This is a genomic window from Massilia sp. Mn16-1_5 (genome assembly GCF_004798585.1).
Taxonomy (GTDB): domain Bacteria; phylum Pseudomonadota; class Gammaproteobacteria; order Burkholderiales; family Burkholderiaceae_D; genus Telluria.
Genome location: NZ_PPXQ01000020.1, coordinates 1 through 57,671, shown reverse-complemented (window position 1 = coordinate 57,671; position 57,671 = coordinate 1). Strand labels below are relative to the sequence as shown.

50 protein-coding genes and 1 pseudogene (1 of these 51 running past the window's edge) are annotated in these 57,671 nt (G+C 60.2%); 30 read left to right on the top strand and 21 right to left on the bottom strand.

What is annotated here, in order from left to right; translation table 11 throughout:
* Positions 1-749, bottom strand: the start of a protein-coding gene (locus C2862_RS21245; RefSeq protein ID WP_136222360.1) for a CHC2 zinc finger domain-containing protein. 1,057 nt of this gene lie to the left of the window's left edge; the window shows 749 of its 1,806 coding nt (coding positions 1-749); it begins with the start codon at positions 747-749; the stop codon falls past the left edge of the window.
* A 298-nt stretch (positions 750-1,047) separates the two neighbouring features.
* Between C2862_RS21245 and C2862_RS21240 the strand changes: the two genes are divergently transcribed.
* Both C2862_RS21240 and C2862_RS21235 read left to right on the top strand, forming a co-directional pair.
* Positions 1,048-1,785 carry a hypothetical protein gene (locus C2862_RS21240; RefSeq protein WP_136222358.1) on the top strand — a complete coding sequence of 246 codons (738 nt, stop codon included), beginning with the start codon at positions 1,048-1,050 and terminating at the stop codon, positions 1,783-1,785.
* A 1-nt stretch (position 1,786) separates the two neighbouring features.
* Complete coding sequence (locus C2862_RS21235) at positions 1,787-2,347, top strand: hypothetical protein (protein ID WP_136222356.1); 561 nt, start codon at positions 1,787-1,789, stop codon at positions 2,345-2,347.
* 254 nt (positions 2,348-2,601) lie between these two features.
* On the opposite strand, the gene C2862_RS21230 is transcribed toward C2862_RS21235, so the two are convergent.
* Both C2862_RS21230 and C2862_RS21225 read right to left on the bottom strand, forming a co-directional pair.
* Positions 2,602-3,048, bottom strand: a complete 447-nt coding sequence (locus C2862_RS21230) for a GAF domain-containing protein (protein WP_136222354.1) — start codon at positions 3,046-3,048, stop codon at positions 2,602-2,604.
* On the bottom strand, positions 3,048-3,467 hold the full coding sequence (locus tag C2862_RS21225; RefSeq protein WP_136222352.1) for a hypothetical protein: 420 nt from the start codon (positions 3,465-3,467) through the stop codon (positions 3,048-3,050). Before C2862_RS21225 ends, C2862_RS21230 begins: the two co-directional genes overlap by 1 nt.
* A gap of 326 nt (positions 3,468-3,793) precedes the next feature.
* On the opposite strand from C2862_RS21225, the gene C2862_RS21220 reads away from it, so the two are divergent.
* The 3 genes from C2862_RS21220 (at position 3,794) to C2862_RS21210 (ending at position 6,212) form a co-directional block, all read left to right on the top strand.
* Positions 3,794-4,042: an excisionase family DNA-binding protein gene (locus C2862_RS21220; protein WP_136222351.1), complete on the top strand. Its 249-nt coding sequence runs from the start codon at positions 3,794-3,796 to the stop codon at positions 4,040-4,042.
* Positions 3,978-5,168 carry a GGDEF domain-containing protein gene (locus tag C2862_RS21215; RefSeq protein ID WP_229467536.1) on the top strand — a complete coding sequence of 397 codons (1,191 nt, stop codon included), beginning with the start codon at positions 3,978-3,980 and terminating at the stop codon, positions 5,166-5,168. The genes C2862_RS21220 and C2862_RS21215 overlap by 65 nt, the downstream gene beginning before the upstream one ends.
* Before the next feature lie 420 nt (positions 5,169-5,588).
* On the top strand, positions 5,589-6,212 hold the full coding sequence (locus C2862_RS21210) for a hypothetical protein (protein WP_136222347.1): 624 nt from the start codon (positions 5,589-5,591) through the stop codon (positions 6,210-6,212).
* Positions 6,213-6,460: 248 nt separating this feature from the next.
* Here C2862_RS21210 and C2862_RS21205 read toward each other — a convergent pair whose 3' ends face one another.
* The gene (locus tag C2862_RS21205) at positions 6,461-9,682 is read right to left on the bottom strand and encodes a PAS domain S-box protein (RefSeq protein ID WP_136222345.1); all 3,222 of its coding nucleotides are present in this window, start codon (positions 9,680-9,682) and stop codon (positions 6,461-6,463) included.
* Positions 9,683-9,958: 276 nt separating this feature from the next.
* On the opposite strand from C2862_RS21205, the gene C2862_RS21200 reads away from it, so the two are divergent.
* The 3 genes from C2862_RS21200 to C2862_RS26025 all read left to right on the top strand — a co-directional run bounded on the left by C2862_RS21200 (position 9,959) and on the right by C2862_RS26025 (position 10,930).
* Positions 9,959-10,237, top strand: a complete 279-nt coding sequence (locus tag C2862_RS21200) for a hypothetical protein (protein WP_136222343.1) — start codon at positions 9,959-9,961, stop codon at positions 10,235-10,237.
* Positions 10,238-10,312: 75 nt separating this feature from the next.
* Complete coding sequence (locus C2862_RS21195) at positions 10,313-10,552, top strand: hypothetical protein (protein WP_136222341.1); 240 nt, start codon at positions 10,313-10,315, stop codon at positions 10,550-10,552.
* Positions 10,553-10,732: 180 nt separating this feature from the next.
* Complete coding sequence (locus C2862_RS26025) at positions 10,733-10,930, top strand: DUF2158 domain-containing protein (protein WP_136222339.1); 198 nt, start codon at positions 10,733-10,735, stop codon at positions 10,928-10,930.
* 895 nt (positions 10,931-11,825) lie between these two features.
* On the opposite strand, the gene C2862_RS21185 is transcribed toward C2862_RS26025, so the two are convergent.
* Positions 11,826-12,212, bottom strand: coding sequence for a response regulator (locus C2862_RS21185; RefSeq protein ID WP_136222337.1), 387 nt, complete (start codon positions 12,210-12,212; stop codon positions 11,826-11,828).
* Between the two features lie 324 nt (positions 12,213-12,536).
* Here C2862_RS21185 and C2862_RS21180 point away from each other — a divergent pair, with 324 nt between their 5' ends.
* Together C2862_RS21180 and C2862_RS21175 are read left to right on the top strand one after the other, a co-directional pair.
* Positions 12,537-13,628, top strand: a complete 1,092-nt coding sequence (locus C2862_RS21180; protein ID WP_168710136.1) for a sensor histidine kinase KdpD — start codon at positions 12,537-12,539, stop codon at positions 13,626-13,628.
* 469 nt (positions 13,629-14,097) lie between these two features.
* A complete protein-coding gene (locus C2862_RS21175; protein WP_307723568.1) occupies positions 14,098-15,600 on the top strand; it encodes a methyl-accepting chemotaxis protein in 1,503 nt (500 codons plus the stop codon).
* 224 nt (positions 15,601-15,824) lie between these two features.
* On the opposite strand, the gene C2862_RS21170 is transcribed toward C2862_RS21175, so the two are convergent.
* On the bottom strand, positions 15,825-18,251 hold the full coding sequence (locus C2862_RS21170) for a PAS domain-containing protein (protein ID WP_136222333.1): 2,427 nt from the start codon (positions 18,249-18,251) through the stop codon (positions 15,825-15,827).
* A gap of 1,175 nt (positions 18,252-19,426) precedes the next feature.
* On the opposite strand from C2862_RS21170, the gene C2862_RS21160 reads away from it, so the two are divergent.
* Together C2862_RS21160 and C2862_RS21155 are read left to right on the top strand one after the other, a co-directional pair.
* A complete protein-coding gene (locus tag C2862_RS21160) occupies positions 19,427-19,879 on the top strand; it encodes a response regulator (protein ID WP_136222329.1) in 453 nt (150 codons plus the stop codon).
* 209 nt (positions 19,880-20,088) lie between these two features.
* Positions 20,089-20,466, top strand: a complete 378-nt coding sequence (locus tag C2862_RS21155) for a hypothetical protein (RefSeq protein ID WP_136222327.1) — start codon at positions 20,089-20,091, stop codon at positions 20,464-20,466.
* A 210-nt stretch (positions 20,467-20,676) separates the two neighbouring features.
* Here C2862_RS21155 and C2862_RS21150 read toward each other — a convergent pair whose 3' ends face one another.
* The 3 genes and pseudogenes from C2862_RS21150 to C2862_RS21140 form a co-directional block, all read right to left on the bottom strand.
* On the bottom strand, positions 20,677-23,268 hold the full coding sequence (locus tag C2862_RS21150; protein ID WP_136222325.1) for an EAL domain-containing protein: 2,592 nt from the start codon (positions 23,266-23,268) through the stop codon (positions 20,677-20,679).
* Between the two features lie 96 nt (positions 23,269-23,364).
* Positions 23,365-24,228, bottom strand: a pseudogene (locus C2862_RS21145) (YifB family Mg chelatase-like AAA ATPase); the annotation flags it as partial.
* A gap of 110 nt (positions 24,229-24,338) precedes the next feature.
* On the bottom strand, positions 24,339-24,851 hold the full coding sequence (locus C2862_RS21140; protein WP_168710135.1) for an adenine phosphoribosyltransferase: 513 nt from the start codon (positions 24,849-24,851) through the stop codon (positions 24,339-24,341).
* A gap of 345 nt (positions 24,852-25,196) precedes the next feature.
* On the opposite strand from C2862_RS21140, the gene C2862_RS21135 reads away from it, so the two are divergent.
* Positions 25,197-28,013, top strand: a complete 2,817-nt coding sequence (locus C2862_RS21135) for a pitrilysin family protein (protein WP_136222319.1) — start codon at positions 25,197-25,199, stop codon at positions 28,011-28,013.
* A 63-nt stretch (positions 28,014-28,076) separates the two neighbouring features.
* Here C2862_RS21135 and C2862_RS21130 read toward each other — a convergent pair whose 3' ends face one another.
* From C2862_RS21130 to C2862_RS21110, 5 genes are all read right to left on the bottom strand, one after another.
* Positions 28,077-28,646, bottom strand: a complete 570-nt coding sequence (locus C2862_RS21130) for a DUF2239 family protein (RefSeq protein ID WP_136222317.1) — start codon at positions 28,644-28,646, stop codon at positions 28,077-28,079.
* A gap of 123 nt (positions 28,647-28,769) precedes the next feature.
* The gene (locus C2862_RS21125; protein ID WP_168710134.1) at positions 28,770-29,294 is read right to left on the bottom strand and encodes an OmpH family outer membrane protein; all 525 of its coding nucleotides are present in this window, start codon (positions 29,292-29,294) and stop codon (positions 28,770-28,772) included.
* Positions 29,291-30,148 (bottom strand): protein phosphatase 2C domain-containing protein, encoded by an 858-nt coding sequence (locus C2862_RS21120; RefSeq protein WP_136222313.1) that lies wholly within the window; start codon positions 30,146-30,148, stop codon positions 29,291-29,293. Before C2862_RS21120 ends, C2862_RS21125 begins: the two co-directional genes overlap by 4 nt.
* Positions 30,149-30,211: 63 nt before the next feature.
* Complete coding sequence (locus tag C2862_RS21115; protein WP_136222312.1) at positions 30,212-32,689, bottom strand: adenosylcobalamin-dependent ribonucleoside-diphosphate reductase; 2,478 nt, start codon at positions 32,687-32,689, stop codon at positions 30,212-30,214.
* Positions 32,690-32,726: 37 nt separating this feature from the next.
* Entirely contained in the window at positions 32,727-32,981 is a 255-nt protein-coding gene (locus C2862_RS21110; protein ID WP_136222310.1) for an accessory factor UbiK family protein, read from the bottom strand.
* A 248-nt stretch (positions 32,982-33,229) separates the two neighbouring features.
* Between C2862_RS21110 and C2862_RS21105 the strand changes: the two genes are divergently transcribed.
* From C2862_RS21105 to gshA, 4 genes are all read left to right on the top strand, one after another.
* Positions 33,230-33,964 carry a TorF family putative porin gene (locus C2862_RS21105; RefSeq protein ID WP_136222308.1) on the top strand — a complete coding sequence of 245 codons (735 nt, stop codon included), beginning with the start codon at positions 33,230-33,232 and terminating at the stop codon, positions 33,962-33,964.
* Positions 33,965-33,977: 13 nt separating this feature from the next.
* The gene (glnK, locus tag C2862_RS21100; RefSeq protein WP_136222306.1) at positions 33,978-34,316 is read left to right on the top strand and encodes a P-II family nitrogen regulator; all 339 of its coding nucleotides are present in this window, start codon (positions 33,978-33,980) and stop codon (positions 34,314-34,316) included.
* Between the two features lie 10 nt (positions 34,317-34,326).
* Positions 34,327-35,727, top strand: a complete 1,401-nt coding sequence (gene amt, locus C2862_RS21095; RefSeq protein WP_136222304.1) for an ammonium transporter — start codon at positions 34,327-34,329, stop codon at positions 35,725-35,727.
* A 147-nt stretch (positions 35,728-35,874) separates the two neighbouring features.
* Positions 35,875-37,176 carry a glutamate--cysteine ligase gene (gene gshA / locus C2862_RS21090; RefSeq protein ID WP_136222302.1) on the top strand — a complete coding sequence of 434 codons (1,302 nt, stop codon included), beginning with the start codon at positions 35,875-35,877 and terminating at the stop codon, positions 37,174-37,176.
* 80 nt (positions 37,177-37,256) lie between these two features.
* On the opposite strand, the gene C2862_RS21085 is transcribed toward gshA, so the two are convergent.
* Positions 37,257-37,970 (bottom strand): class I SAM-dependent methyltransferase, encoded by a 714-nt coding sequence (locus C2862_RS21085; protein WP_136222300.1) that lies wholly within the window; start codon positions 37,968-37,970, stop codon positions 37,257-37,259.
* 179 nt (positions 37,971-38,149) lie between these two features.
* On the opposite strand from C2862_RS21085, the gene gshB reads away from it, so the two are divergent.
* From gshB to C2862_RS21045, 8 genes are all read left to right on the top strand, one after another.
* Entirely contained in the window at positions 38,150-39,094 is a 945-nt protein-coding gene (gene gshB / locus C2862_RS21080) for a glutathione synthase (RefSeq protein WP_136222298.1), read from the top strand.
* Position 39,095: 1 nt separating this feature from the next.
* Positions 39,096-39,497, top strand: coding sequence for a PTS sugar transporter subunit IIA (locus tag C2862_RS21075; protein WP_136222296.1), 402 nt, complete (start codon positions 39,096-39,098; stop codon positions 39,495-39,497).
* A gap of 153 nt (positions 39,498-39,650) precedes the next feature.
* Positions 39,651-39,920 (top strand): HPr family phosphocarrier protein, encoded by a 270-nt coding sequence (locus C2862_RS21070; RefSeq protein WP_136222294.1) that lies wholly within the window; start codon positions 39,651-39,653, stop codon positions 39,918-39,920.
* Between the two features lie 35 nt (positions 39,921-39,955).
* Positions 39,956-41,725, top strand: a complete 1,770-nt coding sequence (gene ptsP, locus C2862_RS21065) for a phosphoenolpyruvate--protein phosphotransferase (RefSeq protein WP_136222392.1) — start codon at positions 39,956-39,958, stop codon at positions 41,723-41,725.
* A 99-nt stretch (positions 41,726-41,824) separates the two neighbouring features.
* On the top strand, positions 41,825-42,943 hold the full coding sequence (locus C2862_RS21060; RefSeq protein ID WP_229467541.1) for a homoserine O-acetyltransferase: 1,119 nt from the start codon (positions 41,825-41,827) through the stop codon (positions 42,941-42,943).
* Positions 42,940-43,554 (top strand): methionine biosynthesis protein MetW, encoded by a 615-nt coding sequence (metW, locus tag C2862_RS21055; RefSeq protein ID WP_136222290.1) that lies wholly within the window; start codon positions 42,940-42,942, stop codon positions 43,552-43,554. The genes C2862_RS21060 and metW overlap by 4 nt, the downstream gene beginning before the upstream one ends.
* Before the next feature lie 71 nt (positions 43,555-43,625).
* Entirely contained in the window at positions 43,626-44,519 is an 894-nt protein-coding gene (locus C2862_RS21050; RefSeq protein WP_136222288.1) for a M48 family metallopeptidase, read from the top strand.
* Complete coding sequence (locus tag C2862_RS21045; RefSeq protein ID WP_136222286.1) at positions 44,520-45,443, top strand: pseudouridine synthase; 924 nt, start codon at positions 44,520-44,522, stop codon at positions 45,441-45,443.
* Here C2862_RS21045 and C2862_RS21040 read toward each other — a convergent pair whose 3' ends face one another.
* Positions 45,444-46,214: an exodeoxyribonuclease III gene (locus tag C2862_RS21040; RefSeq protein ID WP_136222284.1), complete on the bottom strand. Its 771-nt coding sequence runs from the start codon at positions 46,212-46,214 to the stop codon at positions 45,444-45,446. It abuts the gene before it with no gap.
* A 222-nt stretch (positions 46,215-46,436) separates the two neighbouring features.
* Here C2862_RS21040 and C2862_RS21035 point away from each other — a divergent pair, with 222 nt between their 5' ends.
* From C2862_RS21035 to C2862_RS21025, 3 genes are all read left to right on the top strand, one after another.
* Positions 46,437-48,617, top strand: a complete 2,181-nt coding sequence (locus C2862_RS21035; protein ID WP_229467535.1) for an ATP-binding protein — start codon at positions 46,437-46,439, stop codon at positions 48,615-48,617.
* A gap of 72 nt (positions 48,618-48,689) precedes the next feature.
* Complete coding sequence (gene pyrE, locus C2862_RS21030; RefSeq protein WP_136222282.1) at positions 48,690-49,352, top strand: orotate phosphoribosyltransferase; 663 nt, start codon at positions 48,690-48,692, stop codon at positions 49,350-49,352.
* Between the two features lie 3 nt (positions 49,353-49,355).
* Positions 49,356-50,024 carry a DUF6624 domain-containing protein gene (locus C2862_RS21025; protein WP_136222280.1) on the top strand — a complete coding sequence of 223 codons (669 nt, stop codon included), beginning with the start codon at positions 49,356-49,358 and terminating at the stop codon, positions 50,022-50,024.
* A 30-nt stretch (positions 50,025-50,054) separates the two neighbouring features.
* On the opposite strand, the gene C2862_RS21020 is transcribed toward C2862_RS21025, so the two are convergent.
* The 5 genes from C2862_RS21020 to gatC all read right to left on the bottom strand — a co-directional run bounded on the left by C2862_RS21020 (position 50,055) and on the right by gatC (position 55,221).
* On the bottom strand, positions 50,055-51,410 hold the full coding sequence (locus tag C2862_RS21020; RefSeq protein ID WP_136222278.1) for a HipA domain-containing protein: 1,356 nt from the start codon (positions 51,408-51,410) through the stop codon (positions 50,055-50,057).
* Positions 51,407-51,700: a helix-turn-helix domain-containing protein gene (locus C2862_RS21015; RefSeq protein WP_136222276.1), complete on the bottom strand. Its 294-nt coding sequence runs from the start codon at positions 51,698-51,700 to the stop codon at positions 51,407-51,409. Before C2862_RS21015 ends, C2862_RS21020 begins: the two co-directional genes overlap by 4 nt.
* A gap of 183 nt (positions 51,701-51,883) precedes the next feature.
* The gene (gene gatB, locus C2862_RS21010) at positions 51,884-53,362 is read right to left on the bottom strand and encodes an Asp-tRNA(Asn)/Glu-tRNA(Gln) amidotransferase subunit GatB (RefSeq protein ID WP_267873544.1); all 1,479 of its coding nucleotides are present in this window, start codon (positions 53,360-53,362) and stop codon (positions 51,884-51,886) included.
* 55 nt (positions 53,363-53,417) lie between these two features.
* Positions 53,418-54,893: an Asp-tRNA(Asn)/Glu-tRNA(Gln) amidotransferase subunit GatA gene (gatA, locus tag C2862_RS21005; protein ID WP_136222272.1), complete on the bottom strand. Its 1,476-nt coding sequence runs from the start codon at positions 54,891-54,893 to the stop codon at positions 53,418-53,420.
* A 28-nt stretch (positions 54,894-54,921) separates the two neighbouring features.
* Entirely contained in the window at positions 54,922-55,221 is a 300-nt protein-coding gene (gatC, locus tag C2862_RS21000; RefSeq protein WP_136222270.1) for an Asp-tRNA(Asn)/Glu-tRNA(Gln) amidotransferase subunit GatC, read from the bottom strand.
* 319 nt (positions 55,222-55,540) lie between these two features.
* On the opposite strand from gatC, the gene C2862_RS20995 reads away from it, so the two are divergent.
* The gene (locus C2862_RS20995; protein WP_056338938.1) at positions 55,541-56,584 is read left to right on the top strand and encodes a rod shape-determining protein; all 1,044 of its coding nucleotides are present in this window, start codon (positions 55,541-55,543) and stop codon (positions 56,582-56,584) included.
* Positions 56,585-56,690: 106 nt separating this feature from the next.
* Positions 56,691-57,671: rod shape-determining protein MreC (mreC, locus tag C2862_RS20990; RefSeq protein WP_136222269.1), on the top strand; the 981-nt coding region annotated here is incomplete at its 3' end.

The window sequence follows — 57,671 nt, the reverse complement described above, 5'->3', positions numbered from 1 at the left end:
GTATCAGCGCCGCCAGACTGGCGACGCTTCTTCGGCTGGGCGGTGTTACGCAAGTATTGTGCGATATGCGGTCGTGTCGATACTGCAAGACCGGACAAGCCGAGCACCTGGTCACGGCCATTGACGGTCGGAAAGATGATCCGGTCGCGTAGCCGATCGTACGCCTTGCCGTCTTCCTCCTTGACAACCACCAGGCCTGCTTCTGCACAGCGTGTGCGATAGCTGTGCCCGAATACCGATGCCAAATTGTCCCAGCTGTCTGGCGCATAGCCAATGCGAAAGCGTTTCGCCGTCGCGCCAGAAATGCCGGCGCCCTTGAGCAGAGTAATCGCCTTGTCCGCTCCAGGCAGTTCGCCTTGGTAATAGCGCAGCGCTGTCTCGAGCGTCTCCCTCATCTGCCTCATTTCTGTAGACTGGTTGATGCGGCTGGGCTCGGCCTCGGGAGGTGGATCCATCGCAGCAGCTACTGCTAGCTGCGAAACTGCGTCCCGGAATGACAGACCGTTAAACTTCATCATGAAGCCGATCACGCTGCCATGCGCGCCGCATGAAAAACAGTGGTAGAAACGCTTGACGGGAGAAACCGTGAAGGCAATCACATCTGACGCTTCGTCAGGAGCTTCTTTCTGATGAAACGGGCAGCGTCCAACGAAATTCATTTTGACGCGCTTGAGCGAAACTACCCGACCGATGATCTCGGCAATGTCGGCTTTTAACACTAATTGCTGGATATAGTCTTGGGGAATCATAAGGCTGAGCGGTCAAGTCTTCGCTCATTTGTAAGCGGGTGGCGTGCAAGGGCATTATGCCATCATAGTGCAAATGCGTAACTTGTCCGCCCACCGGGCCAATTTGTTAATTGCCTAGACGCGGTGCGCTTCAGTCCTGAGTAGTAACAATTGCTTCACCGCTCAGGTGAGTGGCAACCGCAAGAAGCCACATCATAGTCACGGCCAGAAAACGAAAAAAAGCAATGTAGGACCGCCTCTGGTGTTACTTGGCGGCAATCATGAGACAATGAGACCTGCTTATAACACCATAGACCAAGTGACTTTTTCGAAAAAAATCCTGCGTACACCCTACGAAAATATTGTCATCGGTAATTTTCTATACGGAATGGGTGTCTCGCTTGGCCGCAAAGCCGACCTTCACATTCCCGCTGCGAGCATCAACAACACGCAGCAGACACCTCTGGATCCCCTCCTTGCAGATGTATGGCTCACTTTCCCTGGGGTGTGTCGCTTGCTTGAGTTCAAAAGGGAGAACGCCGATCGTTCAAAGGACATCATCAAGCGCGACGCGCTTCGTGATGTCCTTGCTGACCATCCTCAGTTTCTCCCTGTTTCCCGGCAAGTACACTGGTTCGCCGAGATTGTGGGTCACCCTGGGCGGGGGATCGATCTGCGATTGTCACCTTTTGTGGACATGGGACATGCGGGTGCGACGCAGGTATCCATGGCCGATTACATCGACCAGTTCACATCTAGCGCGTTGAGCCCTTCTGACGTTGAGCCAACTGCCCCACAGGTTAGTCAATACTTGCAGTTGGTTGGCGAACTGGCAAGCGCCAGCGATGCTTCCGGAGCGGGACTGATGGTTCACGTCACCCCGCAGGGAAAGCTCGAGTTCATTGCGCTGTCCGATATTCGTGACCTGAATCTTCAGTATGGTCATCAAATCAACCAAGAGCAGCAGATAACGCTCGCAATTGAGCAGGGGCGTGAGCAGGCGGCCGAGCTGACATTACAGCGCACGGGGCCATCCATGAAACCACCGGGACGCTGATATGAGTGAGCAACCAACGACGTCGCAAGTTATTTATTCGCTTTGGAACGCGGCCAAGAAAAATTTTGATCATGCACAGGCTACTCACGCTAAAGTCTCCCAAGCTGCCGCAACGCTTGAACTTAGCTGCGAGCGATTACCCGAGGCGATCGCCCTCCGTCTTGATGAGAAACTGCCCGATGCGGCTGCCAAGGCCGCCACAGCAATTGCATCGCGCTGGACAAACGCCAATGCCCATGCTGATCGTGCTGCCAAGGCCTATGAAGAAGCGACAAAGCTAGCTCGCCAGAATATCTATGGCGGTGCCCTTATCGTGATCGCTGCATTTGCTACGGGAGTTGCTGCCTTGGCGTTCTGGATACTGCCAAATCACGACCAGATCGTTGCCATGCGCATGGAGAAGGCTCAGTTAGAAGCGACGCTCTCAAAGCTGACGTATGATGGGGCTCGTGCGAACGTTCAGCCTTGCGTTGACTCTGCTGGTGCCGCGCGTCTTTGCATACGCATTGATGAGTCGGCAAAGATTCAAGGCCGCGGGCTGAAAGTAATCAAGGGCTACTAGCTTGGGGCGTCGCCTCATCTGGCCACATCATCCGGACCCTCGGTTCACCCGCTGTAGAGTGCCTAACAAAGCTGTCAGGGCAAGGCGCAGCGCCGAAGGCAGTACGAGGGTATGGCGAGGCGCTGCAACGCAGTCCTGGCTGTTTTGTCAGGCGCTTTTAACGTGGCAGAGCGGGGCGCACTCGTCGCGGCAAAACCATATGAGTTGTACGCGCTCTTTTGATTACCTCAGCTTTGCGCGCTGCCGGCGATTTGCTATTCGCTTGAAGCGAGATGTTTACTGGCAATGGCTGCCAAGTCGACAAGGGCGTCCAGTTCTGCGACGCGCAATTTGCGTGGCTCACGATCCATCACGCATAGTGTCCCGATGGCCATCCCATCCCTATCGTGCAAGGCTACTCCAGCGTAGAAGGACACCTTGGAACCTGCCAGCACTAATGGAGAGGTGTTAAAGCGCGTATCTCTCCTTGCATCTTCGACAATAAAAGGAACGCTTTGCAGGATGGTGTAGGTACAAAAGCTCCATTCCCTTTTGGTTTGGACGATCGGTAGTCCTAACGAGGCTTTGCACCATTGAATCGTTGAACTTAGGATCGATACAAGCGCGATCGGTGAATTCGTCGCCAGTGAGGCAAGGTGTGCAATACGTGCCATGTTAGCGTCAGGATGAACATTGGCCATCTTTGAAGCCTCTACCGCCATCAGGCGCTCGGCTTCGTCCTGAGAGAGCGGATAAGCAGCCGTGGAGGGTGATACTTGAAGTACTCGCGATCCGAATTATTTGCTTTAACAGGTCGCCCCAGGGAAGTGGACACCCATTCACCGTGTTCATCATAGACAAAAAGGCCGTGCAATTCCCGCGCCTTGCCAGCGACGCGCTCCAGATGATCACGTAACCGGTCTCGAGCAGAAGCACCTAGTTGCTCACGCTCTGCACGCTCAACCATGTCTTCCAGGACGAGATCGGCCGCTTTGAATGTTGTCTGCGCATGCAAGGCCAGGATACGCGCCATATTTGACGTAGCAACGGCCGCGCTTTCGAGGCGGTCGCGTCTGGATGTCCATAGTTCCCAGACAGCGAATGTACATGCCAAAACAGAAGCTACGAGCAGCGCTGCCACGACAAGTCGTGCCACGGGACGTTTTTTGTCACTGAGCTCTTGCAATTGGCGGTAGACAGACATCGGAGCCATGTAGATCGAGTGTGAGATTTAGTGAGGATTTGTATGATCATAGTTTCCCATGGGACATAAGTCTATGGACAAATCGGCAAATCCGGCATTTGTTGGTTTGCCGCCACCCTCGCGTTTGCGCTTGTTAATCGTCAATCAAGGCAAAGAGCTAACGAACAGTGACAACGACGAGTCCACGCATAGAATCGTCGTAAGAGCGCCGTAGGTCATCGGCTATACTACAAGACCCGGAAGCAGAACATTGTCTGTTATTCATGGTCAAGGATCCTATTCTCACCAGCAGTGAAGCTGCAAAACTGCTTGGCATGTCCAGAAGTACTATCCAACTTTTGATGGACGAGGGCGTGATCGCGTCTTGGAAAACTGTTGGCGGTCATCGTCGTACTCGAAAGAGCTTCTTGTATAAATGGGATCGAAGACAGACCGACAGGACCTGCGTTGACGAAGCGATTTTGCCGGCACCCCAAATCGATCCAGAGTATCTCCCACCGCTCGCATGCTGATCGCACCACACGTGTTGGTGCGCCGATCCGTAGCAGGTCAACAGGCATCTGGATCATCCCTGTGTCGCGGAGGCTCGAGCATGAAGATGGCACATTTGCCGGTGTTGCACTGGCAACGATCAAGCTTGATTTTTTCGAAAGCGCTTACAGCAAGCTAGACGTCGGTCAGGCCGGCACCGTGTTGCTCGCGTCCGATGAGGGCATCTTGTATTACCGGCGACCTTTTTCTGAGCAAATCATTGGCCGAGACGTGTCAACCGGCCCACTCATGAAGCTTTATCGCACACATGGCAACGCGGGGACGTCACTGCTTACGGCCAAGATCGATAACGTCGAACGGCTCTACAGTTACCGCCATCTCGAGGGCTTCCCGCTTATTGTCGCTGCGGCGCATTCGTCCGATGACATCTATGCCGGCTGGCGCAACTCTGCAGTACAGCTCATTGGGAGCCTGGTGTTCTTTATCGCACTACTGTCATGGGGAGGAACGAAGTTATTAAACCAGCTTGCCATCAGGGAGCGGCTTGAAACGCAACTTCATCTCGTTAGTGATGGTTTGGCACAGGCCAATAGTGAGCTGTCCGCACTGGCATTGAAAGATGGATTGACTCAACTGGCCAACCGAAGGGCATTCGATAGTGCGCTGAGCCGGGAGTACGCGCGCGCAAAAAGAAGCAATGCGCCCGTGTCGCTCTTGATGATTGATGTCGATCACTTTAAGCAGTACAACGACCATTACGGTCACCCTGCGGGAGATGCTTGTCTGCGTCAGGTTGCAAAGGCGCTCTCTGCCCAAGTAACGCGTGAAACGGACTTGCCGGCGCGTTATGGAGGCGAGGAATTCGTTGTCTTGCTCCCGGCGACTGACGCTTGTGGTGCCAAGGCTGTCGCTGAACGCGTCTTGAACACTATTGCCAACTTGAACATTGCGCATGCGTTCAGTCCTAACCAGAAAGTTACCGTCAGCATTGGCGTTGCAACCGCGGTGACGTTTGGTCAAGGCGAAGAATCGCTAAGCGCGTTCTTGACAGCAGCCGATACGGCTCTGTACCAGTCAAAAGCCGCTGGAAGGAATCGGATGTCGGCAGTATCCATAGCAGAGCCACAGGAATGGATCTACGCATAGGCACCTCGTCTTTTCTTTCATTGCACTATGAGCAAGGGATGTGTCGCCTACTCGGTAGATTCAAATCGATCCCGCAAATCTTCTTTCATATTATTTTAGAGAAATAGCTTTCCACTAGGTCCAAGCTAGGAAAAGATGCTCCTACTAAATTCTTCTTATACCATTCAAGAAATGTAATCAGGAAATTTTCGTTTAATTGCATCCACAGTTTCGCTCGGGTGCGCAAGGAAGATCGTTCCGATGAAAATATGTGCAGGCAGCATTATTTCGTTACAGATTTGTGGTAAATGCAAGACAAAAAAATATAGATTAGGTGACGATTTTATACGGGTGCATAATCCTCATGTAACACTTGGTAGCAGGCTGACGTTTAGCACAATTTAATCGTTCGACGCTTTACTCTTGCCAGAGGAGTGAAACATGCATGAGTTACCGTTTTTTCCAAGCCACCGTTGCAACCTACAGGGCGAACATCCTGAAATTCCGCTAGGCCACTGTTTAACTGTACCGCCGATGAATGGCGTGTCGATGCTGTACAACACCGATGTCTTTCGGCTTTTAAATAATGTGGATGCGCCAAAGCTCGCTACCGTGCGACGCACGCGCTCACGTGTTCAGCAAGATACGTTTAAATTTCGGGTCAATAGTGCCCGGTCGCCAGGCTGGAGGGTCAATGTGCTCTTCTTCGAGAGAGGCGAAACGGGCTACATTGAGCTTCTAACGGTCGAGGAAAGTCCGCGTCATGGTTCGATGGACGCAAGAGCCCAAATTCATGATGATGTATTTCACGGCGACCTGCCGGCGTTAAGGAACAGCTCGCCCGCGCCTGTGTTTGTTTCTGTTCAGGTGTATAACAGCGACGATGTCGAGCGCAAACGTCCCTCATCCATCATGATTGTGTTTAAGCCTGGGCAGGTTATCCCAGTATCGAGCTATCCCGATGTTATTCATATCGACTGGTATGCTGCTGAGATACAAAAGAGCTCACTGTATCCGCCTTACTGGCGCCCACAACTTAACGATGAGCTGGAATTTGGCAGCTGACAGGCGAAGCGTTGCAACTTCGATAGATAAAAAAACCCGGCAATCACGCCGGGTTGAAGGTGCTCAGTTAAGCGGGCTCAAGGAGAAACCTGCAGCACCGCATGAATATAACCGAGCAGACTTGTCGATGTCGCACGTTTTACAGGGTCACGACCGAACATTTTGCTAACGAACACTCTACAACCGGTGTTATCACAAGCAGGGTCGCACAGGTCGCCGATGAATCCTTGGCAAGCTCTTTTCGCTGCTTACGCGCCTTGATTTGATAGGTTGTGCGCCCCAAGCAACTTAGTACGCAGTGTGTCAAGACTATATGGTTTCGGCAATGCGTCCACGCCTGGCAGATTCGCGCTGCCAAGCCCGCTTGCTAACAGGACGCGTAAGTGCGGCACTCTTGCCTTGGCTAGTTGGATCAGATCGTCCCCCTGAATGCCGGGTAACTGCAAGTCCGAAACAAGAATATCGATGTCCAGGGTAAGATGCTCCATCGCGTCTTCCGCAGTGCCGACCGCCATGACGTCGTAGCCTAGAAATTGAATCATGTCGCGGGTGTTTTCGCGGATATCCTGATCGTCCTCTACAAGCAGCACTTTCAACTTGGCGCGCGAGGTCTGCACTTGCGTATCGGGCTGCACGTGCTGGGGCTTTTCGGCTTGCCGTTGCTGTTCATTAGCCAGCACATGCCGGATTTTCCTCGCAAGACTTTCTTTGGTGTAGGGTTTGCCGATCAATTCCACGCCGCGGTCAAGGCGTCCGCCGTGCACGATTGCGTTCTCGGTGTAGCCGGAGGTGAACAGCACGGCCAACCCAGGCAAACGCTCTTTTGCCTTGCGGGCCATCTCGGGGCTGCGAAGCGGTCCGGGCATGACAACATCGGTAAAGAGCAGGTCGACATGAATACCGCTATCGATCACCGTCAAGGCCGCCGTCGCATGATTGGCCTTCAGGACGCGATAGCCCAACGTTGTGAGCATGTCCACCGCGGTGGCCCGTACGGCGTCGTCGTCTTCCACCACAAGCACCGTCTCGCTGCCACCGATGACTGGCTGCGTTTCAAGGCTTGCGTAGGTATCTTCCGTCTCAAGCGAGCGAGGCAAGTAAAGTTTGATGGTCGTGCCTTCGCCAAGCTCGCTATAAATCTTGATGTGGCCACCGGACTGTTTTACCAGGCCATACACCATCGACAAACCAAGTCCAGTGCCTTTACCTTCCGCTTTTGTCGAGAAGAATGGCTCGAATGCTTGGCGCAGCACCTCGGGCGACATGCCGCTACCGGTATCGCTGACAGCGATAGCGACGTATTGGCCTGGGGCGACGTCGGGGTGAGAGGCGCAGTAAGCGGTGTCAAGTAAGGCATTGTTGACCTCGATGGTCAGCCTGCCACGACCGTCCATCGCGTCGCGCGCATTGATGGCGAGATTAAGGATTGCATTTTCGAGTTGGGCGACATCGACCGCCGTGCTCCAAAGACCACCGGAGACGACCGTTTCCATTTCGATTTCCTCTCCGAGGCTGCGTCGCAGCATGTCTTCCATGCCCATGATGAGCCGGCTGACCTTCACAACTTTCGGCTCAAGGGGCTGCTTGCGCGCAAACGATAGCAGTGAACTGGCAAGCTTTGCCCCCCGTTCGACACTGGCAAGCGCATTCTCAACGCGCCGATGTACAAGCGGCATGTCGCACACGTCTTGCGCCATCAGCTGCAAGTTGCCTGAGATGACCTGTAACAAATTATTGAAGTCGTGCGCAACGCCTCCGGTTAGCTTGCCGATCGTTTCCATCTTCTGCGCCTGCTGTAGGGCAGCTTCGGTTCGACGCATCGCTTCAGCTTGCTGAAGGTCGGCGCTAATGTCCCGACCGATTGCGTGAATGAAGTTGGTGTCGGGAACGGCAGTCCAGGAAAGCGTACAGTAGCTGCCATCCTTGCGGCGGTAGCGGTTCTGGAAACGGAAAACATGTGCGCCACTGGTGAGCGAGCTGATTTGCTCGATCGTGGGTTGCACGTCATCAGGATGGACGAGGTCAAGGAATGACGTGCCGATCACATCGCCTTCTCGCCAGCCGAGAGTGGATGTAAATGCCGGGTTGACTGCGCTAAGCTGCGAATTCAAGTCGGCAACGAGCATGATGTCTTTTGACAGGCGCCAGATCCGGTCGCGTTCGGCGGTACGAACCGACACCTGCTCTTCCAAGGTCGCATTCAGATGAACGAGCGCTTGCGAGGTCGTTTTTTGCTCTTCGATATCGGTATTGCTACCGATCCAGCGAACTACTTGTCCAGCTTGGTCGCGCATGGGCATGGCGCGCACGAGGTACCAACGGTAGACGCCGTCATGACGGCGGATACGAAACTCCACTTCGTACAGGGCGCCGGTTAAGACCGATTCATTCCAACGCTGTCCGACGAACTCGATATCGTCGGGATGAACCATGTCACCCCAGCTATCGCCATCGAGTCTGCCTTCGGCAACACCGGTATATTCATAGACGCGGTCGTTGAACCAGTCGAGCTGGCCATTGGCCGGCGCCGTCCACACATGGTGCGGCATCGCTTGCGCAAAGGCGCGGAACTTCGCTTCGCTTTCGCGCAAGGCAGACTCGGCACGGACACGTTCGGTCACGTCCGATCCTTCAACGAAAATGCCGAAGACTTCGCCGTTGGGATCCTTCAGCGGCTGATAAACGAAGTCAAGGTAACGCAAGGGGCCCGGCGCACCATCGGCCTGGTCGAGCTGAAATGGTGTCGCCTGGCCAGTAATGGCAACGCCTGTCCCATAAGCCTCATCGAGTATGTCGAAGTAGCCCTGCTGATCCAATTCCGGCAAGACGTCGCGAGCACGTTGAGCGTTCCAGTGTCGATTCCCGATCAGTTCCTGGAAAGCGCTGTTGGCCAAGTCAAAATGATGCTCTGGACCTGTCAGCAGTGCCATGAAACCTGGCGCCTGTTCGAACATGGCCGAGAGTCGAGCGCGCTCACCTTGGATATGCCGCTCCGCTTTGACTTTGGCCGTCATTTCGATCACCACGGCAATGACGCCGGCGATATCGCCGTTCTCGTAGGTAATCGGCGAATAATCCAAGTTCATCCACACAGGCTCGGGTTTGCCGCTTCGATGCAGCGTCAACTCCTGCTCCACGTAGCTCAGCGTCTGGCCTGTCATGACAACCTTCATGACGTTGTCGTTGAACGATGCAACTTCCGGCCACCCTTCGCGCACCTTCGATCCAAGCAGTTGTGGATGGCGTCCGCCGGCAAAGACCGAATAGGCGTCGTTGTAGATCATGTAGCCGTCCAGGCCCCACAAGGTGACGATGGGAACGGGCGAGCGAAGGAGTACCCCGACAACCGTTTTCAAGCCGCTTGGCCAGGTCTCGATTGGCCCAAGCTCCGTTGCGCTCCAGGGAAAGGCGCGAATGAGTTCTGCGGTTGTTCCGCCACCGTCGAGGAAGTTCAGCGTACTTGAGGCCATGGGAGATCCAACGTTTGTTCGAAGGCGCTATTGTACTGGTGAATGATTCCCAAGTCTCAAGGTTGACCTCACGCATTGTTCAACTTCAAGCTCAACGGCATGCCTGATTTATGCATGCCAGATACCACTGTCGGCCGCATCCAACACTTCGCATGCCAGCTGCATAATCAGCGCTCCCACACCTGACAATGACGACGCCCAGGGTTAAGATTTTTTTAAAGATGAGTAATTTAGTACGTGGCATCAATGGAGCTGTCAGTACACTTGGAGGGCACAATGGACATCTTCCGCCTGACCTATACGCTCGTGGGGCAACACGAACCGCGGGAGCTTCTTCTAGACGTTCTTGCGCGTCGTTGGACTGCAAGAGTCATCGTACAAACGGTGATCATGCATGAGTTTCCAGATTGTAATTTGCCAGAAATGAAGGCTGGCCAATGGACGGCTGACGATGTCCTGGCTCAATTTGGTATAAGCGGCCTTGAATGCACGTATATCAATTGGCTCGGTGAAGAATGGCATGGACATGTAACGGCAACGGGCATCATTGCCTGAGCGTTGCTAGTTTACGAAGCGGTGAGTAGGCAATTGTTATCGTACAATTAATGAATACCTCCACGAAAGACCCTCATGTACGATCATGCGCCTGTTTTGCCAAGTACGAAAACGACTGGCCAGCAACTTGGCGACGTTGAACAACGGCTGCAGCAGGTCAATCGCTTCAACGACCTTTTCGGCGTGCCTGACCTGGTCATGGAAAGAATCCAACGCGCCTTCATTTGCGGGACCATGACCGATGACGACATGATTTCCACTGCACGCTTGTACCAGTATGTGATCGATGCAGTATCAGCGCGGCAGCATCGATGAAGCAGCTACCCTATTGAAATCGGATAGGTCAATGCGTCCAATGCGGGCGTCCTGTACCAGATGTCTGCTTGACTCGCCCGAGCTAGCCCAACAATGTGTCACACGAATGCTTTCCATGTCACACCTATTTCATCAATAGCAACTATAGTACCGATGAATTGAAGTGACGGAGAGAGGCAAATGCTCGAGAAAGGCATGACGGTTCGACTAAAGAACAGTGATCAGCTCATGACAGTGCGACGAACAGGGAACTTCAGTCCCGTTGCAGTCAACGGCGTCGATTGCGTCTGGTTCGATGACAAACGTAGAAGGCGCAGTGCGATATTCGACGCCGCCGCCTTGGTCAGTGTGCAAAGGGCGAATGCATCGCAAAGTTAGTTTTTCAAACAATGTGCGTGTGGCACATGCACGCTAGCACTGCTGATGTTGTTCTTGGCGGCGCATCGCTAAAGGCACTGCGTTGATAGCAAGAACACGTAACAAAACTGCTTCCAGTCAGTTTTTCGAGGTGGTAGATAACCCAGGTAGTCACGATTGACGGCCTTGCCCCAAATCGATGCCATACTTTTTACTCGTAGTAAGCCTCTTGAGCTAAAAGAGTACTTTGGCGTTCCAGATCAATCGCCTGGGAACGGGAATCAGAGCTTCATTGGCAGCGTGTATAAGATAAAAACCATCGGTCAGACATGAGGGTCTGCAAGCGCTGCGCATGTAGGTCGACGTGCCTTGTACGTATGGTTTATATGGAAGATGACGAATCCAGATGAGGCAGCAGTTGCGACGGACTTTTAGTCATGCGTATCGAATCCGGCCGAAACGAGACCGTGCTTGTGACTATCCTCATTTTTGCGCGCATTTATCATGGCGCGGCTAGATGTTCTGGCGCGGCGATGAAGACAGATAGATTGTCTTGACGATGGATGGGAGATGCCCACGATGAGAGCGTGTAGCATAGTAGAGAACATCGACGTGCAGGGCTAAGGAAACGAGAAACGATTTCGCTTAAAACAACCAGATGGCTGATGACGCATTTAACTACAAGGGACACGACGTAGCAGTGTTCGCCCATGGTGCCGGCGAAAGGCAAGACAAGTGGGGATGGAGTTACACGATCGATTCAGGAACGCTTACGCGCTCGAGGACACAGCGCGCACCTAATGCGCAAGCGGCGCTACATAAAGCCAGGAGGCACGCGATGCGATACATCGATAGCTTGTAGGAACAATGCGCAAGATGATCAATACATTGTTCAAAAAGGCCGAGCGCTTCGCTTTTAATGTGGTGAAGCGTCCAGGATCGCTTCGCTGAGCAAACTTTCGAGACGGGCCGGTTTGACGAGATGGGCGTTAAAGCCGCATGCGGCCGTACGCTCTCGTGAGGCCGCATCACCCCACGCGGTTAATGCGATGATGCGCGGCGTCGGAAGCGTCGCTGCCTTCCTCAAAGCAGTAGCGACCTCATAGCCGTCCATTCCAGGCATGCCAATATCGAGAAAAATCACATCCGGCGTGAATTTTTCCGCCGTCTCCAACGCTTCGCGACCGCCGTTCGCTATTGCGACGACATACCCTTTAAGCGACATGAAATCGGCGACCAGTTGCGCCGCGTCGGCATTGTCGTCCACAACCAAAACACGGCGAGAAAGCGTTTGCTGATTCATAACGTTGCCCTTTTAGCAGGCGATATGGTGAAAACCTGATTTTGTGTCCGTACGATTCATTATACAGCGCACCGCTGCCGTAGCGGTAAGTGTTGCGTGCGAGGCGCTAAATTGTTAAATCTCGACGGGCCAGCCTGAGCGTAGGTCGTGGCCATGGCGATCCAGTGTAAAATGGAGAAAGTGACTTACTGTCGCCCCCGCCCTCGCATCGGCACCAAGGCTTGCCAAGGTGTCGATTCATTGTCCATTCGGCACCGTCATGGTTGCCTAATACTCATTAATTATATGTCATTAGCAACCGACCAAAATTCTAATGATCGGCTTTTGTCGACGACCGCCCAACAGTTTCTGGCGGTGCGTGACAAGGTCATGACCCGTTGGGAGCACGAGATTCGCTCGCGTATCGACGGCGCTGATGCATTGCGAAGTCCCGTTATCACCAATACCATCCCGGCGTTTTTCGATAACATCGCAGAAGCTCTTAGCCCTAACTATCCTCGCAAGAATGCAACAAGCGGCAACAACGCCGCCTCCGCCCACGGCGGGGAGCGAGCCCGCATGACGTCTTTCGGGGCCGACCAGGTGGTGCATGAGTATCAGATCCTACGCGAGTCGATTGTTGTCGAAGCGGCAGGACAAGTCGAATTGACAGTTGCCGACTGGGCCATCATCGATCGCTCGATCAACACGGCGATTCGGGAAGCGATTCGCGAATTTACGATGATTCAAAGCGAACTGCAACGCAAATTGGCGGCAGCCTTGTCGCATGATATGAGAACGCCCTTGGGGATCATCGCCAATGGCGCCGAATTGATCCAGGCATTACCTGACTTGGACGCGGCCAAGCGCGCTGCCCAAAAAATTGCAACCAGTGCCGAGCGCCTGGAACAGATGATGGCCGACCTGCTCGACGCGCTAACTACGAACACCGGCGAGAAGCTGGCCTTGACGGTGTCGGAATTTGACGTCGCAGAATTGATCCAGGAGGTGCGCGAAGCTTACGCTCAGCCACACGGTATCGACATTCGCGCCAATGTGGAGTCCATTAAAGGCTTTTGGTCTCGTAACCTCATGCGACGTGCACTTGAAAACCTGATCAATAATGGACAGGCGTATGGCGATGGCCGCGGTATCGAGCTCATGGCAGTAGAAGCTCGGGGACGGTTGATGCTATCGGTTCACAACACCGGCAATCCCATTCCGAAGGAACACCAGATGCGAATATTTGACTACCTAGCGCGTGAGCAGACGATGTCGTCCAAAGTGGGGTGGGGGCTTGGCCTGGCCTTTGTCAAGAACGTCGCGGAAAGCCATGGCGGCAGCATCGCAGTCGACAGCTCTACAGAGACCGGCACGACGTTTCTCATCGATATACCAGTTGATTGCCGGCCCTACGTTCAGTCTTCAACCCCATGACAACACCTTGTAATGTAAAGAAGCTACAGGTGCGTTGCAATCGTCCCAGCATGACCTGTATCCTTTGATTGTCTATCGTAGCCAGGTGTACATCGGCAAGTTGGGCTCCACCCCGGTGGAGCCCTTTTTTTGCCAAGTTTGTTTTCCATCCACTATAAGCTTGACAATTTTTCGCAATTTACATTGCTAAATTACTAGTAGCTGTGGCAAGAAGCTGACGGATCTGTCGAAAATGCAGCGAAAGCTAAAGACGTGGGTGTATATTTCCACTTGGAAATTACTCAGCGGGGGCGCCGTGCCGCTCCGGTAAATATCACTCTTGTCCGACTCTCGTCCGTTCATTATGCGCCTTTCTGATTTATCAATCCGTGTGCGTCTTCATCTCGGTTTCGCCGCAGTCGTCACCCTTTTAGTTGTCGTAATCAGTCTGTCTTACATCAGTTTCTCTCGTCTGGCCGCAGCCAACGATATGAACGTTCATACCTATCAAGTCATGGGGGAAGTCGACAAGGCCTTGACCAGTCTACTCAATATCGAAACCGGGGAGCGTGGTTTCGCCTTGACCGGCCAAGACGCTTCATTGGAACCATACACGACTGGCAAGACTGCATTCATTACCCATATTGAAGCTGCTCAAAAGCTGACGGCAGACAATCCACGTCAGCAAGAGCGCCTGCAGCGCGTGGCCGCTCTAGCGCGGCTGTGGATCGATACCGCGATCGACCCGGGTATCGCTTTGCGCAAGAACGCAAACGATGCCGACTTGACTGCGATGGTGACGTTTGAACAAAGCGGCAAGGGTAAGCAGGCCATGGACGCGATGCGCAAGCTCCTTGCCGACATCAAGGCCGAAGAGGCAGCTCTGATGAGTGAGCGAGGCAACACTGTCAACAGCTTGTCTAGTTTGATGAGCTGGACGCTCGCCGGGGGAGGCGTAGGCGCCGCAGTTGCTGCGACCGTTATCGCATTGTGGCTTGCCCGCAATATCACCGGGCCTTTGGAATACGCTGTGCGTATTGCCAAGCGTGTTGCCAAAGGCGACCTGAGCGCCGACGTCAACGTGCATTCGAAGGACGAAACGGGGCAGCTGATGAGCGCATTGAAGGACATGAATGCGTCCTTGCTCGATATCGTTACACGCGTTAGGCAAAGCACCAATACGATCGCTGTCGCCTCCAGTGAGATCAATTCGGGTAATCAGGATCTTTCCTCACGTACCGAGCAGCAAGCAGGTTCCTTGGAGGAGACGGCCTCATCGATGGAAGAGATCACGTCAACCGTCAAGCATAATGCCGACAATGCCCGGCAAGCAAGTCACCTGGCGACGAAAGCGTCCGAGACAGCCGAGCGCGGCGGTGCGGCTGTGGCAGACGTCGTGACCACGATGGGTTCCATCAACGCGTCCTCGCGCAAGATCGCCGACATCATCACCGTGATTGACGGCATTGCATTCCAGACCAATATCCTCGCGTTGAACGCGGCCGTGGAGGCAGCCCGGGCTGGCGAGCAAGGACGAGGCTTTGCCGTGGTGGCAGGCGAAGTGCGTACCCTGGCGCAGCGTTCTGCAGCGGCGGCGAAAGACATCAAAGATTTAATTACCGAGTCGGTTGGACAGGTGGACCTTGGCACGCGCCTGGTCGACCAGGCCGGCGCGACGATGAATGAAGTGGTCGACAGCATCAAACGGGTAAGCGGCTTGATTGGCGAAATCGCTACGGCCAGCGATGAGCAGCGTGCCGGCATCGAACAGGTGAACCAGGCCATTGTCCAGATGGATCATGTCACGCAGCAAAATGCCGCACTCGTTGAGCAAGCCGCCGCCGCGGCTGAGTCCATGCAGGAACAGGCGCGTCAACTCGGCTCTCTTGTCGACACCTTCCAGATCGGTCCGTCCAACGAAATTAAGCGTAACGAGCATAGTCAAGCAACCGAAATCGCCCCTTCACATAAAACGCTTTTGCAATATGCCTAAAAGGCATGGCGTCGAGCTTGTCGGGTCACCTCGCAGGGAATATACGCGCTTCGTAATACCGCGTTCTTCCTTCGAGAATCGACGCTTTAGTGCTGTAACGTAAACAGGAAAAACTGGCGCACGAGCGGCAACGGCCGTGCGCCAGCCAAGACGATGCAGGCAACGTGCATTACGCATCAGGCAAACGTAAAAGACGTTGGCCTGGCTGCATGGCCGTGGTCGTTTCAGGTGGAAGACGCGCTCGCGTCGTCGTTGCTCTCAAAATGCTCTAACGTGGGCAAACAAGACAAAATCGACGCAAGTTTGACTGGCTTGACCAGGTGATGGTCGATTCCCGCAGCCTTGGTCCGTTCCATATCCTGCGCTTGTCCATATCCGGTAACGGCAACAAGGACTGCCTGCGCCGTCTCAGGCATTGCGCGCAGGCGCCGGGCCAGCTCGTAGCCGTCCACGTCGGGCAAGCCGATATCGAGGAAAATGAGCTGCGGTGCAAGTTCGCGTGCACGCGCAAGCGCTCTTAATGCGCTGTGTTCGACGACAACGTCGTGCCCAACTGTTTCCAGAAGGAGCGCAAGTACCTCTGCGGCGTCGACGTTATCGTCAACGACCATCAAGCGCAAACGGTCGCTCGACTGTACGACGTTCGATGGCTGACTCGGCAGGGCTGGCTCGGCGTCCACTTGCTCGACCAGTGGCAACCTAACGGCAAACCGACTTCCGCGGCCCGGGCCGGCGCTAGTGACAGAGACGCTGCCATCGTGTAGCTCCGTCAGGCTCTTAACAAGTGCAAGTCCAAGGCCAAGTCCTCCCTGCGATCGGTCGGGCGAACGTTCTGCTTGGGTGAACAAGTCGAATATATGAGCAATCAAGTCTTGTGAAATACCGATACCATTGTCTTCAACCACAACTTCGACTTCATGACCCAACGTAGTCAATTGGACGACAATGTACCCCTGTTCAGGTGTGTACTTAGCAGCGTTGTTGATAATGTTCGCAAAAATCTGCACCAGGCGGGTCCGGTCGCCCTCAACCAGCACACTCTTTCTTGATGGGAAAACGCTCAAATGCTGCCGCTTGCTATCGATGAGCGCGCGTACCTGTTCGACCGAATCGTCAAGCACAACGTTGATATCGACGGCCTCTTTCTGAAGTGTGACAAGACCGCGGGTTACACGCGATACGTCCAGCAAATCGTCTACCAGATCGGTCAGATGCTGAACCTGGCGCGAAATGATGTCACCCGTCTGTCGTGCTACGTTGCCCTCGCAATCGTTAAGCTTAAGTAGTTCGGCTGCGGAGCTGATCGGCGCCAAGGGATTACGCAGCTCATGTGCGAGCATCGCCAGGAATTCGTCCTTGCGACGATTCGATGCCCGTAGTTCCTCTTGGGCCTGCTCGATGCCTGTCACATCGGTATTGGTTCCAAACCATTGAAGGATCTCTCCATCGGCGTTGCGTAAAGGCGCTGCCAAGGTAAAGAAGGTGCGATATTCGCCATTGGCGGCACGCAAGGGGAACGTGGCTTCAAATGGCGTGCCAAGCTTGATCGACGCGGTCCATTGAGCCATCACCTCGGATAATTTGTCCGGATCATGGACGCTTTGCCAGCCCCACCCCTGCATCTGCGCATGCGTGGTACCGGTGTACTCGTACCATCGGTCGTTATACCAATGAATCCAACCATCGGCGTCGGCCATCCATGCAAGGTGAGGAATCGTATTGGCTAGTTGGCGCAAGCGCTCTTCGTTTTCACGTATGACTGACTGGGCCTTGACCGCTTCGGTCACATCGCTGCCTTCGAGAAATATCCCGGTGACCTTGCCTGCCGTATTCTTTATTGGTTGATAGACGAAGTCGCAAAAGCGCTCTTCCCACACTCCATCGGATGCACGCCGTAGTTGAACCGGAGCTGCACGTCCCTGTACCGGTTCACCAGTGGTGTACACGCGGTCGAGCATCTCGAAAAAACCCTGTCCATCGATTTCCGGTAAAGCCTCCCGTACAGTCTTGCCGATCAGTTCACGATTTCCAACCAACTGACGGTAAGCGGCATTGGCGATCTCAAAGACGTGGCTGGGTTCTCGGAAGACAACCATGATCCCAGGCGCCTGCTCGAAAAGGTCACGCAAACTTTCGTTCTCCTGGATCCGAAGTCGCTCCGCATTCATTTGCGCCGTCGTTTCAGTGCAAGCACAATACATACCGGCAACCGTGCCATTTTCGTCGCGCAGGGGCGAATATGAGAACGTGAACCATGTTTGTTCATCGTACCCTTTTCGATTCATTGTGAAAGGCAGATTTTCAAAGTACGTAGCATGCCCAGCCATCGCACTTTCAACAATTGGATGAATGTCATGCCAGATCTCAGACCAGATTTCATCGAAGCGCCGACCGAGCGCCAGAGGATGTTTATCGCCAAGAATTTCAGCGTAAGCATCGTTATAGAGAAATGCAAGTTCGGTACCCCATGCGACAAACATCGGGAATTTTGAATTTAATATCAGGCCGACGAATGATCGCAATGACTGAGGCCATGTGCTGGGTTCCCCAAGTGGAGAATTAGCCCAATCGTGTGCACGCATGAGTATGCCCATCTCGCCGCCGTCGGCGAGAAAAGTCACAGTATCCGGGTCATAAGGCTGAGTCGTCATTCATTCACTCGTTACGGTCGCTAAACACTTAAGGACAAAACAGTTGATAGTCGCGCTGCAGAAGAGCTGACCAACGCAACCTTCCTCCTTCGGAGGAGAGTTGCATTTTTGCAATAGTCGGTGAAGTACGCCAGGAGTTCGGCCGAGATTTTGCCTTGAGGACTGCTTGTTTTTTTGCACCGCACCTTGTAAGAGTAACGGTGATCTGATCAGCACGCAGAACAGCATGCTTTGTTCGTCATTGTAAAATTTGCCAAATTTTTGCTGAAATTGCAAAAAAAACAATCGGTCTGCAACAAAACTCAGCCTCGGAAGCACTGATGTATTGACAAAATTGCGTAAGCGTACATGATGTGGTGTAGCAATGCAAGACGTCGGATGTGAGCAAGTGTATTGTTGAACTGTGGCAACGGCTGTAGGGTGTTCCGGCTAAGATAATGTAGATGGGTGGTAAAGCGCTCCCATGTCTGAGTACGAAAATGTGTGCGTCATTTTTGAATTTATATGTCAAATACAGGACAAAAATTCGGTTCATCAATCGCGTTGGCCGATCAAATTCTGTAAAGATGAACTTTGACAACGACGACGAAGATGAGGGATGTGTAGCACGCGATGAATGATTTCCTCTGGAACACCTTCCTGCCGAAGATAGGTGGCCGCATCCACCTCGCCGAGCATTTCAAAGAATATGATTCCCACTTCAACTCTCTGTGCCATTAGATGGTCCCTTCGTGCACGGTATGACATAGATGCTTCCTGAAGAGATTCTCATTAATTTTCGGAAACTACATTGGTGGAAATGTTAGCAAATTTTGGATAAGTGCCGCACACGAGATGCTAGCAGAGCAGTATGAAGCGATTGCATTAAATTAGTATGTTCATGTGCAATCAATTAAAAGTAATAATGCCGAAGGCTTACGTCTTTCCACCTTTCTTCAACTATCTTTTATTCCTGTTACAAACTCTTGCCCCAATTCTACCCAATAGGGACTGCTCAGTAAATGTTATGCTGCAGGAGCATATTTAGGTTTGATTTTTTATCGGTCGCCCTTTTGTGTTTGAAAAGGTAAGCGAAATGGCGATTGTTGACTAACTGGTAAAAATTTGGTTTCTTCCAAGTTAATTTGGCTTGGAGTAGAGGTTTCGCACTTTCAGCAGTTCTGAAAATTTTGAATATGAAGATTGAAAAAATACTTTTTGTGGATGATTGTGAAGATAACGTTGAGTTGTTCGTTGAAATTTTCAGGTTTGCAAAATTGGATGTGCGCGGAGCTCCAGGAGGCAGTGCTGCTTTAACGATGTTAAATGACTTTAAGCCAGACCTTGTTTTCGTCGACTTGGAGATGGCGGACGTGGATGGGTTTGCCGTTGCCGATGCGGTTAGAAATCGTGCTGATTCCGATGAGATTGTGTTGGTGGCGGTAAGTGGGTGGAGTCAAGAAAAATGGATCGAGCGAGCCCGTCTGGCCGGCTTCTGCTCTTATCTCGTTAAGCCAATGGATATAAAGATACTGCTAAGTTATCTTGAAAAGGGTATTTTCTTTAAGATGCATGAACTGAGGGGGAGCGTCGACATTGATATTCTCAATGTGACGTTGTCGATGGAGAGCTATCATGCTGACGCCTGAGATTTCACAGACGGTTTCATGTGGTGCAATATTCTCAGGTCAATGAAAAATGCTATTTGAAGATTGCTGGAAAATATTCGACGTTGATGAGCGTTTTTGTTTGATGGGATATTGTGATATCCTTCTGGAGCCTGAGTGCGCTGAAGCCAGCGTAGAGGATGCGAATAATCGTTTTATCAAAAGACATAGAGCCTGAAAATTACAAGTAAATGAATGCTACTGTACAAGAACGAGAGGCAGTTCGACTGGCGCTGTATCAGTTCTCGCAACGTGCTAAAGATATTATGGATCGGTTGCCTGACCGGACAGATATAGTCCCTTTTGAAAAGATGAAGTTAAGGGCGCTCTATACCGCACTGAAGGAAGATCTCAAAGATGCGGCCGATCGCGGCACCGTCGCACCAGGTTGGGATAAGCAAAACCAACTAGAAAAGGATTATTTTCAGCCTGCCGTGGTGGACGCTTTGAAATTGCTCCGTGCTCGAGCAAATACCAATCCCATTACTTCTAACTGGTTGGATTGCATATCAAGTTCGCGCCAGATAATAATTGCGTATATGGACAATTTGGAAAGGCTTGGGTCTTAGCAGTTTAGCATCGATCCATGTATGTGTTTTTTTTTGGCTGTGAATGTATTTCTCATGTGCCTGCTTAACGAAAGAGTCGGCTCTGAGTGATTTGGCGGGTTAAATTATTCGTGAATGCGAAAGATAATTGCCGGACTAAAGAGTTCGATTTTGAATTATTCGTCCTTCATTTTTTGTGGCAATAGGCATTTATGCTGTTTAGCGTGGCATTTAGGTATGTTGGTGTTCGAGAAGTTGCTCGAAAACCTCTCGCGCCGCTGGAGGCGAATAAAGGTAGCCTTGGAGGTAATCACACCCGAATGCTGTCAGAATGTCACGCTGCGCCGTGGTTTCCACGCCTTCCGCGATGGTTTCGATGTGCAGTTTATGCGCCATATCGATGATCGCTTGCGTGAGCGCTTTGTCATTTTCGTTGGCTTCGAGATGATGGATGAACGACTTGTCGATCTTCAGGTAATCGACGTCAAAAAGCTTCAGGTACGATAATGCCGAGAAGCCAGTCCCGAAGTCGTCCAACGACACTTTAGCGCCGTTCTCTTGCAGCAGCTTGAGGTTGGTTCGCATCCGGTCCGAATCGTTCACCAGCATGCTTTCCGTAATCTCGACCGTGATGCTATGCGCGGGTAAGGCCGCCTGGGCCAGGCGCTTTATCCAGCTAACGTCTCCGCCATGCTCAAATTGGACAGGGGATTGGTTCACACTCAACTCAATGTCGATGCCCAGTTCGCGCTGCCAGCGCGCCACGCTGGCGATCGCCTCGTCGATCACCCAGTTGCCGATCTGAACGATCAGGCCTGACTCTTCTGCCAAGGGAATGAACTGTGCCGGGCCGATCAAGCCATGCGTGGGGGGCAGCCAGCGAATCAGCGCCTCGGCCTTGCGAATACGCCCCGTACGCATGTCGACGATGGGTTGGTAATGCATGACCAGTTCGTTGCCGGCTATCGCGTGTCTCAAGTCCCTGCTTAATCTGAGCTTAGCCAGCGCGCTTTGCTGGAGCGCTGCCGCGAAATATTGGAACCTGTTGCCTCCAGCGCGCTTGGCCCGGACCATCGCCTGCTCCGCACCGTTCATCAGGCCGTGTGCATCTTGTGCATCGTCAGGGTACAAGGTGATGCCGATGCTGGCCGAGAGATGAATCCGGTCAGTGCCGGCGTCAAACGGTCTGGCCAGCGCATCGACGATCGCCGCCGCATTAAGTTCCAGGTGGGCGCGTGGTCCCGCCACGATCACTGCGAAACTGTCGCCGCCTAAACGACCGAGCGTTGCCGTCTCCAGTACACAGGCGCGCAGCCTGGCCGCCGTTTCAATCAGCACCGCGTCGCCTTGGTCATGGCCGAGCATATCGTTAATGCCGGTGAACCGGTCCAAATCGATGCACATCACGCCGACGCAGCCGTCGTCGGACCTTGCCTTCTTCAATTCTTGCTCGAGCCGGTCAAAGCTAAGACTGCGGTTCGGTAAGCCGGTTAGCCGGTCGAAGTTGGCATGCTTCCATATCAGCTCATCCTTGTTCTTCTGATCAGTAAGATCGCGTATGTGGATGGCACGCCTGGACTGATTGCCAGATTTGTCTCGCATGATATCGATATCCAGATAGGCATCGATGTAGCTCTGGTCCTTATGACGCAAGCGTATCTCGCCCTCCCAGTGCCCGTCTTCGTTTAAAGCATGCGTAATCGCCTCAAGCAATCGGGTTTCATCGGGATTGGCCAGGAGTTGGCGCGGCAACATGCCGATGACGTCTTCGCGCGCATGTCCAACAAGCCTCATGAAGGCTGGATTGGCGTCGACAACATGTCCCTGATCGTCGGTCACTAAAATGGCGTCTGGCGTGGTGTTGTAGATCAACTCTGCCATGCGCATCGACTCGTCAAGCTTGCGCCGCTCGGTCACGTCCTGCGCCATACCCCATACACGCGTGACTTTGCCATCGGTCATCGCAGTGCGCCAATGGGCGCGCACGCATTTATGGGCGCCGCTAGGAAGATTAAGTTCCAGATCGAGGTCGTTTGGCGTTCCCGTTTCGAACGTTTGCGCAAGTGCGCTTTCGATCCGTTTACGCTCAACCTCGTCGTAGTCGGCAAGCAACCTCTCAAGTGTCAGCGGAAGAGCTGGGTCCAGCTCGTGAATAAGGGCTGTCTCAGGAGTCCATCTGAAAGTGTCCGCGACTACATCGATTTCCCAGCCCCCCACCTGCGCCAGGGTGCTCATCTCCAGTAGCAGCGCTTCCTGTTCGCGTATCTTGCGTTCCTGCGTTCGTCGAACAGTGATGTCGCGGGCAATGCCTAGTACGCCAACGATGGTCCCGTCAGACAGCGCTACCGGACTCTTGATCATTTCCACGACCCGTATCTGGCTGCCGTCTGTATTTGAAATGACCTGTTCCTCAACATGCCTGTCTCCGCTGGCAACCACCTTGCGATCGACTTCGGCATGTTTAAGAGCAACGTCCCAAGCGAACAGTTGCGCGTCGGTTTTTCCGACAACTAAATCCGGCGACAGACCCAGTGCGGCGGCGGCAGCCTGGCTGCATAGCTGATAGACGCCGTCGATATCCTTGAACCAGACGATGTCCGTACAATTTCGCAACAACGCGTGGAACAGGGTGCGATCATGTTCAGCAAAGATGGGACGTTTAGCAGCGATGAGCCGAGCTTGTTCTTGCTGCCAACGAAGCGCGGCGCCGGTCAATGCGAACAGGCAGATCAAAAGTCCGCGCATGGGTAACCCGAAGAATTGCGCTGTAAATACAGCGCTTTCAAATGTGCGCCCGGCCCAATAAGCTGTCAAGAAGAACACGTTCTCTTACCTGTCTGGACGATAGGTTCGGACAAACCAGAAGCATTCCGAGTCGCGGTTTTAAGTGTGCAGTCGCATTAATTAGTGGAATTGACAGCCGCCGCCGACAAGGGCCACGCCCGAGCTGGTGTGATGCGGACTGCGGAAGGGGCGCACCCGCCAGCGCTCGGCGGAAAAACTGCCGTTCAGCGATTGCACGGCGGCCGCTTCCAGCGCTTCCTCGTCCGTCATCGGCGGCAGCAGGCCCGGAAAGCGCGCCGCCAGCATGCTTTTGCCGGCGCCTGGCGGCCCCATCAGCAGCAGCGAATGGCTGCCGGCCGCGGCGATCTCCAGCGCCCGCTTCGCATGCTGCTGGCCCTTCACATCGCTAAAGTCGGGATAGTTCACGGCTTCTCCCGGCCGCTCGTTGCGGTAGCGGTCGAGCCGCGCGGCGCCGTCGCCGGACGCGAAGTGGGCGCACACCTGCAACAGCGTATCGGCCGGGTAGATGGCCGCGTCCATCACCAGCGCCGCCTCGTCGGCATTCGCCCGCGGCAGGATGAAGGCGCGCCGCGTACCCTGGCTGCTGCGCCCGATGGCAAAGGTCATCGCCAGCGCGCCGCGAACCGGACGTAACTGTCCGGATAGCGACAACTCGCCGGCGAACTCGTAGCGCTCCAGTTCCTGCGCCGGGATCTGGCCGGACGCCGCCAGGATGCCGAGCGCGATCGGCAGGTCGAAGCGGCCGGATTCCTTCGGCAGGTCGGCCGGCGCCAGGTTGACGGTAATGCGCCGCGCCGGCATCTCGAAGCCGACGTTCTGCAAGGCGGCGCGCACCCGGTCCTTCGCTTCGCGTACCTCGGCATCGGGAAGGCCGACGATGGTCAGACCAGGGAGGCCGTTGGCCAGGTGGACTTCGACGCTGACGGCGGGGGCTTCCATGCCGGACAGGGCGCGGCTGCGTAACACGGCGAGGCTCATGGGCTTCCTGGCAAGTAGGGACTCGCAGGATGGTGGCACCGCTTTGGAGGCCACTTGTTGAGCGCACCCAAGCGTGCGGCGCCTGCAGGTTCAGGTGCCTGGAGAAGGGGTCAGACGTCGCGCAAGGTCACGATCGGCATCGTCAGCGCGCGCTTGTCCCTGAAGAAAGCGATATCGAACAGCGCCGCTGCACCGACGACCTCTTTTCCAAGCTGGCGCAGCAGGGAGGCGGCCGCTTCGATGGTGCCGCCGGTGGCCAGCACATCGTCGACGATCAGCACGCGCTGGCCCTTGATGCGCTCCGGCTGGATCTCGATGGTCGCGCTGCCGTATTCGCGCTGGTAATCGATGCTGATCGCCTTGCCGGGCAATTTGCCCGCCTTGCGCGCCATGGCAAAGCCGACCTTGTGTTCGAGGGCAAGGGCGCCCGCGATCATGAATCCACGCGCATCCATCGCAAGGATGAAGTCGAAGTGCAAGCCGTCGGTCGCCGCGTGCAAGGTATCGATGGCGAGGCGCCAATGCTCAGGATTATCGAAAATGCAGCCAACATCGATAAAGTTGACGCCCGGTACCGGGTAGTCCTGAAAAAATTCGAGCGGAACGCTGTTGAAATCGTTCATGTGAGGTAGATGGTCGTGTGGGTGAAACGTATGAGGGCGACCATTATCGCCTGTCTGCGCAAAGCCTGCGCGGCCCTTGCCGGACCAGGGCCGCGGCATGGACCGATAAACGCTTCGGCAATGATGTGTTGCACCATCTCTATTTAGTCTGTTTATTTAAATCGTCATGACGGGCCAATTAATTCGGCATTGACATTAAGCAAGCCGGACGGCATTGTTAAGGATCAAATTAGGGAATGCAGCGAATCGCCATTACGCAGTTTGAATAGCGACGTTGTTGAATAGGGCGGGCGCGAACATATAAATCGCGTCTGTATATGTATAAATAAATCGGGATAATAAAACGTGAAAGTTCTCATTGCGTTGATGGTCAGTGCCGGCATCCTGTCGCCGGCGTTTGCAGCAGGTCCGGCCGCGCCCCAGCAGGCGAAGTCCGCCGTGGCAGCAGCAGCGGCCGGCCCGGTGAAAGTCACCTCGGTGGAAGGCATCACCGAATACCGCCTGCGCAATGGCATGCGCGTCCTGCTGTTTCCGGATGCCTCCAAGCCGACGCTGACGACGAATATGGTCTACATGGTCGGCTCGCGCCACGAAAACTATGGCGAGACCGGCATGGCGCACTTGCTGGAACACCTGCTGTTCAAGCCGACCGCCAATTTCGGCGTCAAGAAGGGCACGAAAAGCCCGGTCGAAGTATTGAATGGCCTGGGCGCCGATTTCAACGGCACCACCTGGTACGACCGCACCAATTACTATGCGACTTTCCCGGCCAACGACGATAACCTGAAACTCATGCTGGCGCTGGAAGCGGACCGCATGATCAACTCGCCGATTTCCCAGGACGACCTGTGGAATACCAAAACCAACAAGGGCGAGATGACGGTCGTGCGCAACGAATTCGAGATCGGCGAAAGCGATCCGATCGGCGTCACCACCGAGCGCCTGCAGGCGGTCGCCTACGACTGGCACAACTACGGCAAGTCGACCATCGGCGCCCGTTCCGACATCGAGCAGGTGAACATCCTGCGCCTGCGCGCTTTTTATAAGCAGTACTACCAGCCGGACAACGCGCTGCTGATCGTGGCAGGCCGCTTCGACGAAGCCAAGGTGCTGGCCCAGATCAATACCCTGTTCGGCAAGATCCCGAAGCCGACACGCGTGATCCAGCCGACCTACACGGCCGAACCGACCCAGGACGGCGAACGCGCCGTCACCGTGCGCCGCACCGGCGGTACCCAGTACGTCGGCGCCGGCTACCACGTGGCGCCGAGCGGCCATCCGGACGCCGCGGCGCTCGAAGTGCTGGCCCACGTGCTGGTCGATGCGCCGTCGGGCCGCCTGCACAAGGCCCTGGTCGAAACCAAGCTGGCCACGCGCCTGGACCTCTCGGCGGTCAGCAACCTCGAACCTGGCTACCGCATCTTCGGCGCCGTCGTGCCGAAAGGCCAGCCGCTGGCGCCGACCCAGGACGCGCTGCTCAAGGTGCTGGAAGACCTGAAAGCGAATCCGGTGACCGAGGAAGAAGTGGCGCGTGCGCGCCAGGCCATCGCCAAAAACATCGACCTGGCCCTGAACAACAGCGCGCGCCTGACGATCGGCCTGACCGAAGCCATGGCGGCGGGCGACTGGCGCCTGTTCTTCGTGAACCGCGACCAGGTCGAAAAGACCGATGCCAAGGCCGTGCAGGCCGCGGCCGAAAAATACCTGAAGGCCTCGAACCGCACCCTGGGCGTGTTCATCCCGACCGACGCCGCCGACCGCACCATCGTGCCGGGCATGGTCGACGTCGCCGCCATGGTCAAGGACTACAAGGGCCGCGAAGTCGTGGCGCAGGGCGAGATGTTCGACCCGAGCCCGGCCAACATCGAATCGCGCACCCAGCGCTTCAAGCTGGCCAATGGCCTGAAGGGCGCGCTGCTGCCGAAGAAGACCAAGGGCGGCCTGGTGACCGCGACGGTGCGGCTGCGCTTCGGCACCGAGGAAGCACTGCGCAACAAGGCGACCGCCGGCGCCTTCGCGGCCGGCCTGCTGAGCTACGGCACGCAAGATAAATCGCGCCAGCAGCTGAAGGACATGTTCGACAAGCTCAAGGCCCAGACCCGCATCTCGGGCGGCGCCGAAGGCCTGGTCGCCTCGGTCACCACCACGCGCGAGAACCTGCCCGCCGTGATGGACCTGGTGGCCGAGATGCTCAAGAAGCCGGCCTTCACGCCAGCCGAATTCGGCGAGTTCCAGCGCGCGAACGTGAACGCCACCGAGCAGTCGATTCCGGAGCCGAACCCGCAAGCCAGCGTGGCGCTCTCGCGCCTGCTCGACACGACGCCGGAAGGCCACGTCAAGCACGTGCTGACCCTGGAAGAGAAGCTGGCCGCGCAGAAGGCGACCACGGTGGAGGAGGTCAGGGCCTTCCACACCGCCTTCTACGGCGCCGACAACGCCACCTTCGCCGCGGTCGGCGACTTCGATCCGGCCGCGCTGAAGGCGCAAGTCGAGCGCCTGTACGGTAACTGGAACGCGCAGCAGAAATTCGTGCGCGTACCAGGCAGCATCAAGTCGGTCGCCGGCCAGAAGCTGGCGCTGGAAACGCCGGACAAGGCGAGCAGCCTGCTGCTGGCCGTGCACCCGGTGCCGCTCAGGAACGACGCGAAAGCCTATCCGACACTGGTGATGGCGGACTACATGCTCGGCGGCGGCGCCCTGCGTTCGCGCCTGGCCGACCGCATCCGCCAGAAGGAGGGCCTGTCCTATGGCGTCGGCTCGCAGCTGAGCATCCCGGCGCGCGACCCGGCCGGCATCTGGATGGCCTACGCGATGAGCGCGCCGCAGAACACGGCCAAGGTGGAAGCGGTGCTGCGCGAAGAGCTCCAGCGCGCCGTGAGCGAAGGTTTCACGGAAGCGGAACTGGCTGAAGCGAAGAAGGGCTGGCTGCAGGGCGAGGAAGTCTCGCGCACTTCGGACGAGGCGTTGGCCAATGCCCTGTCCGACTACCTGACCATGGATCGCACCATGGCCTTCGATGCGGCAATCGAGGACCAGGTACGCAAGCTGACGCTGGCGCAGGTGAACGAAGCCATGCGCGAGTACATCAAGCCGGGCGCCATCTCCTTCATCGCGGCGGGCGATTTCGCCAAGGCCGCGAAGGAAGCGAGCAGCGCCAAGTAAGTCCTGGCGGTCCTGTTAGTAAGAATAAAAATGCCCGGTCACCCGACCGGGCATTTTTTTCCTTCACGCTGCCGGTGCCTGTGTCGCGAAGGCCGGCCCTGCCAGCTCCAGCAGGTGCGCGCGCACATCCTTCGGCCAGTCCGCCACCAGGCTGCGGAAGCGCTCGCCGTCGGCCGCGAACAAGGCGCGCGACGCTTCCTCGAAACCCGGCGCGTCGCCCATCAACTCGTGCATGAAGCGATACGCCGCATCGCGCGCTTCGCGCATGGTGTCGGCCGCCACCGCATCGCGCGAGGCGTGTTCGACGAGCTTACGCAGCGCCACCGAGGCGCCACCCGGCTGTTTCGACAACCATTCCCAGTGGCGCGGCAGCAGGGTCACTTCGCGCGGGACCACGCCCAGCTTGGGACGGCCGGCGCTACGGCCGGGGGCACGCGGGATGCGCTGCAGGACTTCTTCTTCCGTCCCGATGAAATTGATCTCAACCGGCTTGCTGGTGGCGGCGTCGAGCAGGGCGACCGAGCGCTCGGTGCCCTGGTCGAGCGCGGCCTTCACGGCGCGCACGACGTCGACGAGTTCGCCCCTGGCCAGGAGCTCGGTCCCGGCAAAGGCGATGCAATGACTTGGATACATATGACTCTCCCTATGAGGCGCGCTCGGGCGAGCGCGAATGAGGAGATATTACCCGGATAAAAATAGGATGGCAATAATACCCGGATAAAATTTGGCAGACGTGGCGCCGAGGCCACGCCGGCCTCAGCGGTCGAGCATGGCGGCCACTTTGTCGGTCACGTCGATCTGCGGCCGGTGCCACACCGTGCGCGTCAGGACCACGTCCACGCCCAGCTGGGCCGGCAGCTTCTGGATCAGGTCATGGATGCGCTTGGCCAGGGCGGCGCGCTCGGCTGCCGTGCGATCGGCGTAGTCGTCGCTGATCTGCGCCTGGGCGCGGGCAATCGTCCGTTCGAGTTCGCCCACGGCGCGCGAGCGCACCAGTTTTTCGCGGTCGTCGAGGTGGGGCGCATCCAGCTCGAGCTTGGCCGACAGCGCGCGCAGCTGGCGCAGCTGGGCGGCGATGCGTTCGCGGCGCGGCAGGAAGTCGGCCTCGATTTTCGCGGCGGTGGCGCGGGCACGCTGCGAGTCGGCCAGCAGGCGCTCGACGTTGACGACGGCGACCCGTACTTCGGATGGGCGGCCGATGTCTTGCGCAGCGGCGGATGCAGACCACGCCAGGCCGAGTGCGAAGCAGACCGCAGTCGCATGTTTCAGTTGCTTGTTCAATGTGTTCTCCACAGCAGCGCCGATGCATCGTCGGCACTTTTCACGGCCAGCGTGGCGTTTGCCCGCGCGGCCTCGAAGGCGCGCAATTCGTCCAGCAGCGCCGCCAGCCCCAGGCTGCGGCAGCGTTGCGCCAGTTCTTCCACCGCATACAGGCCGTAGGGATCGACCAGGCGGTAAAAGCCGTCGGTCATCGCCAGCACGGCGCTGTCCAGCGGCAGGCGCAGTGCATACTCACGCGCCTTGAATTCGCCCTGCGGCGCCAGGCACAGCCCTTCCGGCGCCGGGGCGCCGTGCTGGGCCTCGCGCCGCGCGCGCAGCATCGGCAGCAGGCGCGCGCGCTTTACAAACGGATCGCTCACCTCCGCCAGGTCGAGCGCGCCGATCGCTTCCTGCAGCACGGCTTCGTACGGATTCACGTAGGGATCGAGATCGTGCACGGCGCCCGCGGCATCGATGGCGAAGGTTTTGCAGTCGCCCAGGCAGTAGAGCGAGAGCTCGAGATGATCGGCCATGCGGCGGACCCGGATCCAGGTGAGGGCCGCCAGCGGATGCGCGTACAGGGGAATGGCCGCGCCGGCGGCCAGCGCGCGGTAACGGCGGTGCACGGCGTCGACCGCCTTGCGCACGGTCGCGCCCTGGGACAGGCTGGCGGCGATCGCGCCTTCCATTTCGGCGGCAAAGGCCTGCACGAACCAGGCGACGTCGCCCTGGCGCGCGTCGACGTAATCGGCATCGGCGACCGAGGTCGCGCCGTCGAGCACGAGCAGGTCGGTCGTGGCGCCGGATTCGAATACCGCGATCAGGTCTTCATTGATGCCGCCGTCGGGGGCGTGGGAAATGTGTTGGGTCGTCATGCACGTGGAGATTGGCCTGGTCCCGTGATGGTATCACCGCGCCGGACTCCCTGGCGCGATAACTCAGCCGCATTCCCCTACATACTGGCAGTTCTCGCAGCGCGTGCAGCCATCGCGCTTGCGCAACGCCCGGGCGCCGCATTCCGGGCATTTGGCGCCTGTCACCGCTGTTGGCGCGCTGGCCGGCAGCGGGGCTGCGTCCGCCGCGTCCAGGCCGGCAGCGCGTGCGCGTGCGGCCAGCTGGCGCGCCAGCTGCGCCACCGGTACCTGGTTGCCCTGGCTGTCGAGGAAGCCGCGATTGACCAGGATCCGCTGCAGCATGAAGCCGACCGCCGCCGCTTCCGAGTCGTGGAACACGGGTACGCGGGTGCCGTCCTCGCGGGTCAGGAAGCCGCAGCGCACCGGTCCCTTTTCCCAGACCACGTCGCGCATGTCGGCCAGGGCCTTGGCAATCGGTCCACCGGCGCGCGCCAGCATCGACAGCAGGCGCATCGAGGAAGTGATCCACTGCTGGCCGTCGCTTCTCTGGTTGGCCGGCATGAAGAATTCGAAGGGACGCTCGATCATCACCGGCAGGCCGTCCACCACGCCCTCGGCGCGGATGAAGCTGACCGTCAGATAAAAGGTCTTGCGGCCTTCCTGGGTCGAATACTCGATCTTCGAGGTAACCGACTCGAGTTCGCCGAGCGGACGGCCATCAAAACGCTTGCGCAACGGGTCGTCTTCCAGCAGGGGAGGGCTGTCGTTCGCAGGGACAGTGCCGAGCACGCTGCCCAGCACCGTGTTCGGCCGGTAGGTCGCCAGCCCCTTCAGGCCGGCGCGCCAGGCTTCCAGGTACAGGCCGCGGAAGTCTTCGAAGGGATACTCAAGCGGCACGTTCACCGTCTTCGAGATCGCCGTGTCGACAAAGGGCTGCACCGCTTCCAGCATGCGCAGGTGGTCGCTTGCACTCATCTGCAGCGCGGTGACGAAGGCGGGCGGCAGCGGACCCTCCGGCGTCGCATCCGGTTGCATCCGCAGGTAGAGGCGCCAGGCGTGGTCCTGCACCTCGTAGGCGCGCATCGAATCGTCCGGCATGCGCTTCTTGCGCTGGTAGGTCCAGGAATAGGCCGGCTCGATGCCGTTCGAGGCATTGTCGGCAAAGGCCAGCGCGATGGTGCCGGTCGGCGCGATCGAGAGCAAATGGGAGTTACGGATGCCGTGCGTGCGGATCGACTCGCGCAAGGCCTGCGGCAGGCGCGACACAAAAGCGCCTTCCAGGTAGCGCTCGGCGTCGAACAGGGGAAAGGCGCCTTTTTCGCGCGCCAGCTCCACGGATGCGGCGTACGCGGCATCGCGCAGCTGCTCGGCGATGCGCGCGGCCAGGGCGCGTCCCTCGGGCGCGTCGTAGCGCAGGCCCAGCATTACCAGGGCGCTGCCGAGCCCCAGGAAGCCGAGGCCGATGCGGCGCTTGGCCCGTGCTTCGGCCGCCTGCTGCGGCAGCGGCCATTCGGTGGCGTCCAGCACCAGGTCGAGCATGCGCACGGCGACGGCCGCCACCTCCTGCATGCGCTCGAAGTCGAAGCGGGCCTCGCCGCTGAAGGGCGCTTGTACGAAGCTGGTGAGATTGAGCGAGCCGAGATCGCAGCAGCCATAGGCGGGCAAGGGCTGTTCGCCGCAGGGATTGGTCGCGCGCAGCTGTTCGCAGTACCAGAGGTTGTTCTCGCCATTCATGCGGTCGATGAACAGCACGCCCGGCTCGGCATGGTCGTAGGTCGAGGCCATGATGCTGTCCCACAGGCTGCGCGCACGGACTTCGCGGTAGACCCAGAGACCGTCCTCGCGCCTGTGGGCGCCCGCCCCAACCAGTTCTTCTCCCGGCTCGGCGCGGTGCACCAGCGGGAACAGGGAATCCGCTTCCAACGCATGCATGAAGGCATCGCTCACGCCGACCGAGATGTTGAAGTTGGAGAGGGCGCCGCGGTCTTTCGCCGCGATGAAGCGTTCGATGTCGGGATGATCGATGCGCAGCACGCCCATCTGGGCGCCACGCCGGGCGCCGGCCGATTCGACCGTGCGGCAGGAGGCGTCGAACAGTTCCATGTAGGAGACGGGGCCGGAAGCGCGCGAGCGGGTGCCGCGCACCAGGCTGCCGAAGGGACGGATGGCGCTGAAGTCGTAGCCGACGCCGCCGCCGCGGCGCATGGTTTCCGCCGCTTCGGCCAGCGCCGTATAGATGCCGGGCAAATTGTCTTCGATGCCCGTGACGGAATCGCCGACCGGCTGGACGAAGCAATTGATGAGGGTGGCTTTCAGATCGAGGCCGGCGGCGGAGTTGATGCGCCCGCCGGGGACGAAGCCATGCTCCATGGCCCAGAGAAAATGGTCGGCCAGCTCGGCGCGCAGCTCCGGCGCCTCGCGCGCGGCAAGGGCGCGCGCCACACGCAGGCGCACATCGGCGATGGATATTTCATCGCCTTTCGCGTATTTCTCGCGCAGTACGTCGATCGACACCTCTTGCGGAGGTAATGAAGTGCCGATCAGTTTGTCGTTTGCATTCATGGCGCTTCCTGAAAAGGGTGAGCGCCGGCAGCGCACATTACACCTTCGGAGCCGTCTCCGTCAGCCGCGCTTCCAGCTCGGCCACGCGCAGCTCGAGCGCTTCGAGTTTCGCGCGCGTCTTTGCCAGCACCTGGGCCTGGATATCGAATTCCTCGCGGGTCACCAGGTCGAGCTTGGAAAAGCCCTGGGTCATCATCGCCTTGACGTTGCGCTCGATGTCCTTGGCGGGCGAGCTTTCCATCGCCTGGTTGATCTTGCCTTGCAAGTCGTTGAAGAAATTATTCATGTCCATCTGTCCTGGTCAGCGAGACGGCGCACCACGTTGGTGCGCGGCGACCTCGTTTTAGTGCGTGGCGGCGTGTCTTGTGTCGGCCGCGCACGAATTTGTGGTGATTACCACCGAAAGTGGGGCGTGTGAGCGAGAAATCAAGCACATGGGATGCCCCCGTGAGCTGGCACGCATTCTGCTACAGGATGAATAAAGCTGCAACTCAGGCGACCAGAGACACCACTATCCGTCCATCCAAACAGGGGAATCGTATGAAGAACAAGTTGGCAAGCAGTGTAGCGTTCGCGTTGGCAATGATGGGCAGCGCGCAGGCGCAGGAAACCCCGGCACCCGAGCACCAGGTCAGCTATAACGCGGCGCTGACCAGCGAGTACCGCTACCGCGGCCTGTCGCAGACCCGCTTCGACCCCGCGCTGCAGGGCGGCGCCGACTACACCCATACGCCGACCGGTCTGTACGTGGGGACCTGGCTGTCGACCATCAAGTGGACCAAGGACCTGGGCGGCGACGGCGATGTCGAGGTCGACTTGTACGCCGGCAAGCGCGGCCAGATCACGGACGCGATCAGCTATGACGTCGGCGGCCTGTACTACTGGTATCCGTCGAACGACCTGAATCCGAACGCGAACACCTTCGAGCTCTACGGCCAGGTCGGCTTCGGTCCCGCCTACCTGAAGTACTCGCACTCGACTTCCAACCTGTTCGGCACGCCGGACAGCAAGCAGAGCGGCTACCTGGACCTCGGCGCCAACGTGCCCGTCACCGCCGTCGAAGGCCTGGTGCTGAACCTGCACGTAGGCCGCCAGCGCGTGAAGAACAACGGTGGTCTCTCGTACACCGACTACAAGGTCGGCCTGACCAAGGACCTGGGCTTTGCCAGCGTCTCCCTGGCCTGGATCAAGGCCAATACCGAAGCCTACCTCAGCCCGCAAGGACGCAACCTGGGCAAGTCGGCGGCCGTTGTGTCCGTATCAAAAACTTTCTGAAAGAGGCAATGCGATGAAACTGATTACCGCCATCATCAAACCCTTCAAGCTCGACGAGGTGCGCGAGGCGCTGTCCGAGATTAACGTGCAGGGCATGACGGTGACCGAAGTCAAAGGCTTCGGCCGCCAGAAAGGACACACCGAGCTCTACCGTGGAGCCGAGTACGTGGTCGACTTCCTTCCCAAGATCAAGATCGAAGCGGCCGTGGACGACGCCATCGTCGACCAAGTCATCGACGCCATCCAGGGCGCGGCACGCACCGGCAAGATCGGCGACGGCAAGATTTTCGTATCCGACCTCAATCAGGTCATCCGTATCCGTACCGGCGAGACCGGCAACGAAGCACTGTAAGGGGATCCCAATGAAAGCAATAACGAATAAAGTCCTGGGCGCCGCATTGGCGTTGGGTGTTGCGTTGCCGGCGTGGGCCGCACCGAGCATCAACAAGGGCGACACCGCCTGGATGTTCACCGCCACCCTGCTGGTGATCATGATGTCGATCCCGGGCCTGGCCCTGTTCTACGGCGGCCTGGTGCGCGCCAAGAACATGCTGTCGGTGCTGCTGCAGATCTTCATGATCTTCTCGCTGATCATCGTGCTGTGGTGCCTGTACGGCTACTCGCTCGCCTTTACCGGCGGCAGCCCCTTCATCGGCGGCTTCGATCGCGCCTTCCTGAACGGCATCTACGATCCAGTTGCCGGCGTGTTCAGCATGGCCGGCACCTTCAGCAAGGAGACGATGATTCCCGAATTCATCTTCGTCGCCTTCCAGGGCACCTTTGCCGCCATCACCTGCGGCCTGATCGTCGGCGCCTTCGCCGAGCGCGCGCGCTTCTCGGCGGTGATGCTGTTCATCGTGCTGTGGTTTACCTTCGGCTACCTGCCGGTCGCGCACATGGTCTGGTTCTGGGCCGGTCCTGATGCGATCACCGACGCCACCACGCTCGCCGCCGTCACCGACGCCGCCGGCTGGCTGTGGCAGAAGGGCGCGCTCGACTTCGCGGGCGGCACCGTGGTGCACATCAACGCGGCAGTCGCCGGCCTGGTCGGTGCCTACGTGATCGGCAAGCGCGTCGGCTACGGCCGCGAATCGATGGCCCCGCACTCGATGACCATGACCATGATCGGCGCCTCGCTGCTGTGGGTGGGCTGGTTCGGCTTCAATGCCGGTTCTGCGCTGGAAGCGGGCGACGTTGCCGCGCTGGCCTTCATCAACACCCTGCTGGCGACCGCCGCCGCGACCGTCGCCTGGACCATGGGCGAATGGCTGACCAAGGGCAAGCCCTCGATGCTGGGCGCCGCATCGGGCGCCGTCTCCGGCCTGGTGGCGATCACCCCGGCCTGCGGTTTCGTCGGCCCGATGGGTGCGCTGGTGATCGGTATCGTCGGCGGTTTCGTCTGCCTGTGGGGTGTGAACGGCCTGAAGCGCATGCTGCGCGTGGACGATTCGCTCGACGTCTTCGGCGTGCACGGTGTCGGCGGTATCGTCGGCGCACTGCTGACCGGTGTGTTCGCCTCGCCGCAGCTGGGCGGGCAGGGCGTCTGGGACTACGTCACCAACAAGGCTTCGCCGGATTATTCGATCGGTCACCAGGTCTGGGTGCAGGCCCAGGCGGTGGGCGTGACCATCATCTGGTCGGCTGTGATCGCTTTCGTCGCCTTTAAAATCGTCGACATCGTGATCGGCCTGCGTGTGCCGGAAGAGCAGGAACGGGAGGGCCTGGATATTACCAGCCACGGCGAATCGGCGTACCATTCGTAAAACCGCGACCCAGTTAGCATAAAGTGCAAAAGGGCGCCCCGCGGGGCGCCCTTTTTTCGTGCGGTGCAGCAGAAGCCTTTAAAATGGGGAAACTTGCCCCAAATAAGGGCATTCATTGCCAAGAAGCCAATAAGGACGCCCACTTTCATGGTTCCGCACCTCGCCACCGCCCTCACCGGCCCGCTGCTCGACTTAGAGAAAAAGATCCTCGACGCCACGCCGGCGATCGAGCGTTGGTTCCGCCTCGAGTGGCAGGAGCACACGCCGCCGTTCTATTGCTCGGTCGACCTGCGCAATGCCGGTTATAAACTGGCGCCGGTCGACACCAATCTGTTCCCGGGCGGTTTTAATAACCTTGCCACCGAGATGCTGCCGCTGACCGTGCAGGCGGCGATGGCGGCGATCGACAAGTATTGTCCGGACGCGCGCAACCTGCTCCTGATTCCGGAAACCCACACACGCAACCCGCACTACCTGCAGAACGTGGCGAGATTGATGCAGATTTTCCGCCAGACCGGCCTGCACGTGCGCCTCGGTTCGCTCTCGCCGGACGTCACCCAGCCGACCCCGCTGGCGCTGCCGGACGGGAACATGCTGGTGGTGGAGCCGCTGGTGCGTTCGCCCAACGGACGCCGCCTCGGCCTGGCCGATTTCGATCCGTGCACGATCCTGCTGAACAACGATTTATCCAGCGGCATCCCAACTATCCTGGAAAACATCCACGAGCAGTCGCTGCTGCCGCCGGTGCACGCCGGCTGGGCGCTGCGCCGCAAGAGCAACCACCTGAAGGCGTTCGACGAAGTCGCCAAGAAATTCGGCAAGCTGATCGACATCGACCCGTGGCTGGTCAATCCGCTGCACGCGAAGGTGGGCGAGGTCGACCTCGAGCACGACCAGGGCACCGAGGCACTGGCCGATGCCGTGTCCTCTCTGCTGTCGAAGGTCAAGAAGAAATACAAGGAATACGGCATGAAGGAGCAGAAACCCTTCGTGATCGTCAAACCCGACGCCGGCACCTACGGCATGGGCGTCATCACCATCAAGGATGCGAGCGAAGTACGCGACCTCTCGCTCAAGCAGCGCGCGCGCATGTCGGTGATCAAGGACGGCGTCGCCGTGACCGACCTGATCGTGCAGGAAGGCGTGCCGACTTTCGAAAAGATCGACGACGCCGTGGCCGAGCCGGTCGTCTACATGATCGACCGCTACGTGGTCGGCGGCTTCTACCGCGTGCACGCCGAGAAGGGCATCGACCAGAACCTGAACGCGCCGGGTTCGCAGTACGTGCCGCTGGCATTCGCGCAGCAGCATGCGGTGCCGGATTTGAAGGCGAAGCCGGGGACGGCGGCGCCGAACCGGTTCTACGTATATGGCGTGGTGGCGCGCCTGGGCTTGCTAGCGGCCTCGCTCGAGATGGAACGCACGGATCCAAATCCGGAAGTGTATTAAGGCGTAGGGTGGGCGCCCTGTGCCCACCAAAACCATGCGCCGCGTTAATTCATCATTTTGGTGGGCACAGGGCGCCCACCCTACCGCTCCTTTTGCGCCATGTAAATGAAATGCGAACGCAGCGGCGGCACCAGCGCCGCCACTGCCTCCGTCACGAGCGCCGGCATGGCGGCCAGCGGACGGCCGATGGGCGGCGCGAGCAACAAGGTCTCGTATTGCTGGCGATGACCCGGCCAATAAGTGTCGAGCTCGGCACGCGTGACTTTGCGCACGTGCGGATTGCGCGGGTTGTTGTAGCGGAAGTCGAACACCAGGCACCAGCCGCCCGGTTTCAGGACGCGCCACATGTCCGCGGCCAGGCGCTGGCGCAATTCCGGATCCAGCACCGAGGAAATGACGGTATTCGCGCTGACGAGGTCGGCGCTGGCGGCGGGCAGGGCCGCCAGCGGGCCGCAATGCCAGCGCACTTCCGGCGCCGTGCGCGGCCGGGCCAGGTCGAGCCGGTCCTGCTGCAGTTCGGTGCCCAGCAGGTGAGCGGGCGTCGCGCCCCAGTCGATTAGCTGGCGCAGGAAGCCGCCGCTGCCACAGCCGACATCGACGGCGCGCACCTTGCCGAGGTCGGTGCCGACGGTGGCGGCCAGCATGCGCGCCACGACCCGCATGCGCATCGCGTGCTGCATGACGACGTCGGGCCGGTGCCAGGCGTAGCGTGCCAGCGCGGCGCCGCCATGCCAGCCGCGGTACACGCCCGCCAGGCGATCCTGTTCCCGTTGGTGGTCGAGTTGGGCATCCATGCAGCCATCCTCGCCCAGGCAATCGCATGCGGGTTTGCGCGCGCTCAGGCGTGCTTTCGATCTTCGTCAATTTGCTCATTGGCACTATGTGCCGAAGGGAATCATCCAGACTGGCCCCCCGGCCGCGCGACTTCGGGATTCCGGATAAAATCGTGGGCATTATCCAGACAGGACCCTCCATGAAAATCGCCTTCCTCGCCGATCCCTTATCGGGTTTCAAAATCTACAAGGACTCGACCTTTGCGATGATGCGCGAGGCGGCGCGGCGCGGCCACGAGATCTATGCCTTCGAGCAGCGCGACATGGCGCTCGAGCAGGGTGTCGTTTCGGCTGAAGTGCGGCGCATCCACCTGACCGGAGAGCAGGACGAGTGGTATCGCGCGGATGAGGCGCATGACCTGCGCCTGTCGAGTTTCGATGCCATCATCGAGCGCAAGGATCCGCCCTTCGACATGGAATATGTCTATGGGACTTATCTGCTGGAACTGGCGGAAAAGCAGGGCGCGCGCGTGTTCAACAAGCCTTCGGCGATCCGCGACCACAACGAGAAACTGGCCATCGGCCAGTTCAGCCAATTTACTTCGCCGACCCTGGTCACGTCTTCGGAAAAGCGCCTGCGCGCCTTCCACGCCCAGCATGGCGACGTGATCTTCAAGCCGCTCGACGGCATGGGCGGCACCGGCATCTTCCGCGTGAAGCATGACGCCATGAACCTGGGCGCCATCATCGAAACCCTGAGCGACAATGGAAAGCGCACCATTATGGTGCAAAAATATATTCCTGATATCGTCAAGGGCGACAAGCGCATTCTCGTGATCGGCGGTAAACCAGTCCCCTTCGCGCTGGCGCGCATCCCGCAAGGGACCGAAGTGCGCGGCAACCTGGCAGCTGGCGGCATCGGCGTCGCCCAGCCGATCACCGAGCGCGACCGTGAGATCGCCGAGACCCTCGGGCCGATGCTGGCCGAGCGTGGGCTGTTGCTGGTAGGATTAGACGTGATCGGCGATTTCCTGACCGAGGTGAATGTCACCAGCCCGACCTGCTTCCAGGAGATCACCGACCAGACCGGTTTCGACGTGGCGGCGATGTTCATCGACGCCGTCGAGGCTGCAACAGGAAAATGACATGGTAGGTATTTTGCTCCTGACCCACGCACCGCTGGGCCAGGCATTCATCGCGGCGGTGGCCCACGTGTTCCGTGGCCCAACCGAGCGTTTCGAGGCGATCGACGTTGCCGCCGACGAGGACACGCACGCCGTCAACGCACGGGCGCGCGAGGCGATCGCACGCCTGGACGAGGGCGACGGCGTGCTCGTGATCACCGACATCAAAGGTGGCACGCCGTCCAATTGCTGCAATTCGCTGGCGATCGATGGCCGCGTGGAAGTCATCGCCGGCATCAGCCTGCCGATGCTGCTGCGCGCGATCACCTACCGCAGAGACACGCTCGACGTGGTGGTGGAGATGGCGCTGGCCGGCGCGCAAAACGGCGCGGTACGCGTGGATAACCGTATCCGCGTCGGTTAGGAGCGCATGAAAAAGCCTCATGGCGGCGTTGCATCGTCTCGCCGTACTAGCGTACTGTCTTCGACGATGCGCCTTGCCCTGAGGCTTTTTCAAGCGCTCCAGGTTTAGAAGTACCCAGGATGCAGTTCTGACGATTGAAAAGAAAACGAAAACATGATTCAACAAGAACTTGAAATTATCAACAAACTGGGCTTGCATGCCCGCGCATCCGCCAAATTCACCCAGCTGGCCGCGAAGTACAAAAGCGAAGTCTGGCTCACCCGCAATGGCCGCCGCATCAACGCCAAGTCGATCATGGGCGTGATGATGCTGGCCGCCGGCAAGGGCGCGAAAGTCACCCTGGAGGCCGACGGCGCCGACGAACAGGACGCGATCACGGCACTGGCCGCCCTCGTCAACGACAAGTTCGGCGAAGGCGAGTAATGCCGGAATCGGGCCGCTACCGTTCGGGACCCTCGATGGCGTCGTTCACGCTCCACGGCATCCCCGTCTCGCGCGGAATTGCGATCGGGCGCGCGCACCTGCTCACGCCGGCCGCGCTCGACGTCAAGCACTACCTGGTCCCGGAAGAGCAGGTCGAAGCCGAAGTGAAACGCCTGCAGGACGCGATCGCCGAAGTGCACCGCAACCTGCAGGAACTGTGGACCGACCTGCCGAAGGATGCGCCGACCGAACTGGGCGCCTTCATCGACGTCCATGCGCTGATCCTGTCCGACCCGATGATTTCGGAAGCGCCGCTCGACATCATCCGCACGCGCCACTACAACGCCGAATGGGCGCTGGTGACCCAGATCGACGAGCTCTCGGCCCAGTTCGACGAGATCGAAGATCCCTACCTGCGCGAGCGCAAGCACGACATCCAGCAGGTCGCCGAGCGCGTTTTGAAAGTCCTGATGGGGACCGCCCTGAGCGTGCCGCCGGTGCTGGCCAGCGACGAGGGCTACCAGCCGCAGATGGTGGTGGTCGCCCACGACATCTCGCCGGCCGACATGCTGGCCTTCCGCGACCGCGCCGGCGAATCGCGCTCCTTCATCGGCTTCGTCACCGATGTCGGCGGCCAGAACTCGCACACGGCGATCGTCGCCCGTTCGCTCGACATCCCGGCGGCAGTGGGCATGAGCCAGGCCTCGCGCCTGATCGAACAGGACGACTGGGTCATCGTCGACGGCGACGCCGGCGTCGTGATCTGCAATCCGAGCCCGCTGGTGCTGGAACAGTACCGCGCGCGCCAGGCGGCGCTGACCAAGGCGAGAAAGCGCCTGCTCAAGCTCAAGAAAACGCCCGCCGTGACGAAAGACGGCACCGCGATCAAGCTGATGGCGAACATCGAGCTGCCCGACGACTGCCCGCATGCGCTCGACGCCGGCGCGACCGGCATCGGCCTGTTCCGCTCCGAATTCCTGTTCATGGGCCGCGGCGCCCACGGCCTGACGGCGCCCGACGAGGACGAGCAGTTCGAGCAGTACAAGCGCGCCGTGGTGGCGATGAAGGGCCGTCCGGTGACGATCCGCACGCTCGACGTGGGCGCCGACAAGCCGCTCGACACGACCGAGCACACGGCCCTGAATCCGGCGCTGGGACTGCGCGCGATCCGCTACTGCCTGGCCGAACCGCAGCTGTTCCTGACCCAGCTGCGCGCGATCCTGCGTGCCTCCGCCTTCGGCAAGGTGCGCATCCTGTTCCCGATGCTGGCGCACGCCTTCGAGATCGACCAGACCCTGAACATCCTGGAGCAGGCCAAGGCCCAGCTGCGCGAACAGAACGTCAAGTTCGACGAAGCGGTGGAAGTCGGCGCCATGATCGAGATCCCGGCCGCCGCGCTGGCGCTGCCGATGTTCGTGCGGCGCATGAACTTCCTCTCGATCGGCACCAACGATTTGATTCAATACACGCTGGCGATCGACCGCGTCGACTACGAAGTGGCGCACCTGTACGACCCGCTGCATCCGGCTGTCCTGCAGCTGATCGGCATGACGATCGCGGCAGGGCAGAAGGCCGGCATCGACGTCGCCGTGTGCGGCGAGATGGCGGGCGACATCAAGCTGACGCGCCTGCTGCTGGGCATGGGCCTGCGCGAATTCTCGATGCACCCGGCCCAGCTGCTGTCGGTGAAGCAGGAAATCCTGAACGCCGACCTGGCCCAGATCGCACCCCGAATGCGGCGCATCATGCGCTCGATGGAGCCGGGCGAGATCCTTGACGCGGTCGAACAGCTCCAGCTCACGTAATACCGTCCTACCGAAGGCGGCCATGATGTTAAAAGCGGCCGCCACACACATCATCAAGAAAGTCTCATGGGATCCATTGGAACCGTTTCTCCTTCAGCGATGCAGTTCGCCGAACCTTTGCTCCTGCAAAGCGGCGCGCAGATCGACAACTACACGCTGATGTACGAAACCTACGGCACGCTCAATGCCGACAAATCGAATGCGGTGCTGATCTGCCACGCATTGAACGCCTCGCACCACGTCGCCGGCACCTATGCCGACGCGCCGAAAAACCTCGGCTGGTGGGACAACATGGTCGGACCGGGCAAACCCGTCGACACCGACCGCTTCTTCGTCATCGGCGTCAACAACCTCGGCTCTTGCTTCGGCTCGACCGGCCCGATGCACCTTAACCCGGCCACCGGCAAGCCCTATGGCGCGGCGTTCCCGCTGCTGACGGTGGAGGACTGGGTCGCGGCCCAGGCGCGCCTGGCCGATCGCCTCGGCATCGAACAGTTCGCGGCCGTGATGGGCGGCTCGCTCGGCGGCATGCAGGCCCTCTCATGGAGCATCATGTTCCCCGAGCGCCTGCGCCACTGTATCGTGATCGCCTCGACCCCGAAGCTCTCGGCCCAGAACATCGCCTTCAACGACGTCGCGCGCCAGGCCATCCTCACCGACCCGGACTACCACGGCGGCGATTTCTACGAGCACGGCGTGGTGCCGAAGAACGGCCTGAAAGTGGCACGCATGGTCGGCCACATCACCTACCTGTCGAACGACGACATGGCGGAAAAATTCGGCCGCAAGCTGCGTAACGCCGCCGAATCGAACGATTACAAATTCGACTTCGGCATCGACTTCGAGATCGAGTCCTACCTGCGCTACCAGGGCGACAAGTTCTCGGAGTACTTCGACGCGAACACTTACCTCCTGATCACCAAGGCGCTCGACTACTTCGACCCGGCGCGCGAGCATGGCGGCGACCTCACGAAAGCGCTGGCATCGACCCGCGCCCAGTTCCTGATCGCCTCCTTTACCACCGACTGGCGCTTCTCGCCGGAGCGCAGCCGCGAGATCGTGGAAGCCCTGATCTCGAACCGGCGCCAGGTCACCTACGCCGAGATCGACGCGCCGCACGGGCACGACGCCTTCCTGCTGGAAGACGCGCGCTACATGGGCGTGGTGCGGGCCTATTACGACCGCATCGCCGAACAACTGGCAGGGGAGGCCGCATGAAGTTCGAAGACTTGACGACGCTGCGCCCCGACCTGGCCTTCATCGCGCACTGGGTGAGCGACGGCGCCCATGTGCTGGACGTCGGCTGCGGCGACGGCGCCATGCTGCGCTACCTGGAAAAGGGCAAGCGCTGCACCGGCTACGGCATCGAGATCGCCGACGACAAGGTGCTGGAAAGCACCCGCCGCGGCATCAACGTGATCCAGCACGACATGGAAGCGGGCCTCGGCCTGTTCGGCGACAATTCCTTCGACACGGTGCTGTGCCTTTCCTCGCTGCAGATGATGCAGCACGTCGAGGCCCTGCTGCGCGACATCGTGCGCGTGGGGACGGAGGCGATCGTCTCCTTCCCGAACTTCGCCTACTGGCCGCACCGCGTCGCGCTTTTAAAAGGCCGCATGCCGGTCTCGCGCTCGCTGCCGTACCAGTGGTACGACACCCCGAACGTGCGCTGCGCAACGATCTATGACTTCAAGGAGCTGGCGGAGGAGTGCGGTCTCGAGGTGCTGGACTACGTGGCGCTGGCCGAGGGCAAGCCGGTCAGTTTCCTGCCGAACCTGCGCGGGAGCCTGGCGGTGTTCAGGCTGCGCAAGAAAGCAAAGCGCGGGTGAGGAATCGTGCGGTCCCATCGGCGCTTTTCTGAGACGATGCTGTTGACAAAAACAGCACATCGGTTACCAACATGAAGAAACTTAAACACCTTACCCTCTGCATCGCGCTGCTGACCAGTCTTGCCGGCGTCAGCCCGGCGCAGGCCCAGAAAGAGCAGGTCGTCCAGGACGGCATCGCCGTCAAGCCGCTCTCGCGCGTGCGCGTGCTGGTTCCGGAAGAGCAGATGAACGAAGCGGCGGCCCAGCAGTACCGCGAGATGCTGTCGCAGGCGCAACAAAAAGGCGCGCTGGTGCCGGCCACCGATCCGCAGACCAAGCGGGTACGCGGCGTCGCCCAACGCATCATTCCCTATGCGCCGCGCTGGAATGCCAACGCCAAGGACTGGAACTGGGAAGTCAACCTGTTCGATTCGCCCCAGGTGAATGCCTTCTGCATGCCGGGCGGGCGCATCGGCGTATTCACCGGCATTATCAACCAGCTGAAACTGACCGACGACGAAATGGCCGCCATCATCGGCCATGAAGTTGCCCACGCACTGCGCGAGCACGGCCGCGAGCGCACCGCCAAATCCGGCATCACCTCGATGGTCGCGCGCGGCGCCGGCGCGCTCGGCTCGGCCATCTTCGGCATCGACCCGAACATCACGAATACCGTGACCGGCATGATCGGCCAAGGCGTGGTCCTGAAATTCTCGCGCGACGAAGAGCGCGAGGCCGACCTGGTGGGCCTCGACATCGCGGCCCGCGCCGGCTACGACCCGCGTGCGGGGATCGCCCTGTGGCGCAAGATGGCGATGCTGAACAAGGGCGCGCCGCCCGAGTTCCTGTCCACCCACCCGGGCGGCGAAACCCGCATCAAGGACATGGAACAGCACATGAACGTGCTGCTGCCGCTGTATGCGCGCAGCAAGGGCACCAGCGTGAATCGCCTGCCGCCTTACCGCACCAACGTCGCTATCCGATAAATGGGTCACCAGGCAGAAGCCAACTCCTATGTCCCGCTGCCGGTCCGCAACGGCGTCGCGCCCAGCTACCTGTGGCTGACCGAGACGCTGGCCGGCGGCATGCTGCGTTTTCTGACGGAGCGCTTCCCGGACGTCGCGCGCGAGTCCTGGGCCGCGCGCCTGCAGCGCGGCGAAGTCGTCGACGCGACGGGAAAACCGCTGCAAGCGGACAGCCATGTCCGCCAGGGCATGCGCATCTGGTATTACCGCGAGCTGGACGAACCTGAAACGCCGATCCCGTTCAAGGAGCGCATCCTGTTCCAGGACCAGCACCTGCTGATCGTCGACAAGCCGCATTTCCTGCCGATGATCCCGACCGGACGCTTCCTGCACGAGACCCTGCTGGTGCGCCTGAAAGCCCAGCTGGAACTGCCGCACCTGGTCCCGATCCACCGCCTCGACCGCGAAACGGCCGGCGTCGTGATCTTCTCGCACAACCCGGATACGCGCGGCAAGTACCAGTCGATGTTCCAGAAGCGGGTGGTGAAAAAAGTGTACGAGGCGCTGGCGGGGCCGATCGCGGGGAGGGAATTCCCTTTTACTTACCGCAGCCGCATGCAGGATGCGGCGCAGTTTTTCGTCAGCGAAGAGGTGCCGGGCGAGCCGAATTCGGAAACGCTGATCGAGGTCGTCGAGCGCCGCGGCGATGTCGTGCGCTACCGCCTGCACCCGCACACGGGTCGCAAGCACCAGCTGCGCCTGCACCTGTCGTCGCTCGGCGCACCGATCCTGAACGACGCCTTTTATCCGGTGGCGCTGCCCTGCAAGGGCGACGATTTTTCAGCGCCGCTGCAGCTGCTGGCGCGCACGATCAGTTTCGAGGACCCACTGACCGGAGAGACGCGTACGTTCAGCAGTGAACGTACGCTCGATTGGCCTGCCTGATTACAAGTGGTAGTCGATGATCAGGGGAGCGTGGTCCGAGAAACGCTCGTCCTTGTAGACCGACACCGTATGCGCCTTGGCCGCAATGCCCGGGGTCGCGACGTGGTAATCGATGCGCCAGCCCACGTTCTTCGCGTAGGCCTGGCCGCGGTTGCTCCACCAGGTGTAGTCGGCCGCTTCCGGCGCCACGGTGCGGTGCACGTCGACCAGGCCCAGTTCGTCGAACAGGCGCGTCATCCAGGCGCGTTCTTCCGGCAGGAAGCCCGAGTTCTTCTGGTTGCTCTTCCAGTTTTTGAGGTCGATTTCCTTGTGCGCGATATTCCAGTCGCCGCAGATGACGACTTCGCGGCCCTCGGCCTTCAGCTCCTGCAGGTGCGGCAGGAAGACTTCCATGAAGCGGAACTTCGCCAGCTGGCGCTCGGGCGAGGACGAACCCGAAGGGCAGTACACCGAAATCACGGTGAGATTGCCGAAATCGCAGCGGGTGTAGCGGCCTTCGGCGTCGAATTCCTCGCAGCCGAAGCCGATGCGCTTGTTGTCCGGCGCCAGGCGGCTATACACGCCGGTGCCCGAATACCCCTTCTTTTCGGCGTAGTGGAAATGGCCATGGTAGCCGTGCGGACGGAGGAATTCCTCGGTCATGTCGGCTTCCTGGGCTTTCAGTTCCTGTACGCAGATGAAGTCGGCGTCGGCATTCGCGAGCCAGTTGAAAAAACCTTTCTTGTGCGCCGAACGGATGCCGTTCAGGTTGGCGGAAATAATTCGTGGCATGGATCAAAGAAGAGAAGTGGGTCGGAAGGTCCGCGATTCGGCCCGCAGTGCGGCAGGGCAGTAGTGTAGCGCTTTTTATCTGTTGCCGGCAGGCCATACCTTTGTTGCACTGTGTGTACAGCTCTGCCGTGCATGGCATTCCTTACAGGCACCATCTGTTAAACTTGATCCTTATGGCCGGACACATTGCGTGCGCGGCAGCAACCAAGGGGAAAGACAACAGTGCTCATTCAAGACGACGCAGCGCCGCTGGAGAACCATGATGAAAACGCGCATATCGTGCGTTTCTACGATGACAATGCTCGCCTGGTCGACGAGGTTGCCGGGTTCGTCGATGCCGCCTTGTCGATCGGCGGCGCCGGTCTTGTCATTGCGACACCGGAGCACGCGCAAGCCCTGTGCGCGCGCCTGAAGCACGGCGATGCCGCCGGCACGCGCCTGGTCTTCCTGGACGCACGCGACACGCTCGAGCGCCTGATGGTCGCCGGCGAACCGGATGGCGAGCGCTTCAAGGCCATCATCCGTGCTGCCTGCGCACAGCTGGGCAAGCATGCCGGTACCCTGCACGCCTTCGGCGAAATGGTCGCCCTGCTGTGCGCCGACGGCAACTACAGCGCCGCGGTCCGCCTCGAGCAGCTGTGGAACGAACTGGGCGAAGAGATGCGCTTTTCCCTGTTCTGCGCCTATCCCTGGGAGGCTTTCCCGAACGCCGACTTCGCCGCCCGCTTCGACCAGGTCTGCGCCGCCCACCAGCATGCGTGCACCCAGTCCGTGGATGGCGTGCTGCACGACGTGATGGGCAAGCCGCTCGAACTCGTCAGGCTCGAACGCAAGGCGCGCGCGCTGGACGAGGAAGTGGCGCGCCGCCAGGAAGCCGAGCGCGCCCTGCAGCGGCGCGAGGAGGAGCTGAACGATTTCGTCGAGAACGCCGCCGAAGGCCTGCACAAGGTCGGCGCGGACGGCACCATCCTGTGGGCCAACAAGGCCGAGCTGCAGATGCTCGGCTACGGCTGGGAAGAATACGTCGGCCGCCATATCGCCGACTTCCACGTCGACGCCGACGTCATCGACCATATCCTGAAGACGCTGCTCTCCGGCGGCACCCTGATCGACCAGCCGGCGCGCCTGCGTTGCAAGGACGGCTCGGTCAAGCACGTCCTGATCAGCTCGAACGGCTGCATGGATGGCGGTACCCTGCGCTACACGCGCTGCTTCACGCGCGACGCCACCGAACGCCACCAGCGCGACGAAGCGCTGCTCCGCCTGGAGCGCGCCCACGCCGAGCGCGAGCGCCTGCTCGACGAGCTGACCACGGCCAACCGCACCAAGGACGAATTCCTGGCCATGCTCGGCCACGAACTGCGCAACCCGCTGTCGCCGATCGTCACCGCCCTGCAGCTGATGCGCATGCGCGAGGAAAGCGCGGCGCTGCGCGAGCGCGAGATTATCGAGCGCCAGGTCGAGCACCTGGTGCGCCTGGTGGACGACCTGATGGACGTGGCGCGCGCCACGCGCGGCCAGATCGAACTGAAGTCCGAACGCGGCGACCTGGCCGTCCCGCTGGCAAAAGCGGTCGAGATGGCCAGCCCGCTGCTCGAGCAGCGCGGCCACCATTTGTCCGTCGAGGTCGAAGCAGGCATGGACTGGGAAGGCGATCCGATGCGCCTGGCGCAGGTGGTGTCGAACCTGCTCACCAACGCCGCGCGCTACACCGAAAACGGTGGCGCGGTGACGCTGTCGGCCCGGCGCGACGGCGCCGGCTGGCTGCGCATTGCTGTCAAGGACAACGGCATCGGCCTGGCGCCCGAGGTGCTGCCCCAGGTCTTCGGCCTGTTCTTCCAGGGTAAGCGCAGCGTCGACCGCGTCGAAGGCGGCCTGGGCATCGGCCTGGCGCTGGTGAAGAACATCGTCGAGCTCCATGGCGGCACGGTCGAAGCGCGCAGCGCAGGCCTGGGGCAGGGCAGCGAATTCATCGTGCGCCTGCCGGTGCACGCGCTGGCGCCAAGCAGTGAGCCAGAGGCGGCCGCGGGGCCGCTACCGGCCGCCACAGGCCGGCGCTTCATGGTGGTCGACGACAACGCCGATGCGGCCGAGACGCTGGGCATGCTGCTCTCCGTGCACGGGCACGAGGTCAGCGTCTTCAACGATCCGGTCAGCGCATTGGAAGCGGCACCGCGCCTGCGCCCGGACATCGCCGTGCTCGATATCGGCCTGCCTGTCCTCGACGGCTACGAACTGGCCACGCGCCTGCGCGCGCTGCCCGGTTTGAAAGGCTGCCGCCTGATCGCGCTGTCGGGCTACGGCCAGGACGGCGACCGTGAGCGCAGCGAAGCCGCCGGCTTCGAGCGCCACCTGGTCAAGCCGATCACGCCCGAGCAGGTGGCGCGCCTGGCCGAAGAGTGAAAACGCCGGTAAGCGTCGTTTTCACGGCCGGCGCAGATTAAAATACGCTCTTTCGAATACAGGGAGAGCCGTGTGAACAATCTGCGCCAGGAGTTTATTGCGTTTTCGGTCGAGACCGGAGTCTTGAAATTCGGTCAATTCACGACCAAGGCCGGGCGGCTCTCGCCTTATTTCTTCAACGCCGGCCTGTTCCACGACGGCGCCACGCTGGGCCGGCTGGCCCAGTTCTACGCCCAGACCCTGCTCGATTCCGGCGTCGAGTTCGACATGCTGTTCGGCCCGGCCTATAAAGGCATCACGCTGGCCAGCGCCACCGCCGTCGCCCTGGCCGCCAAGGGCCGCAATACCTCGTATGCATACAACCGCAAGGAAGCCAAGGACCACGGCGAAGGCGGCACCATCGTCGGCGCAGGCCTCAAGGGCAAGGTCGTGATCGTCGACGACGTGATCTCGGCCGGCACCTCGGTACGCGAATCGGTCGCCATGATCCGCGCCGCCGGCGCGGAACCTGCCGCCGTGCTGATCGCGCTCGACCGCATGGAACGCTCGGGCAAGGACGACGCCTTGTCGGAAGGCTCGGCGGTGCAGCAGGTGGCGCAGGAGTTCGGCATTCCGGTGATCTCGATCGCCAACCTGGACGACCTGTTTACTTACCTGTCGGGCGAAGGCGCCGGCGCTGAACTGGGGCAGCACAAGGAGGCGGTGGCGGCGTATCGCACGCGTTACGGCGTCTGAGCGATGAGGCGCCTGCTTGCGGCGGGGCTGGCGCTGCTGTGCGCGGCATCGGCGGCGGGTGCCGCCTGTCCGGGCGCCGACGCCTGGCAGGCAGCCCATCCGCAGGAGTCGGACGAAGCGCTGGCTGCGCGCGACGACGCGCGCAGCTTCACCCATCCCGCCCTGCGCGCCGAACTGGCCGAGCGCGTCGCGCGCGACCAGAAGGCGCGCATCGCGTATCTTGCCGACCGCAGCGATGAAGCCGCCGCACGGGCCGTCAACCGCATCGACGACGACAACCTGCGCTGGCTGCACGCGCTGGTGCGCGCGCAGGATTTCCCGAGCGCGCGCCAGGTCGGCGAGCAGGGCGTGCAGCATGCCTGGCTGCTGGCCCAGCATGCCGATATCGCTCCGAAGTTCCAGGCGGCCCTGCTGCCCGTGATGATGCTGCGCGCGGCCGACGGCGAACTGCCGCTGAGCGATTTTGCGCGCTTCAGCGACCGCGTGCTGAAAGCGCAAGGCAAGCCGCAGCGCTACGGCACCCAGTTCAGCCCGGAGGAGTGGGCCACGCCGCATTTCGGCTTGCCGGACGAGGCCAGCGTGCAGGCGGTCGAAGCGAACCGGCGCGCACTGGGCGTGATGCCGCTGGCCGATTACGTGTGCATGATGAGCGAGGCGAGGAAGCCGCGGTGAGCGCTCTCCCTGCAAGAGCGCGGCCGGACATCAGAGAAGCGCGGCGGGGATCGTCGCCGCTTCGCGGGCCAGGAATACCAGGCGCTGGGCCTGCTGGTTGATGAACGCCGCGATCTGCGCGACGAACGCAGGTTCCTCGTCCTGATATGCGTTCGAGCGCGCCAATTCGACAGCGGCGGTACTGGCCGCATTGGCCAGGCGCTCTGCCTCGCGCCGCATCAGCTTGCGGTCGATGCCGCAACGTGCGGCGAAGTCTGCGAGGGCAAACGGCGTGACCTCGTCCAATGTGAACGCATCGCCGTATGCCATTGCGAGGTCGGTATCGATGTGCGCATACTGGACCAGGCTGACCAGGTCATACCAGGGCGCCGGTTCGAGGTAGCCCCCCGGGCCGACAAAGAACGAGAAGTTCTTGCCGTGTGCATCGCTGTTCCCGATCAGGAACTGGAACAGCGCCCAGCGCAGCATCGCCAGCCTGGCCAGTGCCTTGTTGGCCGTCAGCCCGCCAAGGCCGAACAGGCGCTCGAAACTCATGCCTTCGCGAATATCGCGCACGGCGGCTTCCTTCCCGAGATTGCGCTCGTACTTGAAGCTGACGGGCAGGTCGCAGGCCTGGCAGGCATCGACCATGTGGCGGCGCTGGACGCGTGCTTCTCCATTTTGCTCCTGCACGATACGGTCGAAACGGCGCACGACCAGCACCGGGCGAGGCGTACGCAGCAACTGGACCTCGGCCGCGGGCAAGCCGATGCGGCGCGCAAGCGTCATGCAGAAGTGTTCGTTGACCGCCAGGTGCGGCAGCCGGGGGGAGGCAAGGTCGGGTTTCAGGATATGGGTCGATGCCAGGCGCGGGCCTTCGACCAGGAACAGGCGTCCGCCCTGTTCGAGCGGCGCGTCGAGGTAGACCAATAGCTTGTCCTGAACGCCCGCGACCGACATACGTACCTTGCCGTCCCATACCGTGAACGGCATGTCGCGGTCCGCGATGCGCGCGTCCAGTTCCGTGACCGGAATTTCGCGCTTCTCGTGTCCGGCCGAAGCCGTAGCGATGCCTTCCTGCGTGTCCTGGAAGCGTAGTACGCCGGCGGTTTCCTGGCCAAGTGCGCGAATCAGGCCGAACACATTCGACCTGGCGAGGCCATTGGTGGCGATGGCCACATCCAGGGCATGCCCTTCCGGCAGCAGGTGTTCGATGAAGCGCTTGATCGAACGCGAATCGTATCCATGCCCCGCCGCGGCAAGCGGCAAGGACGGCGACAAGGGAAAAGCCCCCGGATTGCCGAGCCATGCAGGGGTATAGGTCAAGGCCCACGCATCCGGCAGCGGGTCGTGCCCGATGTGCGCCATCAGGGACTCGCCGGCGTAGACCTCGAGCTCGAATCTCACGAGCTCTCTCCTGCCTTACCCGGCAGGATTGCCGGCCGGGCGGAGTGCGCCCAGGGATGCTCCTTGGGTACGACGAGCAATGCCAGGCCAAGGCCATCGAGCACTGCCAGTGCCTTGTCCAGGCGTACGCTGCCCTGGCCGTTTTCGAGCCGCGACATCAGATCGACCGATACGCCGAGCAGTCCTGCTGCGTCATCGATACGCAACTGCTGAGCTCGGCGTCGCTGTCGCACCAAAGGACCCAGCTCATCGGGGGAAACAAGAAGGGCAGGTAGGGCGTTCATGGTCATTGTTTCGGAAATTCAGAAATAATGTCCAGTATAGCTGCACTTTTGAAGCATTTTCTGAAATTCCGAAATTTTTTGTTTTACAACGCATCGAGTACTGATATTTCTGAAAGTCCGAAACATCGTGGCTTGTGCGGGCATAAAAAAACCGGAGCATGCTCCGGCTTTTTGTCGATACAGGCTGTCTCAACCCGCCAGCTTCTTCTTGAGCAGCTCCGTCACCTGCGCCGGATTCGCCTTGCCCTTCGAGGCCTTCATGGTCTGGCCGATCAGCGCGTTGATCGCCGCTTCCTTGCCGGCGCGGTACTGCTCGACCGATTTCGCATTCGCGGCCAGCACCTCGTCGACGATCGCTTCCAGTGCGCCCGTGTCCGAGATCTGCTTCAGGCCCTTCTGTTCGATCACGATGTCGGCCAGGTTCTCGTCCGTCGATTTCGCTTCCCACATGGCCGCGAAGACTTCCTTGCCGGCCTTGTTCGAGATCGTGCCGTCGGCGATGCGCTTGATGAGCAGCGCCAGTTGCGATGCTTCGACCGGCGATTCGGTGATCTCGACGCCTTCGCGGTTCAGGGTCGAGGAGACGTCGCCCATCATCCAGTTGGCGATCGCCTTGGCGTTTTCCTTGCCGGCTTTCGCGACGACGGCTTCGTAGTAGTTCGCCATCGCCTGCGAGGAGGTGAGGATCAGGCTGTCGTATTCCGGCAGGCCGTAGTCGCCGGTGAAGCGCTGGCGCATGGCTTCCGGCAGTTCCGGCATGTCGGCCTTGATACGCTCGATCCACTCTTCCGAGATCATCAAAGGCGGCAGGTCCGGGTCGGGGAAGTAGCGGTAGTCCTGCGCGTCCTCTTTCGAGCGCATGGCGCGGGTTTCCTTCCGGTCCGGGTCCCACAGGCGGGTGGCCTGCTGGACCTTGCCGCCGTCTTCGATCAGCTCGATCTGGCGCCGCACTTCGTAGTGGATCGCCTCTTCCATGAAGCGGAAGGAGTTCAGGTTCTTGATCTCGCAGCGGGTGCCGAATTCCTGCTGGCCCAGCGGACGTACCGAGACGTTGACGTCGCAGCGGAAGGAGCCTTCCTGCATGTTGCCGTCGCAGACGCCGAGCCACATCACCAGCGAGTGCAGGGCTTTCGCGTAGGCCACCGCTTCGGCGGCGCTGCGCATTTCCGGCTCCGAGACGATCTCGAGCAGCGGCGTGCCGGCGCGGTTCAGGTCGATGCCGGTCATGCCGGCATAGTCCTCGTGCAGCGACTTGCCGGCATCCTCCTCCAGGTGTGCCCGGGTCAGGTTGACGGTCTTCGTCTCCAGCTTGCCATCCTTCTCGTAGCCGAAGGTGATCGTACCGCCCTGGACCACGGGGTCTTCGAACTGGCTGATCTGGTAGCCCTTCGGCAGGTCCGGATAGAAGTAGTTTTTACGGGCGAAGACCGACTGCGGCGCGATCTTCGCGCCCACTGCCAGGCCGAAGCGGATCGCGCGCTCGACGGCGCCCTTGTTCATTACGGGCAGCACGCCCGGCAGGGCCAGGTCCACGGGGCTGGCCTGCGTGTTCGGCTCGGCGCCGAACTGGATCGAGCTGCCGCTGAAGATTTTCGAATTGGTCGTGAGCTGGACGTGGTTCTCAAGACCGATGACGACTTCCCATTGCATGGTGTTCTCTCTTTGTATTCTCTGTGCTGGCGCTGGTTGAACGCGTGGGCGGGAGACCCGCCCACCTTACGTTTTAGACGCCTTCAGGCGCGCGTTGGTGCCAGTCGGTCGCCAGCTGGTACTGGTGCGCGACGTTCAGCAGCTTCGCTTCGCTGAAGTAGTTGCCGATGATTTGCAGGCCGACCGGGCGCTTGCCGTTCTTCTCGCCTGCGCCGAAGCCGCAAGGAATCGACATGCCGGGCAGGCCGGCCAGGCTGGTCGACAGCGTGAAGATGTCGGCCAGGTAGTTGGCGACCGGGTCGTTCGTCTTCGAACCCGCGTCCCAGGCGACGCTCGGCGCGACCGGGCCCATGATGACGTCGCACTTGTCGGTGAACGCGGCCTGGAAGTCGTCGGCGATCAGGCGGCGGATCTTCTGCGCCTGCACGTAGTAGGCGTCGTAGTAGCCATGGCAGAGCACATAGGTGCCGACCATGATGCGGCGCTGGACTTCGCGGCCGAAACCTTCGGCGCGGGTCTTCTTGTACATGTCGGCCAGGTCCTTGTACTCGCTGGCGCGGTGGCCGTAGCGCACGCCGTCGAAGCGCGACAGGTTCGAGGAGGCCTCGGCCGGGGCGATGATGTAGTAGGTCGGGATCGACAGCGCGGTTTTCGGCAGCGAGATGTCGACGAGCGTTGCGCCCAGTTTCACGAACTGGTCCAGCGCGGCGCGCACGGCGGCTTCGACGTCGGCGGCCAGGCCTTCGCCGAAGTACTCGCTCGGCACGCCGATGCGCAGGCCGTTCAATGGCTTGTCGAGGTCGCGGGTAAAATCTTCGTGCAGGTTGCCTTGTTCAGGCGTCAGGCTGGTCGAGTCGCGGCCGTCGTGGCCGACCATTTCATTGAGCAGCAGGGCGCAGTCTTCGGCCGTCTGCGCCATCGGGCCGCCCTGGTCGAGCGAGGAGGCGAAGGCGATCATGCCGAAGCGCGAGACGCGGCCGTAGGTCGGCTTGATGCCGGTGACGCCGCAGAAGGCGGCCGGCTGGCGGATCGAGCCGCCGGTGTCGGTGGCGGTCGCGGCCGGCGCCAGGCGCGCGGCGATCGCGGCGGCCGAGCCGCCCGAGGAGCCGCCCGGCACGGCCAGGGCGTCCCACGGGTTCTGCACCGGACCGAAAGCCGAGTTCTCGTTGGCCGAGCCCATCGCGAATTCGTCGCAGTTCACCTTGCCGAGCGTGACCATGCCGGCCGCGTTGAAGCGCTCGACGACGGTCGCGTCGAAGGGGCTGACGTAGTTGGCCAGCATCTTCGAACCGGCAGTCGTGCGCCAGTCGCGCGTGACGAAGATATCCTTATGGGCGATCGGCACGCCGGTCAGGGGGCCGGCGCTGCCCTCGGCAATGCGCGCGTCGGCCGCGGCTGCCTGGGCCAGCGACAGGGCCGGGTCGACGTGCAGGAAGGCGTTGTGGCCGCTGGCGGCGATGCGGTCGAGGAAGTGGCGCGTGAGCTCGGTGCTCGACACCTGTTTCGCCTGCAGCAGCGCGGACAGTTCTTTGATGGTCTTGTTATGCATGGTGCGTACTCTGTTCGTGAGGGCAGGGTTACTCGATCACCTTCGGCACCAGGTACAAACCGTCCTGGGCCTTTGGCGCAGGCGCCTGGTAGTCGTCGCGGCGGTTTTCCTCCGTGACCACGTCTTCGCGCAGGCGCAGCGGCAGCGCGAGGATGGCGGCCAGCGGATGCGACAACGGCGCAACACCGCTGGTGTCGACCGCCTGCATCTGTTCGGCCAGGGCGAAGATGCCGTTCAACTCGCCCAGTGCGGTCTCGGCATGGGCATCGTCCATCTCGAGCTGCGCCAGGTTGGCGATGCGTTTTACGTCTGAAAGAGTCAGGGACATGGCAAAAAGGCGCGGCGCGGGCCGCGTTCAAAATGTGGTTGGGCGGATAACGGAATTGGGCGCTGCGCTGTTGAACGCCTTGCTACGGTCGATAAAACCTTGTTAATCCCGTCGATCTCGCTTCAGGAACTAGAGGGGAAAACCCCCTGTTTTCAGCGTTTAATCGGCAAATTATAAGGTAGAATGGCGGGCTAATGCGTGGTCTGCGCCGAATGAGCGCGGCCCGTATAGGAAAAGACCGCGGGGCGCGAAGCAGGCGCAGGTGCGGCGAGGATTCCCGATTAAATTTTTACGCGCGGTTTCGCGCATCAGGACACACATGTTTGGTTCTTTACGCAGTTACTTCTCGAACGACCTGGCAATCGACCTGGGTACCGCCAATACGCTGATCTATGTGCGCGGCCAGGGCATCGTGCTGGACGAACCATCGGTCGTCGCGATCCGCCAGCAGGGCGGCCCGAACGGCAAGAAGACGATCCAGGCGGTCGGCAAGAAAGCCAAGCAGATGCTGGGCAAGGTGCCGGGCAATATCGAAGCGATCCGTCCGATGAAGGATGGCGTCATCGCCGACTTCACCGTCACCGAAGAGATGCTCAAGCAGTTCATCCGCATGGTGCACGATTCGAAGTTCTTCCGTCCGTCGCCGCGCATCATCATCTGCGTGCCTTGCGGTTCGACCCAGGTCGAGCGCCGCGCGATCCGCGAATCGGCGCTGGGCGCCGGCGCCTCGCAGGTCTACCTGATCGAAGAGCCGATGGCGGCCGCGATCGGCGCCGGCCTGCCGGTATCGGATGCGACCGGCTCGATGGTGGTCGACATCGGCGGCGGCACCACCGAAGTGGGCATCATCTCGCTGGGCGGCATGGTCTATAAAGGCTCGGTGCGCGTGGGCGGCGACAAGTTCGACGAAGCCATCGTCAACTACATCCGCCGCAACTACGGCATGCTGATCGGCGAACAGACCGCCGAAGCGATCAAGAAGGCCATCGGTTCGGCCTTCCCGGGTTCGGAAGTCAAGGAAATGGAAGTCAAGGGCCGCAACCTGTCCGAAGGCATCCCGCGCGCGTTCACCATCTCGTCGAACGAGATCCTGGAAGCGCTGACCGACCCGCTGAACAACATCGTCTCGGCCGTCAAGAACGCCCTCGAGCAGACCCCGCCGGAACTGGGCGCCGACATCGCCGAGAAGGGCATGATGCTGACCGGCGGCGGCGCGCTGCTGCGCGACCTGGACCGCCTGCTGATGGAAGAGACCGGCCTGCCGGTGCTGGTGGCCGAAGATCCGCTGACCTGCGTGGTGCGCGGTTCCGGCATGGCGCTGGAACACAATGACAAGCTGGGTTCGATCTTCTCGTACGAATAAAGAAGCCTTCGGCTCGATCGTGCAAGACCCTGGGCAGGCCGCCGGTGCAATACCGGCCGCCTGCCTGCGCTGATTCTGGGCGGATGCTCCGCCATTATTGAAATTCATGGATTACAGTCCTCCGCCGCTTTTCAAACAGGGCGCCCCCGCACGGGTCAAGGTGACGGTATTCGCGCTGGTGTCGCTGGTGCTGCTGGTGGTCGATGCGCGCATGCACGTGCTCACCACCGTGCGCCAGGTCGCCGCCACCGTGCTCTATCCGCTGCAGATGGCCGCGCTGATGCCGCGCGACGCCGTCTCCAGCATGGGCGGCTATTTTTCCTCGCTCTCGAGCTTGCAGAATGAAGTGCGCGAGCTGAAGAACCAGCAGGTCGCGCAGGCCCAGGCGATGCAGGAGGCCCAGCTCCAGACGGCGGAGAACGCCCACCTGCGGCGCCTGCTGGAGGCGCGCGAGCACCTGCCGGTGCAGTCGATCATGGGCGAGATCCTGTACGACGCACGCGATCCCTCGACCCGCCGCATCGTCCTCGACCGCGGCTCGCGCAATGGCGTGCAGCTCGGCCTGCCGGTGATCGACAACGCCGGCGTCATCGGCCAGGTCACCCGCGTCTTCCCCTTTACTTCCGAAGTCACCCTGCTGACCGACCGCGAGCAGGCCATTCCCGTGCAGGTGCTGCGCTCGGGCCTGCGCAGCATCGCCTATGGCCGCGGACGCTCGGGCCTGCTCGACCTGCGCTTCGTGGCGCCCGATGCCGACATCCAGGTCGGCGACGTGATCGTCACCTCGGGCCTGGACGGCATGTACCCGGCCGGCCTCGCGGTCGCCAAGGTGGTGCAGGTCGAGAAGGTCGCCGCCGGCGCCTTCGGCCGTGTGGTCTGCCAGCCGCTGGGCGGCGTCGACCGTAATCGCCAGCTGCTGATCGTGATGTCGCAGGCTGCACGCGAACCGCGTCCGGCCGATCTTCCGGCACCGCCCGCGCATGCCGGCGCGCGCCGCAACCTGCCGAAGATGGAGCCGGTTCCGGCGCCGCCGCTGCCGGCCGCGCCGCTGCCGGCGCAGGGCGTGCCGGTGCAGCAGCAGGGCGTC

Excerpts from the sequence above, each read along its gene's own strand:
- C2862_RS21235 (WP_136222356.1), top strand. The coding sequence starts at position 1,787 with ATGAGTGAGCAACCAACGACGTCGCAAGTTATTTATTCGCTTTGGAAC.
- C2862_RS21230 (WP_136222354.1), bottom strand. The coding sequence starts at position 3,048 with ATGGCGGTAGAGGCTTCAAAGATGGCCAATGTTCATCCTGACGCTAAC.
- C2862_RS21220 (WP_136222351.1), top strand. The coding sequence starts at position 3,794 with ATGGTCAAGGATCCTATTCTCACCAGCAGTGAAGCTGCAAAACTGCTT.
- C2862_RS21210 (WP_136222347.1), top strand. The coding sequence starts at position 5,589 with ATGCATGAGTTACCGTTTTTTCCAAGCCACCGTTGCAACCTACAGGGC.
- C2862_RS21205 (WP_136222345.1), bottom strand. The coding sequence starts at position 9,682 with ATGGCCTCAAGTACGCTGAACTTCCTCGACGGTGGCGGAACAACCGCA.
- C2862_RS21200 (WP_136222343.1), top strand. The coding sequence starts at position 9,959 with ATGGACATCTTCCGCCTGACCTATACGCTCGTGGGGCAACACGAACCG.
- C2862_RS21195 (WP_136222341.1), top strand. The coding sequence starts at position 10,313 with ATGTACGATCATGCGCCTGTTTTGCCAAGTACGAAAACGACTGGCCAG.
- C2862_RS26025 (WP_136222339.1), top strand. The coding sequence starts at position 10,733 with ATGCTCGAGAAAGGCATGACGGTTCGACTAAAGAACAGTGATCAGCTC.
- C2862_RS21185 (WP_136222337.1), bottom strand. The coding sequence starts at position 12,212 with ATGAATCAGCAAACGCTTTCTCGCCGTGTTTTGGTTGTGGACGACAAT.
- C2862_RS21175 (WP_307723568.1), top strand. The coding sequence starts at position 14,098 with ATGAACGTTCATACCTATCAAGTCATGGGGGAAGTCGACAAGGCCTTG.
- C2862_RS21170 (WP_136222333.1), bottom strand. The coding sequence starts at position 18,251 with ATGACGACTCAGCCTTATGACCCGGATACTGTGACTTTTCTCGCCGAC.
- C2862_RS21160 (WP_136222329.1), top strand. The coding sequence starts at position 19,427 with ATGAAGATTGAAAAAATACTTTTTGTGGATGATTGTGAAGATAACGTT.
- C2862_RS21155 (WP_136222327.1), top strand. The coding sequence starts at position 20,089 with ATGAATGCTACTGTACAAGAACGAGAGGCAGTTCGACTGGCGCTGTAT.
- C2862_RS21140 (WP_168710135.1), bottom strand. The coding sequence starts at position 24,851 with ATGAACGATTTCAACAGCGTTCCGCTCGAATTTTTTCAGGACTACCCG.
- C2862_RS21130 (WP_136222317.1), bottom strand. The coding sequence starts at position 28,646 with ATGTATCCAAGTCATTGCATCGCCTTTGCCGGGACCGAGCTCCTGGCC.
- C2862_RS21120 (WP_136222313.1), bottom strand. The coding sequence starts at position 30,148 with ATGACGACCCAACACATTTCCCACGCCCCCGACGGCGGCATCAATGAA.
- C2862_RS21115 (WP_136222312.1), bottom strand. The coding sequence starts at position 32,689 with ATGAATGCAAACGACAAACTGATCGGCACTTCATTACCTCCGCAAGAG.
- C2862_RS21110 (WP_136222310.1), bottom strand. The coding sequence starts at position 32,981 with ATGGACATGAATAATTTCTTCAACGACTTGCAAGGCAAGATCAACCAG.
- C2862_RS21105 (WP_136222308.1), top strand. The coding sequence starts at position 33,230 with ATGAAGAACAAGTTGGCAAGCAGTGTAGCGTTCGCGTTGGCAATGATG.
- glnK (WP_136222306.1), top strand. The coding sequence starts at position 33,978 with ATGAAACTGATTACCGCCATCATCAAACCCTTCAAGCTCGACGAGGTG.
- amt (WP_136222304.1), top strand. The coding sequence starts at position 34,327 with ATGAAAGCAATAACGAATAAAGTCCTGGGCGCCGCATTGGCGTTGGGT.
- gshA (WP_136222302.1), top strand. The coding sequence starts at position 35,875 with ATGGTTCCGCACCTCGCCACCGCCCTCACCGGCCCGCTGCTCGACTTA.
- C2862_RS21085 (WP_136222300.1), bottom strand. The coding sequence starts at position 37,970 with ATGGATGCCCAACTCGACCACCAACGGGAACAGGATCGCCTGGCGGGC.
- gshB (WP_136222298.1), top strand. The coding sequence starts at position 38,150 with ATGAAAATCGCCTTCCTCGCCGATCCCTTATCGGGTTTCAAAATCTAC.
- C2862_RS21075 (WP_136222296.1), top strand. The coding sequence starts at position 39,096 with ATGGTAGGTATTTTGCTCCTGACCCACGCACCGCTGGGCCAGGCATTC.
- C2862_RS21070 (WP_136222294.1), top strand. The coding sequence starts at position 39,651 with ATGATTCAACAAGAACTTGAAATTATCAACAAACTGGGCTTGCATGCC.
- ptsP (WP_136222392.1), top strand. The coding sequence starts at position 39,956 with ATGGCGTCGTTCACGCTCCACGGCATCCCCGTCTCGCGCGGAATTGCG.
- C2862_RS21060 (WP_229467541.1), top strand. The coding sequence starts at position 41,825 with ATGCAGTTCGCCGAACCTTTGCTCCTGCAAAGCGGCGCGCAGATCGAC.
- metW (WP_136222290.1), top strand. The coding sequence starts at position 42,940 with ATGAAGTTCGAAGACTTGACGACGCTGCGCCCCGACCTGGCCTTCATC.
- C2862_RS21050 (WP_136222288.1), top strand. The coding sequence starts at position 43,626 with ATGAAGAAACTTAAACACCTTACCCTCTGCATCGCGCTGCTGACCAGT.
- C2862_RS21045 (WP_136222286.1), top strand. The coding sequence starts at position 44,520 with ATGGGTCACCAGGCAGAAGCCAACTCCTATGTCCCGCTGCCGGTCCGC.
- C2862_RS21040 (WP_136222284.1), bottom strand. The coding sequence starts at position 46,214 with ATGCCACGAATTATTTCCGCCAACCTGAACGGCATCCGTTCGGCGCAC.
- C2862_RS21025 (WP_136222280.1), top strand. The coding sequence starts at position 49,356 with ATGAGGCGCCTGCTTGCGGCGGGGCTGGCGCTGCTGTGCGCGGCATCG.
- C2862_RS21015 (WP_136222276.1), bottom strand. The coding sequence starts at position 51,700 with ATGACCATGAACGCCCTACCTGCCCTTCTTGTTTCCCCCGATGAGCTG.
- gatA (WP_136222272.1), bottom strand. The coding sequence starts at position 54,893 with ATGCATAACAAGACCATCAAAGAACTGTCCGCGCTGCTGCAGGCGAAA.
- gatC (WP_136222270.1), bottom strand. The coding sequence starts at position 55,221 with ATGTCCCTGACTCTTTCAGACGTAAAACGCATCGCCAACCTGGCGCAG.
- C2862_RS20995 (WP_056338938.1), top strand. The coding sequence starts at position 55,541 with ATGTTTGGTTCTTTACGCAGTTACTTCTCGAACGACCTGGCAATCGAC.